Origin of the sequence: Limnobacter sp. SAORIC-690, from assembly GCF_002954425.1 — a bacterium.
Classification (GTDB): domain Bacteria; phylum Pseudomonadota; class Gammaproteobacteria; order Burkholderiales; family Burkholderiaceae_B; genus Limnobacter; species Limnobacter profundi.
On sequence record NZ_MQVZ01000001.1, the window covers coordinates 1,052,260 to 1,096,743 of the forward strand.

The following is a 44,484-nucleotide window of genomic DNA, read 5'->3' on the forward strand; positions in this document are numbered from 1 at the left end:
CACGCCTCGGCCCAGGTTGCCTTTCATCAGGCGAATACCGCCGTCTGGCTGAAAGGGATTGGTGTATGGACGCAGCACCTCGGTGTTGCGTGAGGCACCTGGTTTGCGGGTAGAGAAGGTTTCTGAGGCGGGCAGCACTTCGGCCACGGTGTTGGCCATGGTGGTGCCCCATATGGTGAGCGCGTCTCCATCTACAAATCCGCCGTCCATCAGCGTGGACAGCAAGCCCGCTGTGCCACCTGCGGCTTGAAATGCATTCACATCTTCCGTGCCGTTGGGGTACACCCGTGTAAGCAGCGGGGTGACACTGGAGATGATCTCCAGGTCGGTCCAGTCGATCAAGTAGCCAGCTGCACGGGCCACGCTAATCCAATGAATGGTGTGGTTGGTTGAACCACCCGAGGCCATCAGGCCCACCAATGCATTGATCAAACAGCGGGAATCCACCAATGCACCGAGTTTTAATGCCGGGTTGCGCGTGGCACTTTCAATGGCACGTACGCTTTCACCAATCAGCGCCTGGCGCTGAGGGCTGCTGGGTGGCTCGAATGCACCACCGGGAAACTGCAAGCCCATGAAGTCGAGCATCAGCTGGTTGGAATTGGCCGTGCCATAAAACGTGCAGGTGCCCGGGCTGTGGTATGCCTTTTCCTCGGACTGCAACAGGTCTTCGCGGCTTGCTTTGCCCTGTGCAGCCAGTTGGCGTGTTTTGGCTTTCTCGGAATTGGATAGGCCTGTTTCCATGGGGCCGGCGGGAATGAATACAAAAGGCAAGTGGCCAAAGCCCAAGGCGCCGATCAACAACCCTGGTGCAATTTTGTCGCACACACCTAACAAAATGGCGCCGTCAAACACATCGTGCGAAAGACCCACGCAGGCTGACAGTGCAATCACATCGCGTGAAAAAAGCGACAACTCCATGCCTTCGCGGCCTTGGGTGACACCGTCGCACATGGCCGGTGTGCCGCCCGCCACCTGTGTCGTGGCACCCAGCGCACGGGCATGCTTGGTGATCAATTCAGGGTAAACCGCAAATGGCTGATGGGCCGACAACATGTCATTGTATGCAGTCACAATTCCAAGGTGCGGCGATTTGTGCAGTGAAATAACGCGTTTGGTACTGCTGGGGTAAATGGCTGTGGTGTGAGCAAGGTTGGCGCAGCCCACGGCCGTGCGGTCTTGAGGGCCTTGTGGCAAGCTGTTCAAGTAGGCAGTGCGTGTGACCGCTGAGCGTTTCTCAATGCGCTCCCGAAGTGCCATCAATGTGGGATGTAGTGTGGTTGCCATTGCACAGCCCTTGGTCAGATTACTTGTAGAGGTGTGTTGTTTGTAACATAATTACAAGAAATTAGCAATTTATGTAACTTACTTGGAAAATACCATGACCGACAATTCCCCACTGCCCGTTGGCGCGTTCACCTTTGTGTTGCACGGTGCGGGCGGAGACCTGGCCAAGCGAAAAATCATTCCCGCATTGGCACACCTTGCCAAGTCGGGCTATTTCTCGACCGAGTCCAGAATCATTTTTGCACAACGCGAGGCCTTAACGCCCGGCGAAGCCCTGGCTCAGGTGGACTCATTTCTGAAAGCAGCGGGTGATGAGGCTGCACGCGAGTCCATCCCGGCCTTGTTGCCTTACTTGCACACTTTGCAGGTGGTGCTGGGCACACCAGAGTCATGCCGGGCCATGAGTAACGCAGTGGCTGGAAGCCCCGAGCCAGTGGTGCATTATGCCGCCCTGCCTTCATCGCGGTTTATTGATTTGATCAATTGCATTCCCACCGTACGCGATCCTGAAAAGCTTCGCTTGGTGCTGGAAAAGCCCTTGGGTTTTAACGCGAAAGAATCTGCCTTGATTGAAGAAGCCGTGGCCGCCAAGCTCGATGAATCGCAGGTGTATCGCATTGATCACTACCTGGGTAAACAGGCTGTACAAAACATGCTGGCGCTGCGATTGGGCAACCGGATTTTCGAGCCCTTGCTGACCCGCGAGCATGTGTCCCATGTGCAAATTACCGTGGCTGAAGATTTGGGTGTGGAAGATCGCGCCGGTTTTTATGAACATGCCGGTGCGCTTCGAGACATGGTTCAAAGCCATATTTTGCAGCTGTTGGCGATTGTGGCCATGGAACCGCCAGTCAGCCTGGAGGCCAATTCATTGCGCGATGAGAAGCTCAAGGTATTGCGCTCTTTGAAGGTGCCGCAGGTGACGGGTATTCCAGAGATCGTGGTGGGCCAGTATGGAGAGGGTTTTGTGAAAGGCCAGCCTGTGCCCAAGTACCGCAGTGAAAAAGGTGTCGCCGCAAATTCAACTACAGAAACGTATGTGGCGTTTCGAACCGAGGTGCAAACCTGGCGATGGGCAGGTGTGCCGTTTTTGGTGCGCACAGGCAAGCGCATGCCACGCCGTTTTGCAGAAATTGTGATTCAGTTTCGCGATGTGCCCAAGCCCCTGTTTGAACCGGTGGGCGGCCAATGGGTGGGCAACCAGTTGGTGATCCATTTGCAGCCCGAGGACAAACTTGAGCTGAAGTTGCTGGCAAAAACACCGGGCGAGCGTGAACGCTTGAAGCCAGTGTCGCTCGACCTGGATTTTTTCAATACCTGGCGCATTCCAGTGCGTGACGCTTACGAGCGATTAATCACCGATATTTTGCGCGGGCGACTGGGTTTGTTTCTGCGTCGTGATGAGGTACAAACCCAGTGGCAATTTGTGGATCGTATTTTGAATGACCTGAAAAGCCACGGCATGGAGCCCGTGCCCTACACCAGCGGCACCTATGGCCCTTCATCGGCTACAGCCATGGCATTGCGGGCCAATTCATTGTGGTCGGAGGATGGGTTGTGAGCAGCAGCGTGAATCAGGATGACAAGGACCAGCAATTGCGCGACGACATTCGCCTGTTGGGTGCTTTGCTGGGTGAAATCATCGCCGAGCAGCAAGGTTTGCCGGTATTTAATGCGATTGAAGAAGTAAGGCAGTTGTCGGTGCAGTACCGGCGCTTTGATGACAAGGCAGCACGCGCCAAACTGGAAGCTCGGCTTGAGGCTTTGTCGCAAGATGAAACCATTTCACTGATACGCTCTTTCTCGATTTTTTCGATGTTGAGCAATATTGCTGAAGACTGCCATTTGATTCGACGCAATCGCCAGCATGAACTGGCGGGTATGCCCGCGCGCGAGGCCAGCCTGGATTACACCATCCCCGAGTTGGAACGCGTGGGTGTGAATCGTGAAGCAGTGCTTGTACGCCTGAAACAAACCGAATCTGTGCCAGTGCTTACCGCGCACCCCACCGAGGTGCAGCGCAAAAGTGTGCTGGATGCACAGCAAAGCATCATCGCGCTGATCCGCCACCGCGATGAAATTCAATTGACGCGTGAAGAGGCCAATGCCTGGCGGGATGAACTGAAAGCGGCCGTGCAGCGCTTGTTTCAAACCCGTTTGCTGCGCCGAAACAAATTGAGTGTGATTGACGAGGTCAACAATGCGCTGGCCTATTTCGACTCCACTTTTTTTGCGCAGGTGCCGCAGGTGTACCGCAAGCTGCAAAGCCTCCTGAATTTGCCCAGCACGGACAACTTTTTGCCCGTGAATGAGGACCCACTGGGCAAGGTGTTGACGGTGGGCTCGTGGATTGGTGGCGATCGCGATGGCAACCCGTTTGTGACTGCGCAGGTGCTGGACACCTCGTTGAAAATTCAAAGTCGCAAGGTGCTGGAGCATTATCTGGCCGAGGTGAATTGCCTGATTCGCGAATTCAGCGTGACCGATTATTTCTTGAAACCCAATCCGCCTTTGACCGAATTGGCCAATGCCTCGGGGGAAGATTCAGCCCACCGCATGGATGAAACGCTGCGCCGCGCCTGTGTGGCAATTCGCAAACGGCTGGAAGCCACCTTTCAGCAAGCGGCTCAGGGCGAGTGCACTGCCCAGGCCTATGCAAGCCCAGCTGATTTTCTGGCCGATTTGAATACCCTGTTTTCTGCGCTGAATGACAACGGCATGCAGCGAATTGCAGAAGATCGTTTGGCGCTGCTGGCGCGCAAGGTGAAGGTGTTTGGTTTCTCTTTGATGGCTTTGGACCTTCGCCAAAACAGCGATGTGTTTGAAGAGGTGATTGCTGATTTACTCAAGCAATCCACCCTGGGGAAAATTGATTACCTGGCCTGTGGCGAAGCCCAACGCGTTGAGCTTTTGTGTGCTGAACTGCGCACCCCTCGTTTGCTGTTCAGTGATTCCCTGCAGTACAGCGAACGCACCCATTCAGAAATGGCGATTTTCAGAAAGGCCAAACTTGCGCATCAAATTCTCGGTGCTTCGGCCATTCAGAACTGCATCATTTCCAAAACCGCATCGGTGAGTGACCTGCTTGAACTGGCGGTGCTGCTGAAAGAGGCCCATTTGTTGAATGTGGCCAAGGGCGAGATTGCCGTCAATGTGGTGCCTTTGTTTGAAACCATTGGCGACTTGCAGGCCGCGCCCGACATCATGAATCGTTTGTTCGGCATTCCCGAATACCGCACCTTGGTAGCTTCGCGCGGGCATGTGCAGGAAGTGATGCTGGGCTATTCAGACAGCAATAAGGATGGCGGTTTTGTCACTTCCGGTTGGAGCCTGTACCAGGCCGAAATTGGTTTGGTGGATGTGTTTGCAAAACACGGTATTAAAATTCGCCTGTTCCATGGCCGGGGTGGCTCGGTGGGGCGCGGTGGCGGTTCGAGCTACCACGCCATTTTGGGTCAACCACCGGGTGCGGTGGATGGTCGAATTCGTTTGACTGAACAGGGCGAAGTGATCGCCGCCAAGTACGGTATTGAATCGCTGGGTCGGCGCAACCTGGAGGTGTTGGTGTCAGCGAACCTGATGGTGTCTGAACACACCGAGCTGACGCGTGAAGTACCCGCGAAGTACTTGGAACTCATGGCGAAGTTGTCGGAACATGCCTTCAACGCTTACCGGGATTTGGTCTACAACACCGATGGATTTCTGGATTACTTCAAACAGTCCACGGTCATTTCTGAAATTGCCAGTTTGAACATTGGTAGCCGCCCCGCGTCCCGCAAAGCCAACTGGACTATTGAAGATTTGCGCGCCATTCCCTGGGTGTTCAGCTGGGCGCAAAGCCGTGTGATGTTGCCGGGGTGGTATGGCTTTGGCACGGCGGTGGCCACTTTGCGTACCCGCTTGAGCGAGCCCGAATTGCAGGATCTGCAAGCCATGGCGAAACAATGGCCCTTCTTTAACACCATGCTGTCAACATTGAACATGGTGCTGGCCAAAGCGGACATGGCGATTGCATCGCGTTATGCCGCCATGGTGGAAGACGCTGCACTGCGTGACAAAGTGTTTGGCCGCATTGCCGCCGAGCATGCACGTGCCGTGGAAGGGCTGTTGTGGCTGACCGGGCAACAAGAATTGCTGGCGGACAACCCATTGCTGAAACGTTCCATTGAAGCGCGTTTTCCGTATGTCGACCCGCTGAACCATGTGCAGGTTGAACTGTTGCGCAGGCACCGCCAAGGCGAACTGGATGAGCGCGTGGCGCGCGGCGTTCACCTGTCGATCAACGGCATTGCCACTGGCTTAAGGAACAGTGGCTAGCAGGGAGTGAATTGTGGAAACGGTACAAATTGCCAGCTGGAATGAGTTTGTGGCCTTGACCTCAGAATGCGACGGTTGGGCGTTTCGGGGATTGCAGGATGCTGACTGGCCGCTGCTAAGTTCCTTGTCGCGCTACCTTCAGAATTACGTGCCTGACAAAACATCCTGGCGCTCGCGCGAAGAACGTGCCTTTCGGATTTTTCGCCGCAAGGCGCACAATTATTTGCCCGATGCCAGTGTGCTGGACGACGACATTCGTTGCCTGGCCTTGATGCAGCATCACGGTGCACCCACTCGCATGCTCGACTTCACGAAGTCGCCTTTTGTAGCTGCGTTTTTTGCCCTGGAAAGAGCGGTTAAAAATTCGGCCGTGTTTGCCTTGGACACACCACGGTTGTGGATGGCCACGCCGATCAACAATGCCACCCTTCACCGCGACATGATAGACCCGCGTATTCCAGGCAATTTTGAGCGTTACTTTGCAACCAATGCCAACGACATCATGTGGGTGGGCGAACCCGACCAGATGGATCGGCGGCTGGTGGCGCAATCAGGTACGTTTGTGGTGCCGGGTGTGTTGGACAAACCGATTGATGAAATTATTCAACAGTACGAGACCGGCCCTGCGATGATCCGCAAGTTCATTTTGCCGGCCAGCATTCGAAAAGAGGCCATGTTGGCCCTGTACCGAATGAACATCACGCATGCCACGCTGTTTCCAGACCTCGACGGGCTTTCACGCTCCATTTCTTATGAGCTTGAAATTACCTGGCCGGGGCATGTGCTGGCCGAAAGGAAATCGCAGTGAGCTGATGCGCTGGTTCAGCTTCGGCTTTCCTGGCGGTATTCTTCTAGCTTGTTGCCCCGGTACACCTGTTTAAAGAAAATGGGTGTCAGGAAGGTGGTGACAATGCCCATTAACACCAAGGTTGAGAACATGGTAGGGCCAATAAAGCCGTTCTGGTAGGCAATGCCGGCCACCACCAGTTCCATCACGCCACGGCCGTTGAGTACTGCCCCCAAACCCAATGATTCCCGGTGCTCCATTCCCACCATCAAACCGCCCAGCCAGCCCGCGAACAGTTTGGTGACAATCGACACCACGATGACGATGAATGGGAATTCCCATTCGCTGAGGCTGACCAGTTGAAGTTCAAGGCCCAGATATGCAAAGAAAATAGGGCCCAGAAAACCGTTGGTAATTGACCCGAGCGTGCCTTGCAGGTCTTTGTAGCGCGAGGCGATGAAGTGTTTTTTGTCCAGAAACAGCGCACCAAAAAATGCACCAATCACAAAGTGAAAACCCAAAGCCTCACTGATGGTGCCAAACACCAGCACAAATACAATCACAATGCCGAACAAAGCCTCAGGACCAAATACCTTGATCATGGATTCTGGCAAGGCCTGCACATTCACATTGCGTTTTTCGAGCCAGTTCAGCAATTGGTTCAGCCCCACCACCACCAGGCCCATGGCCATCAGTTTCAGGGTGGCTATGCCCACGGCCACGCTGGCGTCGCCCAGTGTGAGTGTTTCAGGCAGGTTCAGCACAATACCCAGAATAAAAAGCGCAGCCACGTCGTTGACCACTGCGGTGGCCAGTGAAAATTTGGCAATCGGGGTGTGCAAAATTCCGAGGCTGTCCATCAGCTTTACGGCCACAGGCAATGCGGTGATTGAAATGCACAGGCCCAGAAAAATCATGCGCATGATGTCCTGACCAAATGCTGCCGCAACCAACACACCACCACCGAAGGGAATGAAAAAGCTGATGGCTGCCAACATAAGCCCGCGCCCTTTCATGGCGCCCACAATGTCGGAAAAGCGCATTTCAAGGCCGGCATTCAAAATGATCAGAAACACAGCCAATTCAGTCACGCCGGCAAGGGCTTTGTTGGGTTCAATCAAACCCAGAATGGCCGGGCCCAGCAATACCCCGGCCAGAATTTCACCGATCAGCTCGGGCTGGTTGTAGCGTGCAAACAGGCGGCCGAACAAGCGGGCGACCACAATAAGCAATAGCAAGCTGGACAGCAGTGACATAGTGAAATTTACAGAAAGATGGCGATTGAGTTTACCACTGGCAAGCTTAGGGTTAACGCGGAGAACTCAATGTGGTCAAATGTGCTGTTTCAATCTTTTGACTTGGCGTTGTATGTCCGATTCTGAAAAGCACCTGGAAGAAACCTGCATCACCAGCACACGCGTGTTTGACGGGCATTTGATGAAAGTGAACCAGGACACGGTGCGCCTGCCCAATGGCGAACAATCGGTGCGCGAATACACGGTGCACCCGGGTGCAGTGGCCATTATTCCCATTCTGGATGACGGTCGCTTTGTGATGGAGCGGCAATTTCGCTACCCTCTGCACCGCGTGTTTCTGGAATTTCCGGCTGGCAAAATTGATCCGGGTGAAGACCCAGTGGCCACGGCTCACCGGGAACTGCTGGAAGAAACCGGATATGTGGCACAAACGCTGGAATACATCACCACCGTTCACCCGGTCATTTCCTATTCCACAGAAAAGATCGAGTTGTATGTGGCGCGTGGTTTAACCCTGCAAGAACGACAGCTGGACCACAATGAGTTTCTGGACGTGGTGCTGGTTGAACCTGCCGAGTTGATGAGGCAGATCAAGGCAGGTGAAGTCAGTGATGTGAAAACGATTATTGGAGCGTTTTGGGTGGCACAAACCTGAAGTCGCACAGTGGGTGTGCTTGGGCAATGGTTTGGGCGCGTTGCAATTGCAAACCCCACTGCGCAGCCATTTGGTGGTCCAGGCTGCAGGCGGCATGGCGAGTTAGTTCAGGCACGCCCTGCTGTTTAAAGTAATTGGCCAGCGGGCAAACAGTGACATCAAAGGCCACCGCACCGTTGGTGGGGTGCACTGCGCGTACAAACGGTTTGGTGAACATCACCTTGAACATGAGGTTGGTCAACCACCGTGCGCGCACCAGTGCTTTTGCGCTGCGCAGGCGAGACAGCTTGAAACCCAATTCAATCGGCGGACCAAATAGTTGCCAGTTGATGGTTTCAATCAACTGGCCTGCTTCGGTGCGGGGCATTCCCTCTTCCAGTGCTGCGCGGTACAAGGCCACATCCCATTCCATGTAGCGCATGATCAACCCCAAGCCCAACGAATGTGGTGGGCGTGTGTGTTGAATACTTTGTTGAATGCGCTGCGCAGTTTGCCACAGTGGCGCAGTGACAACTGGCTTGACCTGCCTGGCAAAAGCATGGTTTGGCAAGTAAAACCGCAGCGCAGCCAGCAGGTTCATGGCGAGGCCTTAAAAATGCAGGTCGCGCACATACGGGTTGCTTCGGCGTTCCTGACCAAAGCTGCCCTCTGGCCCGTGGCCTGGAATAAACACGGTGTCATTGCCCATGGGCCACAAGCGGTTGCGAATGCTGTCGATCAGGGTTTCATGGTCACCACCGGGAAAGTCCGTGCGGCCCATGCTGCCCACAAACAGCACATCGCCCACAAACGCACGTTTGGCTTCCTCCGAGTGAAACACCACATGGCCCGGTGTGTGGCCCGGGCAGTGGCGCACATTCAGGGTGCAATCGCCAATTTGAACCGTGTCGCCATCGACCAGCCAACGGTTGGGTGTGAAAGGTTTACTCAAGGGAAAGTTGAACATGCGGCTTTGGTCGGCCAGTCTATCGATCCAGAACTGGTCACCCACGTGTGGGCCGATGATGGGCAAGTTCAATTGCTCGGCCAGTTCTGCCACCCCACCTGCGTGGTCAATGTGCGCGTGGGTGAGCCAGATTGCTTGCAGCTCCAGATTGCGATCGGCAACAGCCTTCTTGAGTTTGTTCAGATCGCCACCGGGGTCGATGATGGCGGCCTTGTTGGTTTCACTGCACCACACGATGGAACAGTTTTGTGCAAACGGTGTAACAGGAATGGTGTGGTAGCGAAGCATGTGGCGTGTGGGTGAATACAGTGGAGATATAGTAGTGAAATTGTGGTGTTGATTCAAATTAACCCGGTTCAATTGACCAAGAAAAAGGGGGTTCGAGTTTATGGGAACAGCGGCATATCGCAGATTTCTGGTGGTACTGGCTGTGGCATTCGCCGTGGCATTTGCCTTGGTGTGCATTCCGCCGTTCATCGACAATCCAGACATTGTGGGTGCGTTTGCGGGTGGTTTTGTGAACCCCTACGCCTCGGGTTATGCCATGGACATTTTCTTCACCTGGGCCGTGTTGGCCGTGTGGGTGATGTACGAGGCGAAAGTGAAGGGCATTCGCCACGGTTGGGTGGCGTTGCTGCTGGGCGTGGTGCCCGGTGTTGCCACCGGGTTTGCGGTGTACCTGTTGATTCGTTTGAATCAGGAACAGGCCGCAGCTTGAAATTACACCGCCAGCGGATGATCGGCCATGTCGTGGTTCACATCGGCATGGCCTTGTTCATCTTTGCGCACGGCGATGACCACATCGCGTAGCTTGGCATCGGCGGGCAGCTTGTAATAGTCGATTGCAATTTTCGGTGCGGCGATGTTTTCAATTCGGCCCGCATCAATTTCAGCCAGGTAGTCGGTGTAGCTGATTACTGCCTGGTTCTCGAAGTAGCCCACCATGCGGTGAGCGGTTTTCGGGAAGAACACATACAGCACGAAATAGAAGTGCCAAAACACCAGTTGGGCAAACAATACCAGCAGCCGCTCGCCCACACTGGGTTTTGCAATTTCAATAAAAATCATCAAATGCATGCGTTCGTTTTCCGCTTCTTCAAGCAGGGTTCGAATGGTGGGGCCGTAGCCGGTTTTCATTTTCCGCAAGCTCTTCAGGTGGATCCACATGCCAGCCACCATGCCGGGTACACCTGCTACCGTTTCCAGAATGACCGCCCGATGACCGTAGCGTTTGGCAAAGAAAGTGTCGGCAAACCAGCGAAAAAACATGGTCAGCGATTTTGCGAACTTGTCAGAGAAGTCTTTGGGGGTGGGTTCTTGAGGCAATGCTTCCATGTGCTCTACTCCTGAGGTGTGACGACAGCGCTTTTATTTACTTTTTGAATTAGTCTACGCTGATTGGAATGTGGGGGCTAGCCCTTAAAATCACTGCCAAAACACAGAGAGGCTGACTTATTTGAGGGAAAGGGCAATGAATAAACTGATATTCAAATTTGTTCTAATTGGATTTTTAGGGGTGTCATCTTGGGCCTTCGCAGACAGCGCCAATGATGAAGAACTTTGTGCGCAGCTGAAAGATGCAAAAACAGAGATGGAAGATACGCTTCTACAGATCAAGCAGAGAAAACAAAATGACTCGGCATTTCTTAAGGCGTTGAACAATAGCCAGAAGCAATGGATGCAATATGTGGATGCGGAATTACTCATGCAGTTTCCCTCGCAGCAGTTCATCGACTACGGTTCTGTTTTGCCGATGTGCCAATGCGTAACCCGGCTGGGTTTAGTTCAGGAACGAATTGTTACTTTAAAGCAATGGCTTGAGCCAGTTGTGGAGGGGGATGTGTGTACGGGAAGCAAGCGGTGAATCGAAGTTAGCGTAAGCCCCACCAGGCGCCGTGGAGAGGGGCTGCGGTTGGACTACAAACACAATTTGTATTGAGACAGAAAGCCTTGTTACGTGCAGAATACGGTTGAAGCAACAACTTTATTCAACCAAATCCATGCTGATAAAAAGCGCAGAAGATCGCGATAGCGACATCAAGATTCTCGAATCATTGTTAAACCACCCTGCTGCATCTGCCTTGACGAAACGCAACATTGAAAAAGAGATTCGAGCAATCAAGGGCCTGCAATGTCGTTGTAGGGAATTGCGGAGAAACCTTCATCTTTCGAGATATGCTCAATTCCTGATTTGGAGATGGCCATTTTTGAGTTCAGTGGTTTTTGCACAGCTAGATTGGACATGAATTTGCCTCTGGGCGAGAGTTTTAAATTTTCACGAGTCTAGGGGCTGTTTTCATGGCTATCAAACTTATACCCTGTTCAGGTTAAATAGAAACCCTCACCCAGCCCATGAAAACCCTGCTCATCACCTACCACTCCATCACAGGCGGGTCCAAAGCCATGGCCCAGGCGGTGGCTGAGGGCGCAGGCACGGAACCCAACACGCGCACTGTGCTTTTGCACGCCAGTGAAACAAACGCCGAACATGTTTTGAATGCGCACGGCTATGTATTCGTTACCCCCGAAACTTTGGGCAGCATGGCGGGTTTGATGAAAGACTTTTTTGACCGCACCTACTATGCTGCGCTCGACCAAATCAATGGGCGGCCCTACACGGTGTTGGTGTGCGCCGGCAGCGACGGGCAGGGTGCAGTCAAGCAAATTCAGCGCATTGCCAAGGGGTGGCGTTTAACGGAAATGGCACCGCCACACATTGTGTGTACCCACGTACAAACGCCTGAAAAAATTCTGGCACCCAAAACCATTGGCCCTGCGGATTTGCAACATGGCCGCGATTTGGGCGCTGCATTCGCAGGTGGTTTGGCTTTGGGTTTGTTTTAAATCACCAATTCAGCTTCTCCACTCCGGAAGCCGCACATCCTTCCACACTGCAAAGGCTCGCAGGCCTACGGTCACCAGTACACAGCCCAGCATGTTCACATACGCCGGGTTGTCCAGTTCACGCAGGCCAATGTAAGCCCAGCCGCCGAAGAAGGCGCAAATGGCATAGGGGCGGTGGTCTTTGAAAGCTTGCGGAATTTCATTGCACACAATGTCGCGCAGCACACCGCCAAACACGCCAGTGATGACACCCATGAAAACGGCCACCAAGCTGGGCATGCCCGCCATGATGGCTGCGAAAACGCCCGCGGCGGTGAACAGGCCCAGCCCCAAAGTATCGGGCCACAAAATGGCTTTTTCAGTGAACTTGAAATGTCGCTGCCGCATAAACAACATGGCCACGATGCACAGCACGAACACGGCCCACAGCAATTCAATGTATTTCACCCAGAAAAAGGGGCGTACATCCAGCAACAAATCGCGCAGCGTACCGCCACCAAAGGCTGCCAAAAAGGCCACCACGCACACCCCCACGGCGTCCAGCCGCTTGCGTGCACCTTCCAGAATTCCGCTCAGGGCAAAGGCCAGCGTGGCCACCACTTCAATGCCCAGTTGAATGTTCTGGCTGAACTCCCCGGGGTTGAGCGTCGCCATGTCAGTTCACCGCCGCGCGATCAACGATCACGTAATGTTTGCGCACTGGCTCCAGTACCTCGAAAACACCTGTGAATTCCGCAGGAATTACTCCGGCATCGCCCGGACCAAACTGCTCGGCCTGCCCTTCCGCATTCGTAATCTGAATGCGCCCTTGCAGCACATGGAAAAATTCGTCTTTGCCCGGGGCAAATGCAATGCGCCAAGCCCCTGTTTCGCAGGCCCACACACCAGCACTAACTCCGTTGTTTTCATAGTGATTCCAGGTGCTGCGCAAAGGGTTGCCTTTTTCAAGCCTATCCGGGCGGGGGCGGTCGTGTTCAAGCGGCGTGTTGCACTTGGCAAATACAGTCAGTTTTTGTGTCATGGATTGAACTTTGTTTTGAACCGTGGTCTATTGTAAAGGCAGGACTACAGGCAGGGGGCTTTAACGATGAAACAGTTTTGGGAGGCCCTAGGGCAGTGGTCTGCAGCCTTGTTGTGTAGCGTCATGCTGTACGAAGTCTTTGCTGCATAAAACCGGGGAATCGATTACGCCCGCTGGGTGTAGAATCTAGGCACGTTCAGCCCGAGGTTTTATCGTGTCTACCCCTTTCCGTGTGTTGTCCTTCATCCCGCCGATGACGCAGCTCAACACGCCCTATCCATCCACGGCTTACATCACCGGCTTTTTGCGCAAGCAGGGCGTTGATGCCGTGCAGGCAGACATTGCACTGGGCCTGGTGCTCAAGCTGTTTTCACCTGAAGGGCTGGACAGGATTGCCTCTGAAATTGAGCAGTACGACGAAGTGACCGAGCGCGTGGCCCTGTTCATGGACCAGTTCAGCCGTTACCGTGCCACCATTGCCCCCACCATTCGCTTTTTGCAGGGGGGCGATTCCACCCTGGCGCACCGAATCAACAGCCGGGCTTTTTTGCCGGAAGGCCCGCGGTTCGAGGCGCTGGATGTGTATGTGGACGAGGACGGCGGCGACCCGCTGGCTTGGGCCTTTGGTGCCCTGGGCGCGCAAGACAAGGCACGCCACCTTGCCACTTTGTACCTGAACGACCTGGCCGATGTCATTGCTGATGCGATTGATGAGCGCTTTGAGTTTGTGCGGTATGCAGAATCGCTGGCCGGTAGCCAGCCCAGCTTTGACCCGCTGGCCAATGCCTTGCAGCAGCCTTTCACGCTAATTGATGAAATTCTTGTCGAGCTGACACTGGAGGAATTCAGGCGGCAGCAACCACAACTGGTGTTGTTGTCTGTGCCCTTTCCCGGCGCGGTGTATGCGGCCTTGCGCATGGCACAGGCCATGAAGGCCGAGAACCCCACCATCAAGATTGGATTGGGTGGTGGCTATGTGAACACCGAACTGCGTGAACTGGGCGAGCCACACCTTTTCGACTTCGTAGACTTCGTTACGCTGGATTCAGGCGAGCGCCCCCTGCTGTGCCTGATTGAATACCTGCAAGGCAAGCGTGGCCCACAGCGGTTGGTGCGCACTTTCACGCGCAACGCTGAAGGAACGGTTCAATACACGAACTGGGCTGAACCCGATGTGCCGTTTGGCGATGTGGGCACCCCCACTTGGGATGGTTTGCCATTGCACAGCTACCTTAGCCTGCTCGACATGCTGAACCCCATGCACCGGCTGTGGAGCGACGGTCGCTGGAACAAGTTGACCGTGGCCCATGGCTGCTACTGGAAAAAATGCAGTTTTTGCGATGTGTCGCTCGACTACATTTCCCGCTACGAAAACGCCACCGCCACCGAGCTGGTCAATCGCATTGAACAAATTGTGGCGGAAACCGGGCAAACCGGTTTTCATTTTGTGGATGAGGCTGCACCCCCCAAAGCCTTGAAAGCCTTGGCGCAGGAATTGATTGCACGCAATGTGTCCATTTCATGGTGGGGCAATATACGGTTTGAAAAATCCTTCACGCCCGAGCTGTGCCAGTTGCTGGCCGACAGTGGCTGCATTGCGGTTAGTGGCGGGCTGGAGGTGGCATCCGACCGCTTGTTGAACCTGATGAAGAAGGGCGTTTCAGTGGAGCAGGTGGCACGGGTGACCAAAGGCTTTACCGATGCCGGCGTGTTGGTACACGCTTACCTGATGTACGGCTTCCCCACCCAAACAGTGCAAGACACCGTGGATGCGCTGGAATACGTGCGCCAATTGTTTGCCGAGGGCTGTATTCAATCGGGTTACTTTCATCGTTTTGCCTGCACCGTGCACTCGCCAGTGGGTAAAAACCCGGAAGAATATGGCATTCAATTGAAGCCCTTGCCCCAAGGCACTTTTGCGAAAAACGACATCGGCTTTATCGACCCCACGGGTGTAGACCATGCAGCGCTTGGCGAGGGCTTGAACCGCGCGCTTTACAACTACATGCACAGCATTGGCCTGGACCAGAATGTGCGCAGCTGGTTTGACCAAAAAGTGCCTCGCCCCACGGTGCAAAAAAACTTCATTGAGCAGGCTTTGTACGGCAAACCAGTCAAAACAGCTTAATATGGACAGTATGTAAACTTCAAAGGTGGCACCATGCGTTTAAAAACCCTGTTGATGCCCATGATCACCCAGCACCGGTTTGCGCGCACTACCCTGCTCGCCCAACGCGCCAAGGCCGAAAAAGCCCGGCTGGCCTCTGGCCGCTCCCACGAGGTTTATTACTTTCACCAGGTGGATGACCCCTACAGCCATTTGGTGGCCCAGGCTTTGCCGCGGTTTTTGGCACGTTACAACATTGAATTGAAGCCACATGTGGTGAGCCCCCCACCCGATTCGGCCGCACCTGAACGGGAAAAACTGGTGGCCTACAGCCGAGTGGATGCCGCTTTGCTGGCGCAGCGCCACAGTTTGAGTTTTGTTGACCATGGCCGGCAGCCCGCCTTAGCGCGTGCCCGTCAGGCTGCCCACACTTTGGTGGCAGCCATTCAAGGCGGGCAGTTTGTTGAGCATGTGGCCTTGGTGGGCCAGTGGTTGTGGGCCAGCGATGAAACCCAAATGCCTCCCGAGCAATTCAATGCATTGAAACCGGTGTCCAGCCAAGATGTGCAAAACCACATTGCACAGGCCGACGGGTTGCGAGACAAATTAGGGCACTACCTGGGCGGCATGTTGTATTACGAGGGCGAGTGGTACTGGGGCATCGATCGCCTGTACCACCTCGAGCAGCGCTTGCAGGCTTTGGGTGCGCAAGCCAATGGGGCCATTGCCTTGTTGTTTCCTGCAGACGATGGTCTTGAGCACGCCAAACCACTGGAGAACCCGCCAGACATTGATTTCTTCTTTTCCTTCCGCAGCCCCTATTCCGCCATTGTGGCCCCCCGCATTTTCGAGTTGGGCCGCCTGACTGGCGCGAAAGTTAATTTGCGTTTTGTATTGCCCATGGTGATGCGCGGCTTGCCCGTGCCCAAGGTGAAGCGCGAATACATTGTGTACGACACCGCCCGGGAAGCGCATGTGCGTAACATTCCTTTTGGTCGTTTGAACGACCCCGTGGGCAAACCCACCGAGCGCGGCCTTGCCTTGATTCCGTTTGCCGAACAGCACAGCAAGGGGCAAGAATTTGTGCTTTCCTACATGCAGGGTGTGTGGGCTGAAGGCATTGACGCCGGAAGCGACAAAGGTTTGAAAAAAATTGTAGAACGCGCTGGTTTGCGTTGGGAAGGTGCAGAAGTGGCCCTGCAGCACGAGGCCTGGCGCGAGCGGGCCACAGCCAACAGAGAGGAGCTGTTTGCCGCTGGTTTGTGGGGGGTGCCCTCATTCAAGGTGGGCAATACGGTGGTGTGGGGGCAAGACCGCCTGTGGGCTGTGCATGAAGCTTTGAAATTTCACTTAGCAACCTGATTTGCCTTGCTGAACGGGTGGGCATTTCACCGACCCATACGAGCAAAAAACACAGCAATCTCCAGGTTTGGGTTTCAACAAAATATTGCAGTGTTCACACTTGAAGAAAAACAGGCAGGCGTCCGTTGGCATTACGCAAAGGGTGCTTTTGCCGCAACTTGGACAAGTCAAAATCGACTCACGTACAACTTCAGTCATGGTGCGTTCCCCCGCTTTTACATGAACCATGGCACTGCCAACATGAGCATTGAAAGCACGGCGATTAACCAGTAAATCAGCTTCTGACCGCGGCTGCAAGCGTTGCAACCCTCCTTGCGCCAGAACATTTTGTAGTAAGCAAATGCCAGCAAGCTGATCGTGATCACCATAAAAACGGGTCGGTAGGGTTCCAACGCAGCAAATATGCCGATTGATGCACTGCTTCCCACGCCCATAGCCAGCAGCAGCAGCGGACCAAGGCAGCAAACGGAAGCCCCGAATGCCGCGAGTGCGGTCGCAATCAGGGTGCCGGTATTTTGAGGTGTTGTCATGTTGGTATTTCTCAATGCATTAGGAAGTGATATTGTGAAAGCCGTACCTAAGTACGGAGTCAACAGGCATGATTCAAAAACACACATTAAGTATCGGCGGGTTGGCCCAGGCAGCGGGCGTGAATGTTGAAACCATTCGTTACTACCAGCGCGTGGGCATGCTTGCACAACCTGCAAAACCCCTTCAGGGCGCCCGTAAATATGGTCCACGGGACATCAAGCAGATCCGCTTTATCAAGCGAGCGCAGGCCTTGGGTTTTACCCTGTCCGAGGTGGCTGAACTGCTAGCGTTGGGCAATGCGAGTTCCTGTCGTGAAACGCAGGTATTGGCTGAAAGCAAGCTGGAGTCCATCAGCTCACGAATTCAAGACCTTGTAAAAATGCAGGATACTTTGCAGCAGCTTGTAGCGCAGTGTAATGCTACAGACAAATCGACCAATTGCCCCATTATTGATGCATTGGTGGGCGATGAATAGCTTGACCTTGTCACCATGTCAGGGTTTCTAATAAAGTAAATCAAGTACTGATTAAGGAAATTTCATGCCCGGTTGCAACCATTGCCCCTCTGATGAAGCGGCCAAGTCTGCTGCAAACAATCCCGGTTTTCGCAAGGTATTGTGGATCGCGCTGATTGCGAACGCAGCCATGTTCTTCATTGAAGTGGGCGCTAGTTGGTCGGCAGGTTCCGTTTCTCTGCTTGCCGATTCGCTCGACTTTGGTGGCGATGCGGTCAACTATGCCTTGTCCCTGTTTGTGTTGGGCATGGCGCTTCAAACCCGTGCCAAAGCTGCCTTTCTCAAAGGGGTGTGCATGGGGCTGTATGGTGTTGGTGTATTGGGTTTTGCCGGGTATGCAGCCATGCACGGCCAGGTACCTTCTTACGCCACCATGGGTATCGTGGGTTTAATGGCTTTGAGTGTGAATGTGGGTGTTGCAGCCATTCAGTACCGTTATCGCAATGGCGACTCCAACATGCGCTCGGTGTGGCTGTGCAGCCGCAACGATGCAATCGGCAACCTCGCTGTGTTGGGTGCTGCATTGTTGGTGGGGGTTACGCAAACAGCCTGGCCCGACTTGGCGGTGGCGGCGCTCATGGCCACACTCGGTTTGACCGCCTCATTCAGTGTGATCAAGCAGGCAAGGGCTGAAATACGGGGTGAGGCAATCACCGGTGCACATTCTCATTGATTTGAGGTATTGAACCTTTTTCTGTCTGTGTTACTCTCATGCCCATGACAAAAATTTATGTTCTGTTGTTGATCATGATGCTTCCGCTGCAAAGCCTTTGGGCCGCGGTGGAGTTGTATCACGTGCACGACTCAGGGCATGCTTCGTCGCTTCAAGCGGTTGGTCATTCTCACGGTAATCATGATCACTCAAGTACCTCTGCCGATACGCAAAGCCGTCAAGACAACGCGGGTAAATCGACATGTGATGCCGACCACCACCACTGCCATGCTCACAGTGCGAGTGTGCTGCCCAGCCTGTTGACCATTGAAATGCTTCCCCATGCCCTGGATCAGGAATCTGATCAATTCACGGGCTTTCAATCTTTTTCTTCAAACCGCATCGAACGCCCGAAATGGGCCTGAACAAAACCTGAGTTAGTTGTCCGTTTTGGCCTGCCTATGCCGGCTCAAGACTGAAATTTCATCAGCTTTTGTTTGGAGAGAATCCATGTATTCACCACATCGTGTGGTGTCCACTTGCCTGGCTTTCTTAATGGTCAGCACGATGGCCTCGGCATTTGCCGAGTCGGCCGTCGAAGTGGAAACCGAATTGACGGTTCGTCTTGCGTTTGAATCTGCATTAAGCTTGGATCCCGAGATTCAAGCCCAAGGCAAACGACTGGCGGCGCTTGAGGCCCGACGCAGTGCGGCAAACGCCTTCACTGCAGCGCCTCTTTCTGTAGAAGGTTCTTATCGAACCGACCGCAACTACAACAATCAGGGCCTGCGGGAGCTCGAGCTGGGCTTGTCTGCCCCAATCTGGAACTGGAACGAACGCAGCCGGACACAGGCGCTGCGCGACAGTGAAATCGAGCTTGCCAAGAAGCAGCTTGAGCAGACGAAGCTGGAACTTGCTGGTCTGGTTCGCCAAACCCTGTGGGATACCCTGGCTGCCAATCTGGATGTTGAAATTGCACAGGCCCGGACCAAAACTGCCAAGGAATTGATGGTGGATGTGGATAGACGTGTCATGGCCGGGGAACTGGCACAGACTGATTTCTATCAGGCTTCTGCATTGTATGCCCAGTCCAAGGCCGACCTTGGGCGTGCATTGGGCGCTTTGGGAGACCTTAGCGCGGAATATGCCGCGATGATTGGTTTGCCTGTGTCAACACTGTCTCGCATTCAAACTGAAAGCACTGACATTCCCAATGGCTTGAAACCGCTGGATCATCCTGCCCTGAAGCTGGCACAGGCGCAACTGAATGCACAGCAGCGACAGGCTGATCTGGTACAAACCCAGGCCAGAGCCAATCCCGAATTGGGGCTCGCGGTGATCAGTGACCGTGGCGCATTTTCATCAATAAGCGAAAAATCGCTTGTGGTGTCAACCCGCATACCGCTGGGCAATTCTTCAGAGTATCAAAGCCGGGTATTGCAGGCCGAAAGTGATCAGCTTGCCGCACAGGCCCTGCTGGTTAAAACGCAAAGGTCGGTGGTTGCGCGCAGCCGCGCTGCGGAGGGCAACCTGGACATGTTTTCCCAGTTAAAAACGTCTGCACTGGAGCAGGCTGACCTGGCCGATAAAACGTATCGGCTGTATCGGCGTTCATTCGACTTGGGGGAAACCGATCTTCCAACCCTGCTGCGCTTTGAACAACAGGCCTTTGAAGCCAACAGGCTTGCCCGAAAGTCTGCCGTGGAATATGCCGCCAAAGTCTCTGCCTACAAACAGGCACTTGGACTTTTACCATGACGATCAAAGAGATTCATGCCATGAAATACATCAATTCAAAATCGACTTACATGGGTGCTGTGTTTGTTGCACTCGCCCTTTTTACGACACCAAGCAGTTTTGCAGGCCCCGGACATGATCACGGTGATGAAGAGCCGACAGCCACTGGCGAAGCGTCGCCACGGGTGGTGATGGAATCGGACCTGTTCGAAGCGGTGGGTATTTTGAAAGGTCGCACGCTGGAAATTTACATTGACCATACCGCCACCAATGCACCAGTTGAAAATGCGGAGCTTGATTTGGAGCTCAATGGAAGCTCGATACCCGTTGAGTTGCATGCCGTGGGTGAATTTGATGCGGTGCTGCCTGAGGGTTTGTCTGAGGGATCCGTGTCGGTGGCCTTGACAGTTTCATCTGGTGAACTCACCGATCTGCTGGCCGGTCAACTTGACCTGTCGCATGCAGACGACCACGCCACCGATGAGGAATCCCATTCACATGCCTGGGAATGGGTGTTGTATGGCTTGGGCGGCATGTTGCTTCTCGGTTTGCCTGTTGTTGGGTTTGTACGAAAAAAAATGAAGGAAGGCAAACAATCATGATCAACAAAAATTTTGCACTCTCGGTCTTGGTGTTCGGCCTTTTTAGTCCTTTCAATATTTACGCGGGCCCTGGCCATGATCATGGCGATGAAGCAGTCGAGCAAACCCTGGGTGATGGCCCCAAACGGCAAGCCACGGGCGAGGTTTTTTTGCCCAAGCCTGCCCAGCGCCAATTGGGTATTCGCACTTTGAAAACCGAGATCAAGCCCCAGGCCAAGGTGATTGAACTGAACGGCAAGGTGGCACTGGATCCGCAAACCGGGGGCATTGTTCAAACCACCCTGGGTGGAAGTTTTGTACCACCGGGTCAAGGTGTTCCGCAATTGGGCCAACAAGTGAAAAAGGGTCAAGTGCTCGGATTCATTCAAACACCGCAAGCCGCCTTGGAAAAATCATCGCAACAGGCACAACTTGCTCAACTGAGGTCTGAACTGACCTTGACCGAGAAGCGACTGGAGCGTCTTTTGCAGCTTGCAGACACCGTACCAAAAAAGGAAATTGACGCTGCCCAGGCCCAGGTTCAAAGCCTGAAGGGCCAGGTGGCGGCCTTGGCTGGCGGCATTGCTTCAAGAGAAACATTGCGTGCGCCGTCCACCGGCATTGTGGCGTCATCCATGGCCATTTCCGGCAAGGTTTTTTCGGAAGGAGATGTGTTGTTTGAAATTGTTGACCCGGCAGTGGTGCGTGTAGAGGCAAGCTGGTACGAGTCTGGCGTGGTTCCCGATTTTCAATCCGCCCGCGTTCAAGCCGGTGAAAAGGGGGTAAAGCTGAAGTACCTGGGTGCGGCAAGCAGTGTAAAGGACCAGGCATTGACATTGGCATTCGAAGCACGGGGGCTGAAAAACACAAGTTTTCCGACCGGACAATTGCTGAAGGTGTATGCGGAACAGTCCGGGGGCGTTGATGCCGTGGCTGTGCCCAGTGCTGCAGTGGTCAAGAATGCGTCGAATCAAACCATTGTGTGGGTGAAAAAGGAGCCTGAAGTTTTCGAGCCTATGGTGGTGTTGACCGAACCGCTCAACGGACTTGAGGTGTTGGTTCGTGGTGGACTTTCCGGCGGTGAACGCGTGGTTGTTCAGGGCGCAACCCTGATTAACCAGGTTCGATAAGGGGCTTTGTCATGTTTCAGTTTTTACTCGACAGCAGCCTGAAGAACCGGCTGTTGGTGTTGTTGGCCGCACTTATCCTGACCTTGTACGGTGCATTCACACTCACCCAGACTCCGGTGGATGTGTTTCCCGATTTGAACAAACCCACCGTTACGGTGATTACCGAGGCCGGGGGCATGGCCTCGGAAGAAGTGGAACAACTGATTACCTTTCCACTGGAAACCGCGCTGAACGGCTTGCCGGGGGTGGAAGTAATCCGTTCGGTATCCAGTGCAGGTTTGTCGTTCATCTACGTGACGTTCAATTGGGATACTGAAATTTACCGCGCACGGCAAATGGTTTCAGAACGGCTTTCCAGCATGGAAGAATCCATTCCTTCCGGGGTTGCACCAACCATGGGGCCGGTCAGTTCCATCATGGGCGAGATCATGCAGATCGCCATACCGATTGACGTGAAAAAAATCTCGCCGATGCAAGTGCGTGAATACGCCGACTGGGTGTTAAGGCCCCGTTTGTTGTCCATTCAGGGTGTGGCGCAGGTCATTCCCATTGGTGGCGAGGTGCGGCAGTTTCAAGTACAGCCCAATTTGCAGCGCATGGTTGAACTGGGCATCACGATTGAAAACGTGCAGCAGGCCCTAAGCGGTTTTGCGTCCAACACCTCGGGCGGTTTTTTGTCGCTCAATGGCCGCGAGTACCTGATTCGACATTTGGGCAGAACTTCGTCACTGGATGACTTGCGCAATGTGGCAGTGGGTTCCCGAAGTGGTCAGGCCGTGTTGCTTAAACAAGTTGCTCAAGTGGATTTTGCAGCGGCCGTGAAGCGGGGCGATGCAGGCTATGAAGGCAAGCCGGCCGTCATTCTGGGCATTCAAAAACAACCCAGTGCCGATACCATCAGCCTGACCAATCGCATTGAAGAGGCTTTGGTTGGCATGAGCAGCAACTTGCCCGAAGGCATGGAAAAACCACGGGTTACTTTTCGGCAGGCAAGTTTTATTGAATCATCCATTTCAACCTTGCAAGGCAAGTTGATTGGTGCCTCGGTGTTTGTTGCTGCAGTGCTGTTTTTCTTTCTGGGCACTTTGCGCCCTACGGTGATCGCGCTTACGGCAATACCCGTGTCCATTTTCATGACCGCCCTGGTGTTTAACTACTTTGGTTTGTCCATCAACACCATGACCCTGGGCGGTTTGGCCATTGCCATCGGTGGTTTGGTTGATGATGCGGTGGTGGACGTGGAAAACATTCTTCGCCGTTTGAAAGAGCAACGGGCCAGGCACCCCGGTGCCTCATTCGACCTGATCGCACTGGTTCGAAAAGCATCGCTGGAAGTGCGAACCGGCATTGTGTACGCCACGGCCATTATTGTGCTGGTGTTTATTCCGCTGTTTGCGTTGCCGGGCATTGAAGGCAAGCTGTTTGTGCCTTTGGGCATTGCGTTCATTGTGTCCACGCTGGCCTCGCTGATTGTGTCGGTCACAGTAACGCCGGTGTTGTCGTATTACTTGCTGCCGCGCATCAAGAACCTGGACCATGGCGACACCAAGGTACTGGCATGGTTGAAGGCCAGGTATCAGCAAAGCCTGATGCCCGTTTTAAACAAGCCGAAGGCTGCCATTGCGGCCGGTGTGGTGGCAGTGTTGATTGCGGGTGTTTCAGTGCCGTTTTTTGCCAAAACATTTTTGCCACCGTTTAACGAGGGTACCTTGTTGATCGGCATGCGCTTGAATCCGGGCGTTACTTTGGAAGAATCGTCAAAGCTGGCTTCGCAGGCCGAATTGCTGCTTCAGGGTGTTCCGGAAATTACCCATGTGGGTCGGCGTAGCGGCAGGGCTGAACTGGACGAGCATGCCGAGGGTGTGCATGTGTCTGAACTGGATTTGGGTTTGATTCCCGCCAGTGAAATGACACGCCCCATGGCCGAAGTTCAGGCAGATATTCGGGCAAGGCTTAAGAACCTGCCGGCAGCCGTTGCGCTTGGGCAGCCCATTTCACACCGAATTGATCACATGCTCTCGGGCGTGCGTTCACAAATTGCCATCAAGGTGTTTGGTGAAGATCTCGATACCCTTCGGGGCACCGCAGAGCAACTGCGTGCGCAGTTGGCCCGCATTGATGGTCTGGTTGATCTTGAAGTTGAGAAACAGGTGTTGGCTCCGGAAATCAAGGTGCGGATCAATTACGACGCTGCTTCCCGGTACGGCGTGTCGTCCTCCGATATTCTGCATTCACTTCAGGCTCTGGTCGAAGGCGAGAAAATTACCCAGGTGGTGGAAGGCAACCGGCGTTTTGCTTTGGTGTTGAAGCTGGCTGAAGCGGATCGAGGCCCGCAGCAACTTGAACGGTTGCTGATTCCAACGCCCCAGGGTGCAGTGCCTTTGTCGGTGCTGGCGCAGGTCGAGGACGGCGATGGCCCCAACCAGATCAGCCGTGACGATGGCAAGCGCCGAATCGTGATTTCTGCCAATGCCCAAGGCCGGGCCTTGTCGGAAGTGGTGGCCGATATTCGCAACACAGTCGATGGCCTTGAATTGCCTGAGGGCTATTTCATTACCTTGGGTGGGCAGTTTGAAGCGCAGGAAGAGGCCACGCGGCTGGTGGGTTTTCTGTCCATTATTTCGCTCACTTTGATGTTCGCTGTGTTGTACAGCCGTTACCAGTCAGTGCGGCTGTCGGCCATTATCATGGGCAATATTCCGCTGGCCATGGTGGGCGCCGTACTGGGCCTGTGGCTGTCGGGTCAGCCGCTGTCGGTGGCGGCCCTGATCGGCTTCATTACGCTGGCTGGAATTTCCGTGCGCAACGGGATTTTGAAAGTCAGCCACTACATCAACCTGATGCGGTTTGAGCATGAGCAATTTTCACAGTCCATGATTCTTCGAGGCTCTATGGAACGCCTGAGCCCTGTGTTGATGACTGCCCTGGTTACCGCGTTTGCCTTGGCCCCTTTGCTGTTTGAAGCTGAGCGCCCCGGCACCGAAATTTTGCATCCTGTGGCGGTGGTTATTTTCAGCGGGCTGATCAGCTCGACCTTATTGGACACTTTTTTAACCCCTGCACTGTTCTGGGTTTTTGGGCGCAAGGATGCTGAAAAACTGATGGAACAGGCCGACGCGCAAGCGTTGTAATTTTTTTAGTTTGAACAAGGAGAATGAACATGAAATCAATCAAATTGCTGTGGTGCGCACTGGCACTGGGTCTTGGTTTGAATACCGTATCGGCAATTGCGCAAGGAAAAGACATACACAGCACCGAGCCCAAATACGGCGGTATCGTCTCTGAAAGCAATCACATGGAGTTTGAGTTGGTGGTAAAGCCTGAGGGCACTTCGCTGTACGCCATGGATCATGGCGAGCCGGTGGACTTCAGCAAAGCCTCTGGCAAGGTGATTTTGTTGAACGATGGGCAAAAGAAAGAGATTGTATTAACCGGCAATTCCACCGTGCTTCAAGGCGAGGGTGTTGAACTGAAAACCCCGGCTTACACGGCACTGGCCACGGTGGAGTTTGCAAACAAGAAGAAAACCACTGTGCGTTTTAAAACAAAGTGAACATGGAGTTGCTGAAACTCTCTGCCTTGTTCGCGGCCACTGCGGTGTCTGAAATTCTGGGTTGTTACCTGCCATGGCTTGTTCTAAAACAAGACAAAACGCCATGGCTCTGGATTCCGGCAGTGGGATTTCTTGTGTTGTTTGCGTGGTTGCTTACTTTGCACCCGTCAGCCGCTGGCCGAACGTATGCAGCTTACGGTGGCATGTACATCACCGTTGCCTTGCTTTGGTTGTACTGGGTTGAGGGTGTTGGCTTGACACGGTGGGATGTGGCTGGGGCCTTGCTTGCACTTGCAGGCATGGCAACCATCATGCTTCAGCCCAGGGTTTAGGTGTTCACGCACTGTGAAACATCCACCCGCGCTTTCAAGCGGGTGACCAGCAAAAACAACCCACCCAGCTTGCGGTGTATGAACAGGCAGTCGATGGGCGGGGCGTGCCAGAATTGGCGGTCTTCGCCGAGCTCAAAGCCTTTGTCGCGAATTCGCGCGGCCAGGTCGGTGTTGCCAAAATCAAAACAACCCTTGGTGCAAAAAGGCTCGCAGGCCAAATCCATCAAGTCAAGTACCAACTCCCTGTGGTGGGTTTGCGTGCTTGAATCGAAATAGCCAATGCGGGTCGCGGCCTTTTCCATCAGGCTGCGGCTGCCTGCCTGTGCAGCTTTCATCACGTCCACATAACCGTCCACCAGTTCTTTATCAAAACTGCGGGTGGCACCAAAATCAAGTAATACCACTTTGCCTGTTTTGGGGTTGTAGCGGTAGTTCGCAAAATTAGGGTCAGTTTGCATCAAGCGCATGCCCAACAATTCTTTGAACAACAACTGGAACATGGTGGTGGCAATTTTGTCGCGAACCGGTTGGGTGGCATGGGCCATTTGTTCAATCGGCATACCTTCCACATAGCGCATGGCCAATATGCCCTGCGTGGTCAGGTCGGTGTTCACCGTGGGAATTTCGAACCGTTCGTCTTCGCCCAATGCTTCGGTGTATTTGGCGATGTACTCGGCTTCCCTCAGGTAATCCGCCTCCTCATGCAGTTGTTTTTTGGCTTCTGCCAGCAATGCAGCCAAATCAAAAGTTTTGGGCACCAAGCCAGTGAAACGCAAAATGGTGGCCACATTGTCAATGTCGCTGTCGATGCTGTCGCGCACACCGGGGTACTGAATTTTAATGGCCAGTTTTTGACCATCCAGTGAAATGGCTTCGTGCACCTGCCCGATGGATGCGGCTGCAATCGGTGTCAGGTTGAATTCGCGTACTCTCTCGCGCCAGTTCTCACCCCATTCTTTTTCGAGCACGGCCAGCAATTGTTTGCGCGGCATGTGCTTGGCGTCTTGCCGAAGTTTGGCCATGATTTCCGCCAGTTGCGGTGGCAGCATGTCGCCCGCGTCCATCGACACCAATTGCCCCAGTTTCATGGCCGCCCCGCGCAGTTGGGCCAATTGATCGGCCACGCGAAGGGCGTTTTTGGGGGTCAGCAACAGACTGCTCAGTTTGGGGCGTTTGCCTTGTGCCAATTGTTTTGTGCCGTTTTTAACCACTGAGCCCGCCACGGTGGTGGCCAGGGCGCCAAACCGGCTCAAACGTGCAAAGCGCCCCGAAGGCACAGCCGATTCGTTTGAGTTGTTGATCGCAGGGGGTTTCTTGCTGGACGACATGAAGAGTACTGCTTTGAGGCAAAGATGAACCTCATCTTAAAACAAAAGGCGCCTGTGCGGGGAATCACAGGCACCTTTGAAAACCGGTGAATTAACCGGTGTTCTTCAATCAGCTGGCATCGCCTTCAGTCAGGTCAACACCATTGATTTTGCTCAGTACTTCGGCGCGGGTTGTATTTGACAGTTGAACCTCAGCGGTCTCGCTGGCGTCACCTGCGATCGGGCTGAATTCGCCGGTTTGTACTGCCTTCTGATATTCATTCAACACAGCTTGGCGTGTAGCTTGGTTACGCTGACTTTCGGCTGCCACTACGTGGCTGGTGCCATCGCCTTGCTGAGTTGCTGGGTTGGCCATGACCACGGCTGGTACAGATGCTGAAATGGCCAATACGGAGGTGGCGATCAATTGACGTGCGTTCATGGTAAATCTCCTTTTGAGGTACTTCACTAAGTTTTGCCGTTGCGTTATTGCGTTGGCATGAGTCGTACTTTACGCAGCCTCGAATTACCAAGTGCCCACAGGCACATTACAAATTTGTAATTTAAAAATATCGGCCCAGCTTCTATACTGCGTGTTGTGTTTACTTGGCCGCAGCGGTGCAGTTTCGATGAAAATTCTGGTGATTGAAGACGAAAAAAAACTGGCCAGCTACCTTCAGAAAGGGTTGAGCTCGGAAGGCTTTGTGGTGGATGTTGCCCACAACGGCATTGACGGTTTGCACCTGGCCACCGAGGGCCATTACGAACTCATTATCCTAGATGGCATGTTGCCCGACCTGGATGGCTTGGGCGTTTTGGCCGCCTTGCGTCAAACCATGAACATCCCCGTGCTCATGCTGACCGCCCGCTCTATGGTGGAAGACCGTGTGAAGGGCTTGCAGGCGGGTGCCGATGATTACCTGACCAAACCCTTTGCATTCTCCGAGTTGGTAGCTCGTGTGCACGCGCTGGCACGTCGCGCACAGGGACAACCCAGCGCCACTTCCGACAGCAGTCACCTCAGCCTGGCAGACCTTGAACTGGATGCGGTGAAACGGCAGGCCAAACGCGCTGGACAGGATTTGCGTTTGACTGCCAAAGAATTCAGCCTGTTGTGGTTGTTGTTGCGCAGAAAAGGCGAGGTGCTGTCACGCACCGAGTTGGCAGAACTGGTGTGGGACATGCACTTTGACAGTGAAACCAATGTGGTGGACGTGGCGGTGCGCCGCTTGCGCAGCAAAATGGACGAACCTTTTGACCCGCCCCTGCTGCACACAGTGCGCGGCATGGGCTATGTGCTGGAACAACGCGCGGTGGTTGAGCAGGCCAATGAGCAGGCCGTAGGGGACCTTCCATCGTGAGGCGTTCAATAGCAAGGCGATCTTCATTGCAAATGTCGATACTCAGCATTCTGGGTGTGGGCATTATCGCCATCATCAGTTACCAGGCCATTTGCATGTGGCAAGACATGCGGTACCAGGACACTCTCAGTCGCGCGGCTTCCAGCGTTGAACAGGTGTTGGTCCGCAACAGCGAGCTTTTGCCCACCGAAATGTGGGGCCGGGTAGACGAATTGCTGTTAAGCCTTGGCAACGTGCGTGCCAAAGTGCATGGCGAGAACGGACAAGTGTTGTATGGCCCGCAAGTGTTGCTGAGCCAGGTGAAGCACAAAGTAAGCTACATGCACCCCTTGAACGGACTGGGCGGCAGCATGCCCATGCGAGATCTAGAATTGGCCATGGATGTGTCTGAAGACAAACGTTTTTTGAAGTTCATTGCTTTGCTGTTTACGGCGGTTACAGTGGTTTGGGGATTTTTCATCATGCTGTTGAGCGGCACACTGGCCCGGTTTGAATTGAAACCCCTGAACAAGTTTGGTCGAAAAATTGCGGACTTTGATCCTTCAGATATCAACGCCAGAATCAAAAGCGACCATGAACCCGAAGAGCTTTACCCGGTTATTGAGCAGTTCAACAAGTTGATGGGCAAGGTAGGGCAGTATCAGGAACAGTTGCGATCGTTTAACTCCAATGTGGCACACGAGTTGAACACGCCTTTGTCCAGCCTTACCGTAAGCCACGAGTTGTTGTTGCGCGAGAAGAACCCCGATCCCGAGCATTTGAAAGAAGCCTTGCACAGCCACCTTGAAGAACTGCAACGCATGAACCGCATTATTCAAAGCATGCTGTTTTTGTCGCATGCCAGCCAGGGACAGTACAACGATTTTCGCTGGGTTGAAAAGTTGAGTGAACCAGTGATGACGGTGATGGACTACATGGAGGCCATGCTGGAGGAAAAGCATTTGCACTTTGAATTGCACGGCGATGCTTCAGCACGCATTGATTCCGAATTGGTCAAGCGGGCTTTGTCCAACCTGGTGTCCAATGCGATTCGGTATGCCGAAGAGGGCAGCACCATTCACATTCACATTGAACCTGCGCATGCGAGTGGCTTGGTCAACGTTACCGTGAGCAACAAAGGCGTGTGTATTCCCCAGCGTAGCGTGCCTCATTTGTTTGAGCCTTTCTACCGGGTAGATCAATCGCGCAATGAAAGTGGGCATAACCATGGTCTGGGCTTGGCGATTGTGGCTGCCATTGCCCGTTTGCATGGGGGTGAACCCTTTGCCCAGTGCGATGGGGAATGGGTACGCATCGGGTTCTCAGTGAAACAATAACGAGCTGGATCAAGTCGCCTGGAGGCAACGCTAATGGTAAATCAGTGGCATCGGTGTACAATTTCGCTACCAAATAAAAGCCGTCTTTGCCGGCTGCATTGATCAGGAACAACACCATGTGGCGCAATATTTTCAATCCGCAAAACCGTTGGGTCGCAGGTGTTTCTGCGTTCCTTATGCTTTTGGCCAACGGCAGTTTTACAAGCCGCTTGGTGCAAGCCTATCCCCTCTCCGATGGCAATGTGTTGTTTGTTGCATCCGTATTTTTGTTGTTTACCCTGGCCACCACTTTGTTGTTGGTATGGTTGTGCCATGGGCGAGCAGCGCCTTGGGTGTTGGCTCTTTATTTGATTGCTTCAAGCATGGCGGCGTATTTCATGTCGACCTACGGCACGGTGATTGACCAAACCATGCTGGAAAACACCTTGCAAACCAATGCGGCCGAGGCAGGCGACCTGTTTTCGATTTCCATGCTGTTGTACTTGTTGGTTCTGGGTGTGTTACCTGCCTGGTACGTGCTGCGGCGCATGCCCAGGGCAAAGGGCCTTGCAACAGAACTTCGCGCCAAGGCATTGTTCAGTGTGTGTTTGCTGGCAGGCATGGTGTTGTTGATTGTGCCTTTTACCTCCCAATACGCTTCATTTTTCCGTGAACACAAAAGCCTGCGCTTTTACGCCAACCCCACGTATTTCACCTACTCGGCCATTCGCTTGGCCAGCAGCAAAATCAAAGGCAGTGCTGGCCCCGTGGTGGTGCAGGCAGTTGCGCCAGACGCCGCATTGCATGATGAACCCCCGCTGCACCCCAAAGAACTGATTGTTTTGGTGGTGGGCGAAACGGCGCGTGCCGACCGGTTTGCACTGAATGGTTACACCAAGCCCACCAACCCCATGTTGGGCAAAGAAGATGTGGTTTCTCTGGGCAATGTTACTTCCTGCGGTACATCAACCGCCGTGTCGGTGCCCTGCATGTTTTCACTGGCTGGGCGCGATGGCTTCGATGGTGATAAGGTCAATCAATTCGAGAACGTGCTGGATGTGCTGAAACGCCTAGGCGTTGAAATTTTGTGGCGCGACAACAATTCCGATTCCAAAGGCGTTGCCCTTCGTTTGCCCTACGAGAATTTTCGCGACCCGGCCATCAACCCGGTTTGCGATTCTGAATGCCGAGACACCGGCATGCTGGTTGGGCTTGAAGACCACATACGCAAACACCCCGGCAAAGACCTGTTGATTGTGCTGCATCAAATGGGCAACCATGGCCCCGCTTACTATAAACGCTACCCGCCAGAGTTTGAGCGGTTTACTCCGGTGTGCAAAACCAATGAGTTGTCAAAATGCACCGACGAAGAAATCAACAACGCCTACGACAATGCAATTTTGTACACAGATCATTTTTTGGCGCAAACCATTGCTTTGCTGAAAAAATTCGATTCAAGCCATGAAACTGCCATGCTGTACGTGAGCGACCACGGCGAGTCCCTGGGTGAAAAAGGCATGTATCTGCATGGTGCGCCGTATGTGTTTTCGCCCAGGGAACAAACCCATGTGGCTTCGGTGTTGTGGTTTGGAAAAAACTTTGACTACCGTACTGACGACTTGAGGCTGGTCAAGGATTATCCCTTCACGCACGACGACTTGTTCTGCGCACTTATGTTGACTTTCGAGGTTGAAAGTGGCGTTTGCACGCAGCGCACCAATGCTTTGAAAGCTCATTTTGAGCAGCAAGGGCAAACAAGGTAACACCCCAGCAAAGCCATGTTGTGGCTAGTACATGGCTTACAAAATGGGCACCCTTGGCAATTTGCACGCCGCCAGCCAGCCCACCCATCAACAGCACCGCGATGGTCATTGTGCTGCGGTGTTGCCTCAACCACGGCATTGGGCTGTACAACAACACAATCCACATGAATGCGGTGGATGCGTGCCCGCTGGGAAAGCATTTTCCGGGTCCCGGGTTCGCAACAACACGGGTGTTTTGAAACAACCGGAAATAATCGGCTGTTCCGCCGTACAGCTTCAAATCCCAAGGGCAACTGTGCACGGACTGGGCCTTCAGTACGCTGACCACCAGTGCGGTCAGCAAGCTGACCAGCAGAATAAAAACAATTGCTCCCCCATATTTCAGCCTGAAAGGTTTTAAGCACAACAGAAAACCAAAACCCAGCCAAATGCCAGCCGCAAGCCATCGTGTAGAAGAAGGCCAAGCCACTGGTTTTGTTTCAATGGAAAATTCGCTGCCTGCGGATCAAAAAATACATTCGAAATGGCCTGGTCCCAGCCCGTGTAGCGGTTAAGAAAAACAATGAACAGACCTAGCAGTGCCCAGACTGCCCAGTGGTGAATTCGGGTTGGGTTTTCAAACAGCAAATTGATCTCCTGGCCCTGAGAGGGTAGCCACACTACACCGGGTTGATGCGATAAGAGCAGTTTAACCGGCTCGCTGGGGCCGAGAAAGAGGGATTCCGGGAAGTTTCAAAAACTCATCGATGCAGAAACGCATCTAATGTTGCGCTAAGTTTGCATGGGCAAAGTAGGAACTGTCACAAGCAAACTTGTTTGATTGATTGACTTTCAACTACGGGGTGAAATTATGAAACAGAGAAAATTGTTTACCGCCCTGATTGTAACCGCAAGCGCGATTGCCGGGGGAAGCCTCGCATATGCCAGCAACAACCCGGCAGACCTGGGCGCTTCATGGTGAGCCGGTGTAGCTGTGTTCTCCACTCGCATCGCTACACGGTGTAGCCTCAAGCTGAATGGTGGTGTGGTGCAAGTCAAACCGGTTTGCCAGCATGGTGCGAATTTGTTGAAGCAAATCAGTCCAATCCACCTCCCGGTGCTGGCATACCACATGAACTGACAAGCTGGACTTGCCGCTGGAAATGGACCACACATGCAAATCATGAATGCTGTCCACGCCACAGTGGCTCGACAGTGCCTGCTTGATCTCGTCAATGTTCAAATGTTCCGGTGTGCCCTCCAGCAAAATATGTGTGCTTTGTTTTAACAGGGCCCACGCACGTGGCAGCACCCAAAGCCCGATGCCCACGGCAATTACGGAGTCGATCCAGCCCCAACCCGTCCATCGAATCAACAAGGCACCCACGATCACGCCCACAGAGCCCAGCATATCCGCCCAAACTTCAAGGTAGGCACCTTTAACATTCAGGCTGTCGTCTTTAGACTGGCTCAGGAGCTTCATGGAGATGAAATTTACAAGCAGGCCCAGGGAAGCGATGATCAGCATCATGTTGGATTGAATATCAGGCGGATTTGAAATTCGCAGGTATGCTTCCACCAAAATATAAATAGCCACCACAAAAAGCAGAATTGCATTGAAAGCAGCCGCCAGAATTTCAAAGCGGTAGTATCCAAATGTTCGCTTTGTATCAGCCGGTTTTTTACCAATTTGGATGGCCAGCAATGAAATAGCCAATGCTGCCGAGTCGGTGAACATGTGCGCTGCATCGGAAATCAAAGCCAGGCTGTTGGTGAATATGCCGCCCACAACTTCGGCCACCATGAAGCTGGTGGTCAATATCAAAGCAATCCACAATGGTTTTTCGTATCCTTCTACTTTCACATCATGGGAATGTCCTGCGCCCATATTGTCTACCCCTTATTTAAACCAAAGTTGAACACCAAAACCCGCTGCCACTTTCACTGTTATGGCGAAGCAAACCAGAGTAAGCAATGCGCTGCCCGCCAGCGAGAACACAAACCCCACCTTGGGCAACAGCCAGGGGAAGGCCAAAAACATGGGCAGGGTGGGCAGCACATACCAGAATGTCAGGTAGGCGTGGTTGGCAATTTTTTCCTGCGGTGCCTTTTCAACAGCAAGCCAAATCAGCGTCAGCACCGTGACCATGGGCAACGCTGCGATCAACGCGCCCAGTTTGTCACTGCGCTTGGCCACTTCGGAAATAAGGACCACCAGGCCTGCGGTGGTCAGGTACTTCAAAATAATCCAGCCCATGTTGCTAGCCTATGTGTTGTAAGCAGGTTTTGCTTGTTGATCAGTAACGTTCATTTCCTCTTCCTTGCGGTGGGTCAACCGGTAAAGAATGGGAAGCACCAGCAGGGTAAGGGCGGTTGATGACAGAATTCCCCCGATTACTACTGTGGCCAGGGGCCGTTGAACCTCAGCGCCGGTACCCGTGGCAATCGCCATCGGAATAAAGCCAAGTGAAGCCACCAGCGCGGTCATCAGCACCGGGCGAAGCCGTGTCATGGCACCGTCATGAATGGCCTTGTCCAAGGGCATGCCTTCCTCGCGCAGGCTGCGGATAAATGAAATCATCACCAGCCCGTTCAGCACCGCCACACCAGAAAGTGCAATGAAGCCCACCCCCGCTGAAATTGACAATGGAATGTCGCGCAACCACAAGGCCAAAATACCGCCAGTCAATGCAAACGGTACACCCGTGAACACAATCAAACCATCCCGAACGTTGTTGAACATGATGAACAACAACAGGAACACCAGAAACAGTGACAGCGGAACTACAATTTGCAGTCGTTTGGAGGCCGATTGCAACTGTTCAAACGTACCCCCCCAGCTGATCCAGTTGCCTGCTGGTACTTTCACCTTCTGCTGAATCTGGCTTTGAGCATCGGCCACAAATGAACCAATGTCGCGGCCACGCACGTTGGCGGTTACCACCACGCGGCGCTTGCCATTTTCCCGGCTGATTTGGTTCGGCCCGGGCGCAATGTCCAGGCTTGCTACATCGCCCAGTTGAACAAACAGGGGCATGTCGCTGCCAGCCGTGTTGCCTGGCAACTGAATGGGTAGCCGGGCAATGGCTTGCAAGTCGTTTCGCAGTGCTTCAGGCAAGCGCACGGTGATGTCAAATCTGCGATCGCCCTGAAACAGCACGCCTGCTTCCTGCCCACCAACGGCCATGGCAACAGTGTTTTGAACATCGGTCACGTTGATGCCAAACCGTGCAGTTTTTTCGCGATCAATTTGAACGGTCAGCATGGGCAGGCCCGTGGTTTGTTCTACTTTCACGTCTGCTGCGCCATCAACTTTCTCTAGCACTTCGGAAATTTCTCCGGCCACGGTATTCAGCGTGTCCAGGTCATCGCCGAATACCTTCACAGCCACATCACTTCGCACACCCGACAACAGTTCATTGAACCGCATTTGAATGGGCTGGGTGAATTCATAGTTGTTGCCTGGTATTTTCATGACAGCGGTTTGCATGGCCTCCACCAGGTCGGTTTTGCTGCGGCTGGGGTCTGGCCATTCCGAGGTGGGTTTCAGTATCACGAAATTGTCTGCCACGTTTGGTGGCATCGGGTCGGTTGCAATTTCGGCCGTGCCAATTTTGGCAAATACACGGTCCACCTCAGGAAACTGCTTGATTGTTTTTTCCAGTTCAGTTTGCATGCCAATGGCCTGGCTCAAGCTGGTGCCCGGAATACGCAGGGCCTGCAAGGCAATGTCGCCTTCATTCAAGCTGGGCACAAATTCGCTGCCCATGCGGGTTGCCAGCAAACCCGATAAAACCACCAACACCACGGCAATTGAAAGCACCACCGGTTTGTTGGCCATGGACTTGACCAGTGCGGGTTCGTATCCACGCTTTGCCCACGTCATGATGCGGTTTTCTCTCTCGCTGACATTGTTGGTGATCAATAAAGCCACCGCTGCCGGAATGAAGGTGATCGAGAGAATCATGGCACCCAGCAGTGCCGCCACCACGGTGAAGGCCATGGGGTGGAACATTTTTCCTTCCACACCGGTGAGCGCAAAAATGGGCAGGTAAACCACCATGATGATGAGTTGGCCGAACAGCAGGGATCGTCGCGCTTCCTTGGAGGCCAGAAACACTTCATGAAAGCGTTCCTTGCGCGTGAGTGTTCGCCCCGCTTTGGTTTGTGCATGGGCCAAGCGGCGCACACAGTTTTCAACAATGACCACGGCACCGTCAATGATGATGCCGAAATCCAGTGCGCCCAGGCTCATCAAGTTGGCACTAACCCCGTTATTGACCATGCCAAAAAACGTGAACAGCATGGACAGTGGAATTACCATCGCCGTGATGATGGCCGCGCGAATATTGCCCAGAAAAAGAAACAGGATTGCAATTACCAGAATGGCGCCTTCAATCAGGTTTTTTTTCACGGTGTTGATGGCTTTGTCCACCAGCACCGTGCGGTCGTAAACGGTTTGCGCAACTACCCCTTCCGGCAGGTTCCGGTTTACTTCTTCCAGTTTTTTTGACACCGCTTGCGACACCACGCGACTGTTTTCACCAATCAGCATGAACACCGTGCCCAGCACCACCTCTCTGCCATTTTCTGTGGCGGCGCCGGTGCGAAGTTCTTTGCCAATGTAAACCTGCGCAACATCTTTAATACGAATGGGCACACCGGCGCGGTTTGACACAATCACGTTTTCAATGTCGGCAATGTTGTTGAGTTGTCCCGGTGCGCGGATCAAATACTGTTCACCCCGTTTCTCGATATAACCCGCACCCACGTTGCTGTTATTTTGTTCAACAGCCCGCAGCAGATCGTCTAGGGAAATACCTTGGGCAACCAGTTTGTCAGGCAAGGGGGCAATCTGAAATTCTTTCGCGTAACCGCCAATGGTGTTGATTTCGGTCACGCCGGGTACATTTCGCAGTTGGGGTTTGATAATCCAGTCTTGAATTTCGCGAAGATCAGTGGGGGTATACGGTGTGCCGTCTTCCTTTACTGCACCTTCTTTGGTTTCCACGGTCCACATGAAAATTTCACCCAAACCCGTGGAAATTGGCCCCATCGCGGGATCGATTCCGGCGGGCAGTTGCCCCTTGGTTTGCTGAACGCGTTCATTGACCAGTTGGCGTGCGAAATAAATGTCGGTGCCTTCCTTGAAAATCACGGTGACCTGCGACAGGCCGTAGCGTGAAATCGAACGGGTTTCCTGCAGACCGGGCAAACCGGCCATCACAGTTTCAATGGGAAAGGTAATGCGCTGTTCAGACTCCAGCGGCGAGTAGCCTGGTGCGGAGGTGTTGATTTGAACCTGAACGTTGGTAATGTCGGGTACAGCGTCGATTGGCAATTTTTGATAACTGTAAATACCCAGGGCAATCAGGCCCACGGTTCCCAGCATCACAAACCATCGTTGTTCGATGGCGAAACGGATTATTTTTTCAAACATGATTCGGTACTTCCTCTGTTTGCGTGCATTGGCAAAGGGTGGTGCAGATGTGGGCAAGCGTTGAATCAATCGTCATGGCTTGCCCCTGATTTGCCGATGTCCGCCTTGATCAGGAAGCTGTTGGTTGCCGCGTATTGCTCACCCGCGTACAGGCCGCCCAACACTTCAACGGTTTTGCCATCGCTGCGGCCCAGTTCAACCGGGCGTGCCTCAAACTGTTGGCCATAGCGGCCAAACACGGCCGGTCCATCCAGAATGGTTTGAAGGGCTTCGGTTGAAATGGCAACCGGTACTTCACTTTCCTCGGCCACCAGTTCAACTTTCACTGGCAGGCCGGGGCGCCACACAGAATCGGGGTTCGGCAACACAATGCGTGCAGTGGCGGTGCGGGTTTGTTCACCCACCAGGGAACCCACATACGCCACTTTGCCCACGCTTTCCGATTCAAATGCCGTGGCTTTCACGGTGGCTTGCTGGCCTACCTTCACTGTGTTCAGGTCTTTGGGGTAAATCGTCATTTCGGCCCACACGGTGGACAAATCGGCCACCGTGAAAATGTTGGCGTCTTCTTTCAACGCCTGCCCCAAAGCAATGTTTTTTTCCACCACGGTGCCTGATATCGGTGACCGAATTTCATAGCGGGTCAGTTGGCTTCCAATGGTGGCGCCGCCATTGATCGAGGCGAGCTTTTGCCGTGCGTTCAGCACTGCAATTTCAGCCTCTTGCTTGGTATTGCGCGCTTGCAGATAATCTTGCTCGGCTGATATTTTGTCTTCCCACAGTTTCTTTTCCCGCTCGAATGTGGTGTTGGCCAATGCCAGGCGTTTTTGCGCTGCCAGCAACTCGGTTCGCTGGTCTGCCAGGGTTTGGCTGGAAATTACGGCCAGCACTTGTCCCTTTTTAACCTGATCACCCGCGTTCACGGGGGCAGATTCCACAATGCCACTCAAGCGTGGCACCACGCGTACCGTGTTGTCGCTGTTGAACTGGATTTCGCCGATCAACTCAATGCTGCTTTTGATTTTGGCTGGGCCGGCTGTGGCCAGTTCAATGCCGCTTTGTTTCATTTGTTCGGCGCTCATGTCGATTCGGAACTCGATCTGGTCATAAGCGAAGCGGTATTGCTTGCCTTCATGTTGCGCATTCACGGCAACACGGAATGAATGGGGCTCAAACACCACGGCATCGCCGCGCAAAAAATTGTTTGCAGGTGCAAAGTTAATGGTTTGCGGCTGTCGGCCTAGGCGCTCAAGTTCAATACTTGCCTTGGTGGCTTCTGGAGGCAGCAAGGCGTTGTCTTTGTAGGTGTAAATTCTGAACTCGGGTTCTACGCCGTCCTCAAAAATGGTCACTTCGACCCCGTAGCCGTCTTGCGCGAAATACTTGCCCCCTTTGGGTCCTTTGACAGGTTCATTGGGGTTGGCTTGTTCAAGTTGTGTGCCATTGGTTTGCCCAGGCTGGGAATTGCCTGTGGTTAAAACAAGGGCTGGCAGCAGGGCACCCACTGCAACAAGCAGGGCGATGGAAATGATTTGTTTCTTGCTGAAATTGCGTTTCATGATTAAGTGGTCCTACTGAATATTGGCTGGTGTTTGCCCAAGAATCCCTTGCAGTTCGGCGGCATACCGGTGGGATTGGGCGAGCGATTGCTGGCTTTGCGCCATGGCATCAAACAGGGTGCGTTGTGCGTCCAGCACTTCCAGAAAACTGAACTTGCCCATCTCGAAACCCTTGCTTGCAGCGTTGTAGGCGCTTTCTGCACTGGGCAAAATGCTGTCACGCAAGGCCAGGAATTCCTCGCGGGACGCGCTCAGGTTTTCGTATGCGGCTTGTAAATCGCGAGACAAGCGGTATTGCGTTGCTGTCAGTTCATCTTTGGCCTGGTCGGCGCGTCGCAGTGATTCAAGCAAGTTGCCCTGGTTGCGGTCAAAAACAGGGATGGGAATGGATACCCCAAAAATGGCCTGGTTCAAGCCAAGTTCCTGATTTTTTCGCCCACCAAGGCTCACCGTCACATCGGGTACGCCTTTGCTGCGTTCAACCTCGCTAATGGCCTTGCGGCGGTCCACTTCAATTTGGGCTTTCCGGTATGCAGGCGATTGCTGCAACCTGTCTTCCAGTGTCTCGATGGCGGGCAGCTCGGGCAGGTTTTCAAGATTGCCTTCAACGGTTTCAAAACCGACCCGGGATTCTCCCATGGCGGTGGCCAAACGTTTTTTAGACGATTTCAGCGCACTTTCAGCGCGTGCATAATCCACGCGTGCGCCAGCCAATGCAATGCCCGCTTTGGTGGCCTCGACAGGCGATACCTTGCCTGCTTCAACCCTTTTTTGTGCAGCACGCTGGGCGCTTTGTGCCAGGTCGATGGAAGATTGGGCAAGCCGCACACGTTCCTGTGCAACCAGCGTGTCGTAAAAAGCAGAGGTGACTTCGGTTTGCAGGGTGGCCCGCACCATGGCAAGGTCAGCTTCAGCAACGTTCTTGCCGCGCTCGGCTGCATCAATTCGTGCAGAACGCTTTCCGCCCAGTTCAATGCGCTGGTTCAGTTGCAGGGTGCTGGTGCGGGTTGCACTTCGCGTGTCTTCAACCAGGGCCTGCAACTCGGGGTTGGGGCGGGTTTCAGCCTGGCGTATGGTGCCGTCTTGTGCCAGCAGCGCATTTCGGGCCGCTGCCAGTTCAGGGTTTGCCGCATAGGCCCTTTCAAGTGCGGTGTTCAAAGTAAGGTTTGTTGTTCGCGGCAAGCTGGCTTGCCCGGATGGGGAATTCAGCCCATTGCTGGTGTATTCGGGGGTGTTGCCCTGAGCCATGGCGGCACTGGGCAGCAACGCGGTCGCAGCCAGCGTTAGCAATATTTTTCGCATCGATTTCTCCGGTGTACAAAGGAAAGAATCGGCGAGACGAATTAACGCAGTCGTTTAATAAGGTGTAAAGACAGGTGTCGTGTCGCCGTAATCAGGCAGACACAGGCCACTTGGGGCGTTCAGGGCGGGTTTGACAGAAAAAGGAATACTTAGAAGTGCTCAGCACCTGTTGGGGTGAACTGAAATCAATGATCACGCCGTTCGCGTTGTCAGCCGAAAAGCCGATAAAGCTGGATGAATGCGAATGGTCGTGGTTTTGCGGATATTGGCTATCTTGATCGTCACCTGCATCCGTTTGGCCATTGTGGGCATGATGTTCATCTTGATGGTGGCCAAAATGTGCTGTTTGTTGAACAAGCTCACCATGCGCGCAGTAATCCGCCACCAAGCCCCAAGAGGCCTGGAGCGGCAGCATAAACATGAGCAACGTGAGGATAAATGAGCGATACATTCTCAGATTACACCACGGCAATTTGGTCGCTGTCAATTTGTGCCGCGTATCTGTAACCTCTTCGAGACTCAAAATGAATGAATGCAGAAATTTTCTTGGCTTTCAAAAAAACTTGCCTGTGTTTTCAATTTTCGACAATCTTTATACAAAGTAAAAAACACACTTGTCGATCTTGCGGAGAAATTGCGTGGGTATAAATACAGAGAGTTATTCAATTCAATCTACCCTGAATCGTTACAGCAAGCCTGCTGTTTTTCTTCACTGGACATTGACGTTCCTGATTGTGATTTTGGTCGGACTGGGCTGGTACATGATGGATATTGAGGGCCAGCCGGGCAGTGAGTGGTATTTCAATTTGCATAAATCCCTGGGGTTGATTGCATTTGTGCTTATTGCTTTGCGCACTGCGTGGCGTTTAACCCACAAGCCGCCAACATTCGCAACGCATCAGCCAACATGGCAATTGGTTGTATCGCAGTTTACGCATGGTCTGTTGTACGCTGCCATGATTTTAATGCCGCTCACGGGATTTGCTGCTGCCTCTTTGAGCGAGGAGGGCACCGCTTTTTTCGGCATCGAAATCCCGCGCTTGGTGGCTCAGAACCCTGCGCTATCCGATCAACTTTTTTATGTTCACGAATTGACGGCTTGGGTTTTGGTGGTGTTCGTGGCCATCCATGTATTGGCCGCACTCAAGCATTTGGTGGTGAATAAGGATGAGGTATTTGGACGGATGTGGTTTTAACGAGACATGAGTTAAGCGACTTTTTGCCCATCACATGGCATTTTAAGGAAAAGCCAACTGGAGATCTTTGGTATGAAGCAAACAAAAACAATTCAACATCAACAGCTTAATGCTTTCAGGCGAAAGTTCCTGCTACAAAGCAGTGCCTTAGGGGCCGCAGCCTTGCTGCCTTGGGATCCTGCTTTTGGGGCAATTACCGCAGTCGAGATTCCCAAGGGGCGCCCTGCCAAGCAGTTTGACTTGACCATCGCAAACACGAAGATCAATATCACCGGCCGCGAGGCCAGTGCGATTACCTTGAACGGCACGATGCCGGGGCCTTTGTTACGGTTTCTGGAAGGCGATGAGGTTACTGTCAATGTAACCAACAAGCTCGATGAGGCCACAGCCATTCATTGGCATGGCCTGCTGGTGCCGAATTCCGAGGATGGTGTGCCGGGCGTTACCTTTCCTGGAATTCTTCCGGGAGAAACCTTCACGTATCGCTACACACTGCGCCAAAGCGGTACTTACTGGTACCACAGCCATGCAGGCCTGCAAGAAGCTGCAGGCATGTTTGCGCCACTGATTGTAGAACCCCGTGAGCCCGAGCCCTTTCAGTATGACCGGGATTATGTGGTTGTATTGTCCGACTGGAATGATGACTCTCCTGCACAAGTGCTTGCGAATCTGAAGAAGGTAGACGGCTATTACAACTATCGGCGCATTACAACGCCCCAATTCCTGAAGCAGCTTGCAGACGCGCCTGATGAGGCGACACGCAAAGCAATTTGGGCAGATCGGATGGAGTGGGGGAAAATGCGAATGGACCCCACCGATTACAGTGATGGCGGTGAGGAATGGTCATTTCTCATGGGCGGTCTGCGCCCAGATCAAAACTGGACGGCATTGTTCAAACCCGGTGAGCGTGTGCGGCTTCGCGTGATCAATGCGTCACCCATGAACCTATACGATTTCCAGATTCCCGGGCTGCCCATGATGATCGTGCAGGCCGATGGTCAGAATGTTCAACCTGTTCAGGTGGATGAGTTCCGCATTGGCAACGGTGAAACCTATGATGTGATTGTCGAACCCAAAGAGGACAAGCCGTACACCATTTTCGCACCGACCATTGCTCGCATCGGATACGCTCGAGGCACGCTTGCGACGAGGGCAGGCATGAGTGCGGAAGTTCCATCTCAGGGACCTTACCCCGTTCGAACCATGGCTGACATGGGCATGGGGGCCATGGACGGAATGGCCAGTATGGGAGATGGCACAATGCCTGAACCTTCATCGACACAAACCAACGACAGCATGAAAGGCATGTCGATGCCACAGCCCAACGAAGGCCCCGCTGTGGACTCAATGGCGGGCATGGACATGAACAACATGTCTGAATCTACTGCCCCTGTTCCAGATCAAGACACGATGCCGGGAATGGACATGGCTCCAGCCAAAGTGGCGGAGGTGCCCTCCGCGCGCATTGTTGTTGCCCCAGATAAAGACGGTCTGCGTCGACTTGCTTATCAACATTTGCGATCGCTGGAGCCTAACAAAGACCCCCGTCCTCCACAGCGGGAAATATTGGTTCGCCTGACAGGGGATATGAACCGCTACTTCTGGAGTATTAACGATAAAAAGTTTTCGGACTCAACACCATTCAAAGTGAAATTGGGCGAGCGCTTCAGGATCAAGTTTGTAAATACCACAATGATGGAACACCCCATGCATTTGCATGGAGTATTTATGGAACTGGTTAACGGAAACGGTGAATTTGCGCCCAGAAAGCATACGGTGATTGTGGCCCCTGCACAGACTGTCGAAGTAGACGCAACTTACGAGGATGAGGGTGTGTGGGCTTTCCATTGCCATTTGTTTTATCACGCTGCCGCGGGCATGTTTCAACTGATGGAGGTGGCGTAATGAACCGCAATGTTCGTTCATACAAATCAACCTGGTCGTTCCAGTGGATTCGTTCTCTGGGAGTGTTGGGTGTGGTTGCTGTTGGGGCCGTCTCAATGCCTGCGATGGCGATGGAAGATGAATCAATTTACTCTTACACGTTAATTGAAGTGGATAGCGGAAAAGTCAGAAATCAACCGGGTTCAATTCAACTTCTCGGTGCAGAAGGCTGGATTGGTGGGGACTACAATCGATTCGCATGGCGTTTTGATGGTGAACGCCGCCAAGGCAACACCGAAGTAGTAGAAACCCAGGCGCTGTACAGTCGCTACATTGCACCATTTTGGGATTTGCAGGGCGGTATCCGCCACGACTCAAAGCCTGTGGGCGAAGACTATGCCGTAATTGGCTTGCGAGGCCTTGCGCCCTATGCGTTTGATGTGGATTTGCAGATGTTTGTCAGAAGCGACGGTAAAGTGCTTGCGCGTACCCGTTTTGAGAATGATTTTCTGATGACAAACCGGTTTATTCTGCGGCCATTCATCAATGGCGAATGGTCTGCCTCAAATCTTAGTGAGGAAGTGGCAAGTGGCTTGTATCAGGCGGATTTTGGTGTGCAGGCACGCTACGAGTTCAGCCGAAAATTTGCTCCCTACATTGAAGTGAGTCGAACACTTTATCCAGAAACCCAAAGTGGCTCGAATCTTTCTCCGATTACAGAATACCGGGTTGGTTTGCGGTTGATTTTTTGAACCCAAAACTTCTGGACCGATTCAGGTGAGTGAATCGGTCAAACATGTAATGAAAAAGTCAGGCAATTGAAGGGCTTCAGGCAGTATTCTGGGTTCGTGAACTTGCACTGTAAGTTTCAATGAAACAACACCCATACACACCACATGAGAGGTTTAGCAATGAAATATACGAAACAAATGAATAAATTGGGAATGGCTTTGATCTTGACCGCCGCATCGACCTTTTCTGCCTTTGCAGCTGACCCCGGCATGGCTGATATGAAAGGCATGGGTAATCAAAGCATGCAGGGAATGGATGGAATGAAAAACATGAATGACACCAAGGGCGCAGACATGGCCATGACCGATGGCGAAGTCAAGAAGATTGATACTGCTCAAGGTACGGTCACGCTGAAGCATGGACCGCTTGATAATCTCGGAATGCCTGGGATGACCATGGTATTCAAGGTTGCGGACCCAGCAATGCTTTCCACGGTCAAGGTGGGTGATCAGGTCAAATTTCAGGCCGAAAAAGTAAACGGTAAAATCGTGGTCACGAAAATTCAAAAATAGTTTTTTGAAAAGACAATTTCCATCCGCTCGGCAATTAGTCAAGTGGATGGGAGAATGCTACATCGGAGAGCGCGGCGAATCGAAAAGCCGATCACCGTAACTTGATTTTCGCTGCTTGCAAACACATCACCACCATGCAGTTTCGCAATTGCAGCCACAATGGCCAGGCCAAGTCCGTGATTGCTCCCAGTGTCACTTCGCCCCTCTTCAGCACGAAAAAAGGGTTCAAACAAACGGTTCAGTTTGACTGGGTCAATTGTCGGGCCTTCATTCGAAACCTTGATCCACACCCTCTCTGCTTCTCGGGTAATGTGTACGATAATTTCTGTGTTGGCCTGCGCATACCGAATTGAATTGGACAGCAAATTGCTCACTGCTCGTTTAATCAATTCGGTTTCAGCCTCCACCGTGGCATCGCTTTTAACTGTGATGCGAAGATCTCTGTCTTCGGCCAACTGTTCAAGGTATTCCGCGACTGATAT

Annotated in this window: 46 protein-coding genes (1 of these 46 only partly in view); 26 read left to right on the forward strand and 20 right to left on the reverse strand. The window is 53.2% G+C overall.

Going from position 1 to position 44,484, the window contains the following annotated elements; translation table 11 throughout:
• A protein-coding gene (gene edd / locus BSZ31_RS04970; RefSeq protein ID WP_105027806.1) for a phosphogluconate dehydratase crosses the window boundary here: on the reverse strand, positions 1-1,287 show its 5' portion. The gene continues 525 nt to the left of window position 1, outside the view; the window shows 1,287 of its 1,812 coding nt (coding positions 1-1,287); it begins with the start codon at positions 1,285-1,287; its stop codon lies off the left edge, out of view.
• Between the two features lie 94 nt (positions 1,288-1,381).
• On the opposite strand from edd, the gene zwf reads away from it, so the two are divergent.
• Genes zwf through BSZ31_RS04985 form a run of 3 tightly spaced genes read left to right on the forward strand, consistent with a single transcriptional unit; the run spans position 1,382 to position 6,412 of the window.
• Positions 1,382-2,848 carry a glucose-6-phosphate dehydrogenase gene (zwf, locus tag BSZ31_RS04975; protein ID WP_105027807.1) on the forward strand — a complete coding sequence of 489 codons (1,467 nt, stop codon included), beginning with the start codon at positions 1,382-1,384 and terminating at the stop codon, positions 2,846-2,848.
• Positions 2,845-5,604, forward strand: a complete 2,760-nt coding sequence (ppc, locus tag BSZ31_RS04980) for a phosphoenolpyruvate carboxylase (protein ID WP_206018549.1) — start codon at positions 2,845-2,847, stop codon at positions 5,602-5,604. The genes zwf and ppc overlap by 4 nt, the downstream gene beginning before the upstream one ends.
• 13 nt (positions 5,605-5,617) lie before the next feature.
• Positions 5,618-6,412, forward strand: a complete 795-nt coding sequence (locus tag BSZ31_RS04985) for an FRG domain-containing protein (RefSeq protein WP_105027808.1) — start codon at positions 5,618-5,620, stop codon at positions 6,410-6,412.
• 14 nt (positions 6,413-6,426) lie between these two features.
• Here BSZ31_RS04985 and BSZ31_RS04990 read toward each other — a convergent pair whose 3' ends face one another.
• Positions 6,427-7,629: a cation:proton antiporter gene (locus BSZ31_RS04990; protein WP_240605651.1), complete on the reverse strand. Its 1,203-nt coding sequence runs from the start codon at positions 7,627-7,629 to the stop codon at positions 6,427-6,429.
• A gap of 130 nt (positions 7,630-7,759) precedes the next feature.
• Here BSZ31_RS04990 and BSZ31_RS04995 point away from each other — a divergent pair, with 130 nt between their 5' ends.
• Positions 7,760-8,302: an NUDIX hydrolase gene (locus BSZ31_RS04995; protein WP_105027810.1), complete on the forward strand. Its 543-nt coding sequence runs from the start codon at positions 7,760-7,762 to the stop codon at positions 8,300-8,302.
• Here BSZ31_RS04995 and BSZ31_RS05000 read toward each other — a convergent pair.
• Both BSZ31_RS05000 and BSZ31_RS05005 read right to left on the reverse strand, forming a co-directional pair.
• Positions 8,271-8,882, reverse strand: coding sequence for an L-2-amino-thiazoline-4-carboxylic acid hydrolase (locus BSZ31_RS05000; protein ID WP_105027811.1), 612 nt, complete (start codon positions 8,880-8,882; stop codon positions 8,271-8,273). The genes BSZ31_RS04995 and BSZ31_RS05000 overlap by 32 nt on opposite strands.
• A 9-nt stretch (positions 8,883-8,891) precedes the next feature.
• The gene (locus BSZ31_RS05005; RefSeq protein WP_105027812.1) at positions 8,892-9,536 is read right to left on the reverse strand and encodes an MBL fold metallo-hydrolase; all 645 of its coding nucleotides are present in this window, start codon (positions 9,534-9,536) and stop codon (positions 8,892-8,894) included.
• Between the two features lie 100 nt (positions 9,537-9,636).
• On the opposite strand from BSZ31_RS05005, the gene BSZ31_RS05010 reads away from it, so the two are divergent.
• On the forward strand, positions 9,637-9,966 hold the full coding sequence (locus BSZ31_RS05010; protein ID WP_105027813.1) for a DUF2834 domain-containing protein: 330 nt from the start codon (positions 9,637-9,639) through the stop codon (positions 9,964-9,966).
• Between the two features lie 2 nt (positions 9,967-9,968).
• On the opposite strand, the gene BSZ31_RS05015 is transcribed toward BSZ31_RS05010, so the two are convergent.
• A complete protein-coding gene (locus tag BSZ31_RS05015) occupies positions 9,969-10,583 on the reverse strand; it encodes an alternative oxidase (protein WP_105027814.1) in 615 nt (204 codons plus the stop codon).
• 136 nt (positions 10,584-10,719) lie between these two features.
• On the opposite strand from BSZ31_RS05015, the gene BSZ31_RS05020 reads away from it, so the two are divergent.
• A complete protein-coding gene (locus BSZ31_RS05020; protein ID WP_105027815.1) occupies positions 10,720-11,112 on the forward strand; it encodes a lysozyme inhibitor LprI family protein in 393 nt (130 codons plus the stop codon).
• A 254-nt stretch (positions 11,113-11,366) separates the two neighbouring features.
• Here BSZ31_RS05020 and BSZ31_RS17530 read toward each other — a convergent pair whose 3' ends face one another.
• Positions 11,367-11,492 carry a hypothetical protein gene (locus BSZ31_RS17530; protein ID WP_255411415.1) on the reverse strand — a complete coding sequence of 42 codons (126 nt, stop codon included), beginning with the start codon at positions 11,490-11,492 and terminating at the stop codon, positions 11,367-11,369.
• Between the two features lie 108 nt (positions 11,493-11,600).
• On the opposite strand from BSZ31_RS17530, the gene BSZ31_RS05025 reads away from it, so the two are divergent.
• A complete protein-coding gene (locus BSZ31_RS05025) occupies positions 11,601-12,092 on the forward strand; it encodes a flavodoxin family protein (RefSeq protein WP_105027816.1) in 492 nt (163 codons plus the stop codon).
• A gap of 9 nt (positions 12,093-12,101) precedes the next feature.
• Here BSZ31_RS05025 and BSZ31_RS05030 read toward each other — a convergent pair whose 3' ends face one another.
• Positions 12,102-12,746, reverse strand: a complete 645-nt coding sequence (locus tag BSZ31_RS05030) for a trimeric intracellular cation channel family protein (protein WP_105027817.1) — start codon at positions 12,744-12,746, stop codon at positions 12,102-12,104.
• Between the two features lies 1 nt (position 12,747).
• The gene (locus tag BSZ31_RS05035) at positions 12,748-13,113 is read right to left on the reverse strand and encodes a cupin domain-containing protein (protein WP_105027818.1); all 366 of its coding nucleotides are present in this window, start codon (positions 13,111-13,113) and stop codon (positions 12,748-12,750) included.
• A gap of 253 nt (positions 13,114-13,366) precedes the next feature.
• Here BSZ31_RS05035 and BSZ31_RS05040 point away from each other — a divergent pair, with 253 nt between their 5' ends.
• Together BSZ31_RS05040 and BSZ31_RS05045 are read left to right on the forward strand one after the other, a co-directional pair.
• Complete coding sequence (locus BSZ31_RS05040) at positions 13,367-15,241, forward strand: radical SAM protein (protein WP_369907285.1); 1,875 nt, start codon at positions 13,367-13,369, stop codon at positions 15,239-15,241.
• Positions 15,242-15,274: 33 nt separating this feature from the next.
• On the forward strand, positions 15,275-16,582 hold the full coding sequence (locus BSZ31_RS05045; protein WP_105027820.1) for a DsbA family protein: 1,308 nt from the start codon (positions 15,275-15,277) through the stop codon (positions 16,580-16,582).
• On the opposite strand, the gene BSZ31_RS17275 is transcribed toward BSZ31_RS05045, so the two are convergent.
• Both BSZ31_RS17275 and BSZ31_RS05055 read right to left on the reverse strand, forming a co-directional pair.
• Entirely contained in the window at positions 16,571-16,780 is a 210-nt protein-coding gene (locus BSZ31_RS17275; RefSeq protein ID WP_105029755.1) for a GDCCVxC domain-containing (seleno)protein, read from the reverse strand. The genes BSZ31_RS05045 and BSZ31_RS17275 overlap by 12 nt on opposite strands.
• A gap of 17 nt (positions 16,781-16,797) precedes the next feature.
• Positions 16,798-17,112 (reverse strand): mercuric transporter MerT family protein, encoded by a 315-nt coding sequence (locus tag BSZ31_RS05055; protein ID WP_105027821.1) that lies wholly within the window; start codon positions 17,110-17,112, stop codon positions 16,798-16,800.
• Positions 17,113-17,180: 68 nt separating this feature from the next.
• On the opposite strand from BSZ31_RS05055, the gene merR reads away from it, so the two are divergent.
• The 9 genes from merR to BSZ31_RS05100 all read left to right on the forward strand — a co-directional run bounded on the left by merR (position 17,181) and on the right by BSZ31_RS05100 (position 25,612).
• The gene (gene merR, locus BSZ31_RS05060) at positions 17,181-17,588 is read left to right on the forward strand and encodes an Hg(II)-responsive transcriptional regulator (protein ID WP_105027822.1); all 408 of its coding nucleotides are present in this window, start codon (positions 17,181-17,183) and stop codon (positions 17,586-17,588) included.
• 64 nt (positions 17,589-17,652) lie between these two features.
• Positions 17,653-18,300, forward strand: coding sequence for a cation transporter (locus BSZ31_RS05065; protein ID WP_105027823.1), 648 nt, complete (start codon positions 17,653-17,655; stop codon positions 18,298-18,300).
• Positions 18,301-18,338: 38 nt separating this feature from the next.
• Positions 18,339-18,704 carry a hypothetical protein gene (locus tag BSZ31_RS05070; protein ID WP_240605652.1) on the forward strand — a complete coding sequence of 122 codons (366 nt, stop codon included), beginning with the start codon at positions 18,339-18,341 and terminating at the stop codon, positions 18,702-18,704.
• A gap of 85 nt (positions 18,705-18,789) precedes the next feature.
• The gene (locus BSZ31_RS05075) at positions 18,790-20,037 is read left to right on the forward strand and encodes a TolC family protein (protein ID WP_105027824.1); all 1,248 of its coding nucleotides are present in this window, start codon (positions 18,790-18,792) and stop codon (positions 20,035-20,037) included.
• Complete coding sequence (locus BSZ31_RS05080; protein ID WP_105027825.1) at positions 20,034-20,618, forward strand: hypothetical protein; 585 nt, start codon at positions 20,034-20,036, stop codon at positions 20,616-20,618. The genes BSZ31_RS05075 and BSZ31_RS05080 overlap by 4 nt, the downstream gene beginning before the upstream one ends.
• Complete coding sequence (locus BSZ31_RS05085) at positions 20,615-21,727, forward strand: efflux RND transporter periplasmic adaptor subunit (protein WP_105027826.1); 1,113 nt, start codon at positions 20,615-20,617, stop codon at positions 21,725-21,727. The genes BSZ31_RS05080 and BSZ31_RS05085 overlap by 4 nt, the downstream gene beginning before the upstream one ends.
• Positions 21,728-21,738: 11 nt before the next feature.
• Positions 21,739-24,858 (forward strand): efflux RND transporter permease subunit, encoded by a 3,120-nt coding sequence (locus tag BSZ31_RS05090; RefSeq protein ID WP_105027827.1) that lies wholly within the window; start codon positions 21,739-21,741, stop codon positions 24,856-24,858.
• Between the two features lie 29 nt (positions 24,859-24,887).
• On the forward strand, positions 24,888-25,280 hold the full coding sequence (locus tag BSZ31_RS05095; protein WP_240605653.1) for a hypothetical protein: 393 nt from the start codon (positions 24,888-24,890) through the stop codon (positions 25,278-25,280).
• 2 nt (positions 25,281-25,282) lie between these two features.
• Positions 25,283-25,612 carry a YnfA family protein gene (locus BSZ31_RS05100; RefSeq protein WP_105027829.1) on the forward strand — a complete coding sequence of 110 codons (330 nt, stop codon included), beginning with the start codon at positions 25,283-25,285 and terminating at the stop codon, positions 25,610-25,612.
• Here the strand turns inward: BSZ31_RS05100 and BSZ31_RS05105 are convergent.
• Both BSZ31_RS05105 and BSZ31_RS05110 read right to left on the reverse strand, forming a co-directional pair.
• The gene (locus BSZ31_RS05105) at positions 25,609-26,940 is read right to left on the reverse strand and encodes an AarF/ABC1/UbiB kinase family protein (RefSeq protein ID WP_105027830.1); all 1,332 of its coding nucleotides are present in this window, start codon (positions 26,938-26,940) and stop codon (positions 25,609-25,611) included. The genes BSZ31_RS05100 and BSZ31_RS05105 overlap by 4 nt on opposite strands.
• Before the next feature lie 109 nt (positions 26,941-27,049).
• Complete coding sequence (locus BSZ31_RS05110) at positions 27,050-27,361, reverse strand: hypothetical protein (RefSeq protein WP_105027831.1); 312 nt, start codon at positions 27,359-27,361, stop codon at positions 27,050-27,052.
• 187 nt (positions 27,362-27,548) lie between these two features.
• On the opposite strand from BSZ31_RS05110, the gene BSZ31_RS05115 reads away from it, so the two are divergent.
• The 3 genes from BSZ31_RS05115 (at position 27,549) to BSZ31_RS05125 (ending at position 31,338) form a co-directional block, all read left to right on the forward strand.
• Positions 27,549-28,280, forward strand: a complete 732-nt coding sequence (locus BSZ31_RS05115) for a heavy metal response regulator transcription factor (protein ID WP_105029757.1) — start codon at positions 27,549-27,551, stop codon at positions 28,278-28,280.
• A gap of 32 nt (positions 28,281-28,312) precedes the next feature.
• Entirely contained in the window at positions 28,313-29,596 is a 1,284-nt protein-coding gene (locus BSZ31_RS05120) for an ATP-binding protein (protein ID WP_105027832.1), read from the forward strand.
• Between the two features lie 116 nt (positions 29,597-29,712).
• Positions 29,713-31,338 carry a phosphoethanolamine transferase gene (locus tag BSZ31_RS05125; RefSeq protein ID WP_105029758.1) on the forward strand — a complete coding sequence of 542 codons (1,626 nt, stop codon included), beginning with the start codon at positions 29,713-29,715 and terminating at the stop codon, positions 31,336-31,338.
• Here BSZ31_RS05125 and BSZ31_RS05130 read toward each other — a convergent pair.
• Complete coding sequence (locus BSZ31_RS05130) at positions 31,247-31,807, reverse strand: phosphatase PAP2 family protein (RefSeq protein ID WP_168426853.1); 561 nt, start codon at positions 31,805-31,807, stop codon at positions 31,247-31,249. The two genes, BSZ31_RS05125 and BSZ31_RS05130, sit on opposite strands and share 92 nt — an antisense overlap.
• 381 nt (positions 31,808-32,188) lie before the next feature.
• Here BSZ31_RS05130 and BSZ31_RS17280 point away from each other — a divergent pair, with 381 nt between their 5' ends.
• Positions 32,189-32,299 carry an MICOS complex subunit MIC60 gene (locus BSZ31_RS17280; RefSeq protein ID WP_240605654.1) on the forward strand — a complete coding sequence of 37 codons (111 nt, stop codon included), beginning with the start codon at positions 32,189-32,191 and terminating at the stop codon, positions 32,297-32,299.
• On the opposite strand, the gene BSZ31_RS05135 is transcribed toward BSZ31_RS17280, so the two are convergent.
• From BSZ31_RS05135 to BSZ31_RS05160, 6 genes are all read right to left on the reverse strand, one after another.
• On the reverse strand, positions 32,291-33,205 hold the full coding sequence (locus tag BSZ31_RS05135; RefSeq protein ID WP_105027834.1) for a cation diffusion facilitator family transporter: 915 nt from the start codon (positions 33,203-33,205) through the stop codon (positions 32,291-32,293). The genes BSZ31_RS17280 and BSZ31_RS05135 overlap by 9 nt on opposite strands.
• A 12-nt stretch (positions 33,206-33,217) precedes the next feature.
• The gene (locus tag BSZ31_RS05140; protein ID WP_105027835.1) at positions 33,218-33,574 is read right to left on the reverse strand and encodes a DUF3147 family protein; all 357 of its coding nucleotides are present in this window, start codon (positions 33,572-33,574) and stop codon (positions 33,218-33,220) included.
• Between the two features lie 9 nt (positions 33,575-33,583).
• Positions 33,584-36,757, reverse strand: a complete 3,174-nt coding sequence (locus BSZ31_RS05145) for an efflux RND transporter permease subunit (protein WP_105029759.1) — start codon at positions 36,755-36,757, stop codon at positions 33,584-33,586.
• Positions 36,758-36,822: 65 nt separating this feature from the next.
• A complete protein-coding gene (locus tag BSZ31_RS05150; RefSeq protein ID WP_105027836.1) occupies positions 36,823-38,316 on the reverse strand; it encodes an efflux RND transporter periplasmic adaptor subunit in 1,494 nt (497 codons plus the stop codon).
• 12 nt (positions 38,317-38,328) lie between these two features.
• The gene (locus BSZ31_RS05155; RefSeq protein ID WP_105027837.1) at positions 38,329-39,618 is read right to left on the reverse strand and encodes a TolC family protein; all 1,290 of its coding nucleotides are present in this window, start codon (positions 39,616-39,618) and stop codon (positions 38,329-38,331) included.
• Between the two features lie 91 nt (positions 39,619-39,709).
• Positions 39,710-40,069: a hypothetical protein gene (locus BSZ31_RS05160; RefSeq protein ID WP_206018550.1), complete on the reverse strand. Its 360-nt coding sequence runs from the start codon at positions 40,067-40,069 to the stop codon at positions 39,710-39,712.
• 187 nt (positions 40,070-40,256) lie between these two features.
• Between BSZ31_RS05160 and BSZ31_RS05165 the strand changes: the two genes are divergently transcribed.
• From BSZ31_RS05165 to BSZ31_RS05180, 4 genes are all read left to right on the forward strand, one after another.
• Entirely contained in the window at positions 40,257-40,814 is a 558-nt protein-coding gene (locus BSZ31_RS05165) for a cytochrome b (RefSeq protein ID WP_255411416.1), read from the forward strand.
• 72 nt (positions 40,815-40,886) lie between these two features.
• Positions 40,887-42,719: a copper resistance system multicopper oxidase gene (locus BSZ31_RS05170; RefSeq protein ID WP_105027839.1), complete on the forward strand. Its 1,833-nt coding sequence runs from the start codon at positions 40,887-40,889 to the stop codon at positions 42,717-42,719.
• A complete protein-coding gene (locus BSZ31_RS05175; RefSeq protein ID WP_105027840.1) occupies positions 42,719-43,450 on the forward strand; it encodes a copper resistance protein B in 732 nt (243 codons plus the stop codon). Before BSZ31_RS05170 ends, BSZ31_RS05175 begins: the two co-directional genes overlap by 1 nt.
• 159 nt (positions 43,451-43,609) lie before the next feature.
• Entirely contained in the window at positions 43,610-44,002 is a 393-nt protein-coding gene (locus BSZ31_RS05180) for a copper-binding protein (RefSeq protein WP_369907260.1), read from the forward strand.
• Between the two features lie 38 nt (positions 44,003-44,040).
• Here BSZ31_RS05180 and BSZ31_RS05185 read toward each other — a convergent pair.
• The coding region (locus BSZ31_RS05185; RefSeq protein ID WP_168426854.1) for an ATP-binding protein at positions 44,041-44,484 on the reverse strand (444 nt) is incomplete at its 5' end.

Excerpts from the sequence above, each read along its gene's own strand:
- BSZ31_RS05040 (WP_369907285.1), top strand. The coding sequence starts at position 13,367 with ATGACGCAGCTCAACACGCCCTATCCATCCACGGCTTACATCACCGGC.
- BSZ31_RS05145 (WP_105029759.1), bottom strand. The coding sequence starts at position 36,757 with ATGTTTGAAAAAATAATCCGTTTCGCCATCGAACAACGATGGTTTGTG.
- BSZ31_RS05150 (WP_105027836.1), bottom strand. The coding sequence starts at position 38,316 with ATGAAACGCAATTTCAGCAAGAAACAAATCATTTCCATCGCCCTGCTT.
- BSZ31_RS05035 (WP_105027818.1), bottom strand. The coding sequence starts at position 13,113 with ATGACACAAAAACTGACTGTATTTGCCAAGTGCAACACGCCGCTTGAA.
- BSZ31_RS04995 (WP_105027810.1), top strand. The coding sequence starts at position 7,760 with ATGTCCGATTCTGAAAAGCACCTGGAAGAAACCTGCATCACCAGCACA.
- BSZ31_RS05110 (WP_105027831.1), bottom strand. The coding sequence starts at position 27,361 with ATGAACGCACGTCAATTGATCGCCACCTCCGTATTGGCCATTTCAGCA.
- BSZ31_RS05070 (WP_240605652.1), top strand. The coding sequence starts at position 18,339 with ATGCCCATGACAAAAATTTATGTTCTGTTGTTGATCATGATGCTTCCG.
- BSZ31_RS05135 (WP_105027834.1), bottom strand. The coding sequence starts at position 33,205 with ATGGGCGCAGGACATTCCCATGATGTGAAAGTAGAAGGATACGAAAAA.
- BSZ31_RS05140 (WP_105027835.1), bottom strand. The coding sequence starts at position 33,574 with ATGGGCTGGATTATTTTGAAGTACCTGACCACCGCAGGCCTGGTGGTC.
- BSZ31_RS05105 (WP_105027830.1), bottom strand. The coding sequence starts at position 26,940 with ATGTCGTCCAGCAAGAAACCCCCTGCGATCAACAACTCAAACGAATCG.
- BSZ31_RS05080 (WP_105027825.1), top strand. The coding sequence starts at position 20,034 with ATGACGATCAAAGAGATTCATGCCATGAAATACATCAATTCAAAATCG.
- BSZ31_RS17275 (WP_105029755.1), bottom strand. The coding sequence starts at position 16,780 with ATGACTGAAGTTGTACGTGAGTCGATTTTGACTTGTCCAAGTTGCGGC.
- BSZ31_RS05090 (WP_105027827.1), top strand. The coding sequence starts at position 21,739 with ATGTTTCAGTTTTTACTCGACAGCAGCCTGAAGAACCGGCTGTTGGTG.
- BSZ31_RS17530 (WP_255411415.1), bottom strand. The coding sequence starts at position 11,492 with ATGTCCAATCTAGCTGTGCAAAAACCACTGAACTCAAAAATGGCCATC.
- BSZ31_RS05000 (WP_105027811.1), bottom strand. The coding sequence starts at position 8,882 with ATGAACCTGCTGGCTGCGCTGCGGTTTTACTTGCCAAACCATGCTTTT.
- BSZ31_RS05095 (WP_240605653.1), top strand. The coding sequence starts at position 24,888 with ATGAAATCAATCAAATTGCTGTGGTGCGCACTGGCACTGGGTCTTGGT.
- BSZ31_RS05030 (WP_105027817.1), bottom strand. The coding sequence starts at position 12,746 with ATGGCGACGCTCAACCCCGGGGAGTTCAGCCAGAACATTCAACTGGGC.
- BSZ31_RS05170 (WP_105027839.1), top strand. The coding sequence starts at position 40,887 with ATGAAGCAAACAAAAACAATTCAACATCAACAGCTTAATGCTTTCAGG.
- BSZ31_RS05120 (WP_105027832.1), top strand. The coding sequence starts at position 28,313 with ATGTCGATACTCAGCATTCTGGGTGTGGGCATTATCGCCATCATCAGT.
- BSZ31_RS05045 (WP_105027820.1), top strand. The coding sequence starts at position 15,275 with ATGCGTTTAAAAACCCTGTTGATGCCCATGATCACCCAGCACCGGTTT.
- BSZ31_RS05175 (WP_105027840.1), top strand. The coding sequence starts at position 42,719 with ATGAACCGCAATGTTCGTTCATACAAATCAACCTGGTCGTTCCAGTGG.
- BSZ31_RS17280 (WP_240605654.1), top strand. The coding sequence starts at position 32,189 with ATGAAACAGAGAAAATTGTTTACCGCCCTGATTGTAACCGCAAGCGCG.
- BSZ31_RS05100 (WP_105027829.1), top strand. The coding sequence starts at position 25,283 with ATGGAGTTGCTGAAACTCTCTGCCTTGTTCGCGGCCACTGCGGTGTCT.
- BSZ31_RS05010 (WP_105027813.1), top strand. The coding sequence starts at position 9,637 with ATGGGAACAGCGGCATATCGCAGATTTCTGGTGGTACTGGCTGTGGCA.
- BSZ31_RS05085 (WP_105027826.1), top strand. The coding sequence starts at position 20,615 with ATGATCAACAAAAATTTTGCACTCTCGGTCTTGGTGTTCGGCCTTTTT.
- BSZ31_RS05180 (WP_369907260.1), top strand. The coding sequence starts at position 43,610 with ATGAAATATACGAAACAAATGAATAAATTGGGAATGGCTTTGATCTTG.
- BSZ31_RS05125 (WP_105029758.1), top strand. The coding sequence starts at position 29,713 with ATGTGGCGCAATATTTTCAATCCGCAAAACCGTTGGGTCGCAGGTGTT.
- BSZ31_RS05155 (WP_105027837.1), bottom strand. The coding sequence starts at position 39,618 with ATGCGAAAAATATTGCTAACGCTGGCTGCGACCGCGTTGCTGCCCAGT.
- BSZ31_RS05115 (WP_105029757.1), top strand. The coding sequence starts at position 27,549 with ATGAAAATTCTGGTGATTGAAGACGAAAAAAAACTGGCCAGCTACCTT.
- BSZ31_RS05055 (WP_105027821.1), bottom strand. The coding sequence starts at position 17,112 with ATGACAACACCTCAAAATACCGGCACCCTGATTGCGACCGCACTCGCG.
- zwf (WP_105027807.1), top strand. The coding sequence starts at position 1,382 with ATGACCGACAATTCCCCACTGCCCGTTGGCGCGTTCACCTTTGTGTTG.
- merR (WP_105027822.1), top strand. The coding sequence starts at position 17,181 with ATGATTCAAAAACACACATTAAGTATCGGCGGGTTGGCCCAGGCAGCG.
- BSZ31_RS05015 (WP_105027814.1), bottom strand. The coding sequence starts at position 10,583 with ATGGAAGCATTGCCTCAAGAACCCACCCCCAAAGACTTCTCTGACAAG.
- BSZ31_RS05025 (WP_105027816.1), top strand. The coding sequence starts at position 11,601 with ATGAAAACCCTGCTCATCACCTACCACTCCATCACAGGCGGGTCCAAA.
- BSZ31_RS05020 (WP_105027815.1), top strand. The coding sequence starts at position 10,720 with ATGAATAAACTGATATTCAAATTTGTTCTAATTGGATTTTTAGGGGTG.
- BSZ31_RS05065 (WP_105027823.1), top strand. The coding sequence starts at position 17,653 with ATGCCCGGTTGCAACCATTGCCCCTCTGATGAAGCGGCCAAGTCTGCT.
- BSZ31_RS05075 (WP_105027824.1), top strand. The coding sequence starts at position 18,790 with ATGTATTCACCACATCGTGTGGTGTCCACTTGCCTGGCTTTCTTAATG.
- BSZ31_RS05160 (WP_206018550.1), bottom strand. The coding sequence starts at position 40,069 with ATGTATCGCTCATTTATCCTCACGTTGCTCATGTTTATGCTGCCGCTC.
- BSZ31_RS05005 (WP_105027812.1), bottom strand. The coding sequence starts at position 9,536 with ATGCTTCGCTACCACACCATTCCTGTTACACCGTTTGCACAAAACTGT.